Below are 55,376 nucleotides of genomic sequence, written 5' to 3'. Positions count from 1 at the left end.
AAGGCGCGGACCACCCCCGCGGAGGCGAAGAAGCGCCTGGACCGGTTCCGTGACATATCGCCGGTGTTCGGCGAGTTCCTCGGCTGGGACACGGCGGGCTGGTGCCACCAGTGGCCGGTCGCCGGTCTGCACGACTCCCCCGAGGTCAGCGCGCCCGGCGCCGACCCGATCCTCGTCGTCGGCAACACCGGCGACCCGGCCACGCCCTACGAGGGCGCCCGCAAGATGGCGGACGAGCTCGGCAAGGACGTCGGCGTCCACCTGACGTGGAAGGGCGAGGGCCACGGGGCGTACGGCAACGGCAGCGACTGCGTGGACGACGCGATCGACACGTATCTCCTCGACGGCAGGGCGCCGAAGGACGGCAAGGTCTGCTCATGAGAAAAGCCCCGCTCACCCTCCGGTGAGCGGGGCTTTTCAACAGATCAGTAGACCGGCTTGTCGGGCTCGATCTGGTTGACCCAGCCGATCACGCCGCCGCCTACGTGCACCGCGTCCGCGAAGCCCGCGGACTTCAGCACGGCGAGGACTTCCGCACTGCGGACACCCGTCTTGCAATGCAAGACGATTTTCTTGTCCTGCGGGAGGTCCTGGAGCGCGTTGCCCATGAGGAACTCGTTCTTCGGGATCAGCTTGGCGCCGGGGATCGAGACGATCTCGTACTCGTTGATCTCGCGGACGTCGATGATCTCGATGCTCTCGCCGTCGTCGATCCACTCCTTGAGCTGCTTGGGAGTGATCGTCGAACCGGCCGCCGCCTCTTGGGCCTCCTCGGACACGACGCCGCAGAAGGCCTCGTAGTCGATGAGCTCGGTGACGGTGGGGTTGTCGCCGCAGACCGCGCAGTCGGGGTCCTTGCGGACCTTGACCTGGCGGTACTGCATCTCCAGGGCGTCGTAGATCATCAGGCGGCCGACCAGCGGGTCGCCCGTGCCCGTGAGGACCTTGATCGCCTCGGTGACCTGGATGGAGCCGATCGACGCGCACAGCACGCCGAGCACGCCACCCTCGGCGCAGGAGGGGACCATGCCGGGCGGCGGGGGCTCCGGGTAGAGGCAGCGGTAGCAGGGGCCGTGCTCGCTCCAGAAGACGGACGCCTGACCGTCGAAGCGGTAGATGGAACCCCATACGTACGGCTTGTTGAGCAGCACACACGCGTCGTTGACCAGGTAACGCGTCGCGAAGTTGTCGGTGCCGTCGACGATCAGGTCGTACTGGCTGAAGATGTCCATCACGTTGTCGGCCTCGAGCCGCTCCTTGTGAAGGATCACGTTCACGTACGGGTTGATGCCGAGGACCGAGTCCTTCGCGGAATCCGCCTTGGAACGGCCGATGTCCGCCTGGCTGTGGATGATCTGCCGCTGCAGGTTGGACTCGTCGACCTCGTCGAACTCGACGATGCCGAGCGTGCCGACACCGGCCGCGGCCAGGTACATCAGCGCCGGCGACCCGAGGCCGCCGGCGCCGACACACAGCACCTTGGCGTTCTTCAGCCGCTTCTGCCCGTCCATCCCGACGTCGGGGATGATCAGGTGGCGGGAGTACCTGCGAACCTCATCGACGGTGAGCTCGGATGCGGGCTCGACCAGGGGTGGCAGCGACACGGGGACTCCGTTGGTCGGTAATGCGGAACGGTTGTTCTGCAAGTAACACTGCCACGCCCTTCTTCATTCCGAGACACCCGTTCCGATACGCGAGACGATTTCGTCCCAGTAACCGGGCAGGGACTCCCAGGGGTCGCCCGAGCCGCCACCGTCCACGCCGCTCCCGTCCACGCGGTCGGTGAAGTAGATCGTCGACGCGCCCTGCCAGCGGGCGATGCGCAGCGCCTCCTCCAGGTGACCGCGCGGCATGCCGTGCACGAAGTGGCAGAACCGCTCGGCCGGGTAGTCCGCGGTCCACTCGGCCACCTGCGACCAGCGGTAGTCGCTCCACGGGCCCGCGAAGGTCACCAGTTGGTCGCCCGTCTCGGCATAGCCGGGATACGGGTGCGTGCCGTGCCCGAGGACGATGTGCGCGTCCCCGACCAGGGCCCGCAGGGTCGCCACCGTCCTGCGCACCTCGGGGAGCGCGGTCCGCTCGGTGGGACAGCGGTCCAGCGAGAAGCCGTCGACCTGGTACCAGTCGAGGTAGCGGTGCGCGTCGGAGATCAGCTCCCCGAAGGCGCGCGCGCCGTACGTCGTATCCAGGTGACCCAGCACGCGGACGCCCGCGTTCCGCAGGCGCCCCGCCGCCTCCAGGCAGTGCGGGTCCGGCCGCTCCCCCGGACCGTTGGCAACATTCAGGACAACCCACTTCAAAGGCGTGCCAGGCCGGGTGAGTTCGGACCATTCGACGGGGGCGACCAGCGGGTGGGCGAAGCCCGGGACACCGAAGCCGATGCGTACCTCGGTGCTCGCGGTGCCCCTCGTGGCCCTGGTCAGATGCGGCATGCGGCCTCCATCCAGATGTCGGCGAGTGACTCTTCGAGGTTGATGCGGGGCCGCCAGCCGAGCCGGTCCCGCGCGGTGCGGACGTCCGCCTGCTGCCAGCTCCCGCAGCCGTCCGGGTAGGGGTACGCGGCCGCGGCCGGCCCCCCGTGTTCGGATTCGCCGCGGGGGTGGCCGATGGATGTCCGCACGGGCACCTGGTCGAGTTCGTGCAGCGCGCCGCCGTACCCCGCGACGCGGGCCAGGACGGCGGCCGCGTCGCGCAGTCGTACGGCGCGCCCCGCGCCGATGTTCACGATTCCCTGCGCCGCGGAGAGAGAGGCGGCGTGCACGGCGCGCGCCACGTCGCGTACGTCGACGAAGTCGCGCTGCACGCCGAGCCCGCCGAGCTTCAGCTCGCCGTCCCCGGCCTGCATGGCGCGCCGCATGGCCTCGGCGAGCCGTCCGAGCGGCGATCCGGCGGGTGTGCCGGGCCCCGCGGGCGAGAAGACGCGCAGGACGACGGCGTCGAGCCCGGAGCCGAGCACCAGTTCCGTGGCGGCCAGTTTGCTGACGCCGTACGGTCCGCCGGGCCGCGGCACCGCGTCCTCGGCCGTGGAGGATCCCGGCTGGCTCGGCCCGTACTCCGCGCCGCAGCCGAGCTGCACGAGACGCGCCCCGCAGCCGCTGCGTCGCAGGGCTTCGCAGATGGTGGCGACGGCGACGGTGTTGTGCCGGGTCAGGTCGCGGGCGCCGCCCCGGGTGGCACCGGCGCAGTTGATGACGACGCCCGGGTGGACGGCGTCCAGGAAGCGGGTGAGCGCGCCGGGGCTCCCGCTGGCGAGATCGAACCGTACGTCCGAGTCGTCGCCGCGGCCGAGTGCGGTGAGCTGCACGGCCGGGTCGGCGAGCAGCCGGTCGGCGACGAACCGGCCGAGGTATCCGTTGGCTCCGATCAGCAGCACCCTCATCGGGCGCCTCCCGGGGTGGCCGCTCGGCGGCGGAGACGGCTGCGGGTGGTCATCTGTGTTTCTCCTTCGGGAGGTTGCCGTGGTGCACGGGGAGGGCCCGCGGTGTCGGCCCCGCGGGAGAGTGGTCATCGGAGGAGCGGCCCGCGCCGTGACCGGCGTGGGCCGAGGCCAGGGCCAGGGTCCTGGCCGCGTGGACCAGGAGGACGAGGGCGGCGGCGCCGCACGCCGCGGTCGGTACGACGCCGGGGCCCCACGCGTCGACGGCGGCCGTGACGGGGACGGCGAGCGCGTCGAGCCCCGGCAGCCGACCGGCGAACGCCAGGGCCGGCGCGGCCACTTCGCAGGTGCCCGCCGCGCCCAGGAGCAGGACGGGGGCGCGGATGAAGCCGTGGACGGCGAGGAGCCGGGCGAGGAGGAGCAGGGTGCCGAGCGCGAACGGGCCGAGCAGGGCGAGCGTGCCGTGTCCCCGGCCCGCTCCCGCGCCCGCCCCCGCGTCGCCGAGCAGTGCGTGCGCCCCCGCGAGCAGCGCCCCGAGCGCGCCGAGGAACAGCGCGAGGACGCCTGAGAGCAACGGCCTCACGGAGGACGCGAACTCGTCGAGCCCCCGGCTGGCGGCGAGCCGTGCCCCGGCCCGTACCGCGAAGAGGCGGGCGCACCAGATCGCGGGCGCGACGGCGAGCGCGAGGCCGAGGAGCGCGGCGGTCGCCGGGGCCCAGAGGTCGCCGGGGCCGTCCGGTCCGCCCGTGACGGCCCCGTGCAGGAGGCCGTCGCCGAGCAGGGCGTACGCGAGGAGCCAGCACACCCACGCGCGGGTGGCGCGTACGGGGCGGGAGGTGGCGCGCAGGGGGCCGTTTCGCAGGGCGACGCGCAGGGCGAGGGCGACGGCGAGTGGGCCGACGACCGTGACCGTGAGCCGCACGCTTCCCTCGCTGAACGCCGCCCCGGCGACGGCGGCCCCGCACACCGCGCCGGGCAGGAGGGCGAACAGCGCCCAGCCGGAGGGGACTTCGGCGTGCGGGGAGGGGGTCGCGCGCGCCTCCGCCGTCGACGGCGTGTGTCCGTCCGGGAGCGTCGGCACGCGCGCGTACATCTCCTCGGCCAGCGCGAACACGTCCCGGTGCCGGAAGCGGGCGGCCGCCCGGTCGGTGACGCCGTGCGCCTCCAGGCCCGCGGCGATCTCCAGCGGGTGGACGGCGCGCTCGCACAGCTCGCGGTGCCGGTGCATCAGGGCCTTCACGGGGTCGGCGGCGCCGCGCCGGGGCGGCGGCTCGGCGCGGGCGGCGGCGCGCGCGGGCGACGACGGACTCACGGCGCCCTCGCACTCCGGCGCGTCCGCGTGCACTCCCGCGCCCGCGCGGTCCGCCGGGCGCCTGTCCCCGCGCCGCCCCTTGCCACGCGCGTCCCAGCCGCTGTCGCCGTCATCGCCGCCGGCGTTCTCTCCGCGCTCCTCGCCGAAGGCGGGAACGGAGACGGCGACGGGCACGGACACCCCCTCGCCGGGCAGCGCCGCACCGGCGCCCAGCAGTTCCTCCGACCGGGAGTCCCAACCGTTCGCGCCTTCCGGAGCACGCGGCGCGTCCACCGCACCGGCCCCACCTGCCGCACCGAGCCCCTCATGCCCCGTCATACGGCAGCCCCCTTGAACCGATCCCCCACCGGAACCCCCTCAGTCACGGCCCAACTCGGCACTGACACCGATACCTCTGCCGTGGCCCCGGGCCCGCTCCCGGTCCCGCCCCCTGCCGCGCCCCCCGTCGCCACCGCCCACCGCCCCGGCACGTACGCCTCCGCCGGGTGTGCGAACGGCACCGGATCGCCCGTCTCGTCCACCGCGTCCCTGCGGACGGGGCAGTGCGAGACGATGTCCAGGTAGATGCTCCGAAATGCCGCGATGTTCTGCTCGACGGTGAAGAGTTCGAGGGCCCGCGCCCGCGCCGCCGCGCCCAGGCGCGCGCACCGCTCGGGATCGCGCAGCAGTGCCACGCACGCTTCCGCGAGCGCCCGCGGATTGCGCGGCGGTACGACGAGTCCGGTGCCGCCGATGACCTCCACCACCGCCCCGACGTCCGTCGAGACGGTCGCGCGTCCGCAGAACATCGCCTCGACCAGGCTGATCGGGAAGCCTTCGACGACGCTGGAGAGGACGACGACACCCGCGGAGGCGTACGCGTCGGCGAGGCCCGGCACGTCGGGCCCGCCGATCTCCTCGAAGGAGACGGGGTTGTCGCCGATGGCGTGCGCGCCCGGCGCCTCGTCCGGGAAGAGCCGCGCGGCGAGCGCGCGGCAGTGCGCGAGGTAGGCCTCCGCCTCGGCGCCTTCCGCGGGCGCCCCGACGATCCGCAGGCGCGCCGCCGGCACCCGCGCGTGGATCTCCCCGAAGGCGTGGAGCAGGGAGATCAGGTCCTTGGCGGGCTCGACGCGGCCGACCCACAGGAGGGTGTCGGGGGCGGCGGCGAAGTCGTCGTAACCCCCCTCGCCGATCTCCGTGAAACGGTCCGCCTCCATGCCGGGGTGGACCGTGCGGAGTTTCGCGCGGTCGGCGCCGCAGCGTTCCTGCCACCGTCGCGCGTGGGCGTTGCCGGGGGTGATGACCGTGGCGCCGCGGTAGACCTCGGCGGCGAGGAGTCCGTGGAAGGAGGCGAGCAGGGCGCGTGTCGGCGCGCTCAGGTCCGTGTCGCCCGCGGCGAGGTGGTGCGCGCGCAGCTGCACGCCGTACTCGGTGACGAGCAGCGGCACCCCCGCGAAGTGCTTGGCCAGCAGGCCGGGGAGCGCCGCGGGTCCGCCGGAGGTGGCGTGGCAGAGGTCGGCGGCGCCGAGTGCGTCGGGGCCGTACCAGTCGAGGGAGAGCGGTCGCAGGGCCCGTTCCATCAGTCCTGCGGCGGCGAGCAGGTCGGGGACGCGCGCGGTGTGGGCGGCCCGCAGCGCGCCCGGCGCGCGGCAGGCGCGCTCCAGGGTGCGGACGGCGGACTCCGAGCGCAGCGCGCCGACCAGACCGCCTTCGGTGCGGGCGAGTTCGGCGAGTCCGTACAGAGCGTTGCCGAAACGGTCCGCCATCGCGTCGCGATCGCCCCGGCAGACGGCTTCGGCGAGCTCCGCGAAGTGTTCGTCGAACCGCCGCCGCGTCCGCCTCCCGCGCCTGCCGCGGGGCCTCGCGGCGCGGAGTGCCTCGTCGTCGACGGTCCACAGCGGCGCCGTGCGCACCCTGCCGACCTGCGGCGGCAGCTCGACCCGGCCGTGCGCCTCCTGCTCCTCGCCCCGGCTGAGCGCGTAGATGTCGAACTCGTGCTGCGCGAGCCCCCGTACGAGTCGGTCGCACCAGAGCCTCGTCTCACCGTTCACATACGGACAGCCACTCTCCGTAAGCAGTCCGACGCGCACGCGCGCACCCCCGATCTCCCGTTCGGTGAGCCGCCGTTGGCCGGCGGCTCGCAGCGGGACGAACGTAAGCGGTCATGCAGGTGGCGCGACGGACGGTTGTCCATCGCGCCACCAGAAGGGGTGAACGGCAGTAACTTTCCGGCGCCGGTGGCGTTCTGTCGCGCTATGGCACTTCAGAAGCCGCCATTCGTCACTGTCGGTCAGGCTGCGGCCAGCTCCTCGCGGGCCGCCCGGCGCCGCGCCGCGGCCTCCGGGTCGAGTGCGGGCACGGCCGCGAGCAGCCGTTTCGTGTACGGGTCCCGGGGCGCCCCGTACACCTCCGCCACAGGGCCCTGCTCCACGATCCGGCCCCGCCGCATCACGGCGACCCGGTCGCTGACCTGGCGCACCACGGCGAGATCGTGGGCGACGAAGACCAGGGCGAGGCCCAGTTCGCGCTGCAGTTCGGCGAGCAGGTCCATGACCTGTGCCTGGGTCGTCACGTCGAGCGCCGACACCGGCTCGTCGCACACGATGAGGCGCGGCTCGCCCGCGAGCGCCCGCGCGATGCCCACGCGCTGGCGCTGACCGCCGCTGAACTCGTGCGGATAGCGGTCGTAGTGCGCCGCTTCGAGGCCGACGCGCTCCAGGAGTTCCCGCACGCGCCCCCGCACGAATGAATCGCTCTCGCCCCGTGCGCGCAGCGGGTCGGCGATCGACTCGCCGACGGAGCGCCGCGGGTGCAGGGAGGAGACCGGGTCCTGGAACACCATCTGCACGCCGGGCACCACCTGCCCGCCGGGCTTCTCCGCACCCCCGTGGAGGAGCTGCCCCGCGGTCGGCGCCAGGAGGCCGACGAGCATGCGTCCGAGCGTGGTCTTGCCGCTGCCGCTCTCGCCCACCACACCGAGGGTCTCTCCGCGGCGGACGGTGAGGGAGACGTCGTCGACCGCGGTGACCGCACGTCTCCCGCGCCCGAACTCCTTCCGGAGCCCGACCGCTTCGAGCACGACCTCCCCCGGCTCCCCGGCGGCGCGCGCGAGGGGCGCGTCCACGCGGGGCACGGCCTTGAGGAGTTCCTGCGTATAGGCCTCGTGGGGCGCACCGAGGATGTCCCGCACCTCACCGCGCTCCACGGCCCGCCCCTCGCGCATGACCAGGACCTCGTCGACGCTCTCCGCCGCGACGCCCACGTCGTGGGTGACGAGGAGCAGCCCCATGCCGGTCTCGGCCCGCAGCGTGTGCAGCAGGTCGAGGATCTGGGCCTGGACGGTGACGTCGAGCGCGGTGGTCGGCTCGTCGGCGACGAGCAGCGCGGGCTCGCACGCCAACGCCATGGCGATGAGCGTGCGCTGGCGCATGCCGCCGCTGAACTCGTGCGGACGGGACCGTGAGCGGCGGGCGGCGTCCGGGATGCCGACGCGGTCGAGCACTTCCACGGCACGCGCGCGTGCCGCTCGCCGGGACGCTCCGGTGTGCACGCGATACACCTCGGCGATCTGGTCGCCGACCGCGTAGTACGGGTCGAGCGAGGAGAGCGGGTCCTGGAAGACCATCGCGGCCTTCCCGCCGCGCAGCCCGCGCAGTTCCGCCTCGGACGCCGCCTGTACGTCGACGCCGTCGACCAGCACCGTCCCGTCGACGTGCGCGCCCGTGCCCCGGTGGAGGCCGAGGAGGGCGGACGCCACGGTGGACTTGCCGGACCCCGACTCGCCGACGAGGGCGAGCGCGCCGCCCTTCTCCAGCGTGAAGGAGAGCCCGTCGACGGCGCGCACGCCGGAACCGAACTCCACGCTCAGGTCCGCGACGTGGACAAGACTGACGTCACTCATGTGAGCACCACCCGTCGGTCGGCCACCGCGTACAGCACGTCCGCGACGGCATTGGCGAGCACCACGAAGAAGCCGGTGACCATGACCATCCCGACGACCACCGGCAGGTCGACGACCTTGACCGCGTGCACGAGTTCGCGCCCGAGGCCGGGCAGGCCGAACAGCGTCTCGCTGAGCACCGCGCCGCCGAACATCGACCCGAAGTCGTTGGCGGTCAGCGCGATGACGGGCGCGACGGCGCCCCGCAGCGCGTGCTTCCCGATGATCGACCGCTCCCCCACGCCGTACGCGCGGAAGGTCCGCACGTGGTCGTCGGCGAGGGTCTCCAGCATCGAGGAGCGGGTCAGGCGCGCGTACTTGGCGGCTTCGATGAGGGCCAGCGAGAGCCAGGGCAGGAGCAGGTTCCACGCCCACTGCGTCGGGTCGTCCGCGAAGGGCACGTACTGCGGGAAGGGCAGCCACTGGAGCTGACCGCAGACCACGATCATCAGGAGCAGGCCGATCACGAAGACGGGCGTGGCGGTGCCCGCGAGGGTGACGGCGGTCAGCACGCGTTCGCTGATCCGGCCGCGCCGCCAGGCGGAGAGCACGCCCGCGCCCACCCCGAGGAGGAGCCACAGCACCATCGCGCCCAGTGCGAGCGACCCGGTGACCGGCAGCTTCGCCGCGATCAGCGCGGTGACCTGCTGGTCGCTCTGGTAGGAGATCCCGAGGCAGGGCGCGGCGCAGTGTTCGGTGCCGGTGCCCGTCGAGTAGTCATGCCCGACGACGATGCCTTGCAGGAAGTCCCAGTAGCGGACGTACAGCGGGTCGTCGAGGCGCAGCTGCTCGGCGACCTGCTGCACTTGGGCGGGTGAACAGCGCGGGCCGCAGGTGATCTGGGCGACGTCGCCCGGAGCGGCGTAGAAGACCGCGTAGACGATGACGGAGAGGGCGAGGAGCGTGACGGCGGCGCCGACGAGGCGCCGCAGCAGGAATCCGGGGAGGCCGGTCATGCGCGGGCCTCCCGCTTCCTGCCGGTGCCGATCCGCAGCCGTGACGTGGCGCGCGGGTCGAGGGCCGTGCGCACGCCGTCACCGAGGACGGTGAGGGCGAGCACGGTCACGAACAGCACGCCCGCCGGGTACAGCAGGTACTGCGGCGCCGCCTGGTACCAGACGTCGGCCGACGTGAGCATCTGTCCCCATGACGCGGTGGGCGGCTTCACGCCCACGCCGAGGAAGGAGAGCGCGGCCTCGACGGTGATGTTGACGGGGGCGAGCAGCGCGGCGTAGGTGATGACGGGCGCGGCGAGGGCGGGCAGCAGTTCGCGGCGGGCGATCCGCACGGCGCCCCAGCCGCTGAGCCGCGCGGCGGCCACGTGGTCGAGCTCCTTGAGCGTGATGGTCTGCGCGCGGACGATCTTGGCGAGGCCGCCCCAGGCGACGAGCCCGATGACGAGGGCGACGAGCACGGGCCGCGGGAATCCGCTGGGCACGACCGCCATCAGCGCGAGCGCGAAGACCATGAGCGGCAGCGCCACGATGACGTCGGTGGCCCTGCTGAGCACCTGGTCGACCCAGCGGTTGCCGAACCCGGCGGCCGTCCCGACCGCCACCCCGACGATCACCTGCACGACGGTCGCGGCGAGCGCGACACCGAGCGAGACCCGCGCCCCGTACACGAGGCGGGCGAAGAGGTCGCGCCCGGTCTGCGGCTCGACGCCGAGCCAGTGCTCGCCGCTGATCCCGCCGAGCGGGCCGACCGGCACGCCGCCGCGCGCCGAGTCGATGAGGTCCGGGTGGTACGTGGTGGGGTCCTGCCCCTCCAGTGCGGTGAGCAGCGGCGCGGCGAGCGCCACGACGACGAGCAGTCCGACGACGCCCGCCGCCACGAGGGCGGCGCGCTGTGCGCGCAGCCGCCCCCAGAAGACGGAGCGCTCGGTCACGACGACGACTCCACGGCGACCTGCGAGACGTCGAGGACGCCGGTCCAGTCGCTGATGACGACGTTCTTGACGTCCTTGCCGTACAGGCGCTTGTAGACCGGGTGGAAGAGCGGCACGGTCAGCGCCTTCTCACCGATCTTCCTGTCGAGGGCGCCCCACCGCTTGGCGGCTGCCTTCAGATCGGTCAGCTTGTTGATCTCGTCGATCTCGTCGTTGACGGTCTTGTCGTCGAGGAAGCCTGAGTTGAAGTTGGCACCGTCCTCCACGATCTGCCGGCCGTCGAAGATCGGGGCGAGGAAGGGGCCGCCGGAGGGCCAGTCGGCACCCCAGTGGGCGAGGAAGAGGCCGGGCTCGTCCTTGGCGCTGTGGGTCTTGTCCTTGTAGTCGTTGTCCTCGAGACCCTGGAGCTTGACGGTGATCCCGGCCTTCTTGAGCGCGTCCTGGATGGCGGTGGCGATCTCGGGGCTTGTCTCGAAGTCCTTGGCGTTGGAGTGCGTGAGCGTGATGGTGAGCCCGTCCTTGTGACCGGCTTCCTTCAGGAGCTCCCTGGCCTTCTTCGGGTTGCCGGACGGGCCTGCCGGGAAGTGGTCGTACTTCGTGTATCCGAAGGACTTCTGGTTCGGCAGGTACGTGGTGGCGGGCTCGGCGAGCGAGGAGCCGCCGGCCGCGTTGACGACCGAGGAGCGGTCGATGGCGTACGAGATGGCCTGGCGGACCTTCGGGTCGTCGAACGGCTTCACCTTCGGGTTGAAGGCGAGGTAGTTCGTGTAGCCGAAGTGGCCGGTGCCGACGTGCGAGGAGAGCTCCTTGTCGCCGGTGACCTTGGCGAGCTCGGCCGGGCCGAGGTTGGTGTCGGTGGTGACGGCGGCGGCGTCGGCGCCCTGGCTCGCGGAGAGCCGCTGGTTGATGACGGACTGATCGAGCCCGGACCGTACGTCGATGACGTCCGGGTAGGCCTTGCGCTCGGCGTCGTTCTCGGCGGACCAGTGCGGGTTGCGCTCCAGGCGCAGCCGCTCGCCGTCGTTCTCGTTCTTGACGACCTTGTAGGGCCCGGACGAGACCGGGTGTTCCTCGTACTTCGTACCCTTGTCCTTGGCCTTGGGCACCGGCGTGAACTGTGTCTGCGTCGCCAGGTAGGGGAACTCGCCCTCGGGCTTGTTCAGATGGAAGACGATGGTCCGCTCGTCGGGCGTCTCGATGGACGCGAGCCCCTTGCCGCTCTTGTCCTTGTACGGCCCCTGGTACTTGTCTCCGCCGATGAGCCAGTCCCGCAAGTAGGGTGCACCGCCGCTGAGTTCGGCGGCGAAGGACCGCTCGATGCCGTACTTCACGTCCGCCGAGGTGATCGCCGAGCCGTCCTCGTACTTGAGGCCCTTCTTCAGGGTGTACGTCCACACGGTGGCGTTCTTGCTCGGCTTGCCGAGGTCCGTCGCGAGGTCGGGGACGACCTCCGCGCCCTTGGCGCCGTCCTCGCGGTTGCGGGTGGTCAGGGTGCGGAAGACGAGGCTCGGCACGTTGCCGCCGCCGGAGGTGTACAGCCGCGCGGGGTCGAAGTCGGTCTGCGGATCGCGGTTGAGGACGGTGAGCGTGCCACCCCGGGCGGGCTTGCCGTCGCCGCTCCCGGCGCCGCCGTCCTTCGGGCCCGCGCAGGCGACGGCGCCCGAGGCCAGGACCAGGCTGACGGATGCCGCTGCCACGCGGCGGGCTATGACGGACGTTTGACGCATCGGAAAGAGACCTCTCGGGATGAGTGAGAAAAAGGGAGCGACAGAGCTCACCCCGGGAAAGGCGCGGGACAAAACGGCACACGGGCACGGATACGGGATACGCATGCCAGGAGCCGGAGAAAAGCGACGCACTCGCCGGGGCGGGCGTCAGCAACAGTGAATGTCGGCCACGCAGAGCGCGGTCACGCCGAGGAGCGCCAGCTCAATGGCGGCGCTCGAAGGGGCGTGACGGTTCGACATGCGGAGAAATATGAACGAATTTCCGACAGATGTCAAAGCCGCTGCTCAACTCTTGGGAAAAGCCCAGGGGTTGGCCTTGCACTTGATTCCGTCGTGCTCGAGGAACTTCGTCTGCTGCTGCATGACGGGCGCGAGGTCCCCGCTCTTCGTGCAGTCCGTGTGGTTGAAACCGAGCCGGTGACCGACCTCGTGGTTGATCAGCATCTGCCGGTACGGGTGGATGGCGTTGCCGAACTTCTTCTTGACCTCGTCGCCGTAGGTGGGCGCGCCCTGCGCCCACCGGTAGGCGTTGATCATCACGCGGTCCGTCGCCGCGGAGTCGCACGACACGTTGTCCTGAGTCGTGTCGAGGCCGGATTTCGCACACCAGACGCCGGTCGTTCCCGGGCTGGCGAGTGTGACGACGAAGTCCGGCCTGCCCGACGAAATGCGCTCGAAGGTGCGGGCGCCCGCGTGGGCCCAGCTGCGGTCGTCGTTCAGGGTCTTCTGCACGGCCTGCGCGAAGAGTTTCCCGTCCAGGCCGAGCCCCTTCTCCACGTCGACGCGGTAGCGGAACTTCTGCCCCTTGCCGGGCGCCTTGTCGAAGCCGGGCATCGCCTCGAAGTCGCCGGACGCCTTGAGCTTCGCGTCCAGCGGGTACGTCTCCTTCATCTTCTCGTCGTACGTCGCCGGGGCCTCCTTGTGCGCCTCGGCGGGGGTGGGGCGGCGGTCGGACCGGGACGCGGGGTCCTCGGTGTCCCGCGCGCCGCCCGGGGCGGCCCGGGTCTGCGGCTCCGAGCCCTTGCGCCCGCCTGTCATCTGGCCCGCGACGACGACGGCGACGACGGTGGTCACGGCGGCGGCCACGACGACCGTCATGGTGCGGTTGCGGCCGCGCTTCCTGCCGCCGCCGTCCTCGCCGTCCGCGAGGTCGCCGTCTCCGTCGGCCTCGGTGTCCCACTGGGTGACGGACGCGTACGGGTCACGGGGCGCCGGCGGTTCCGCGCCCTGCCTGCGGCCCTCGGGGAAGGCGGCGACGTAGTCCTGGCGGGGACCGGGGACGGCGCCGGGGCTCACGACGCGGGGGCCGGGGCCCGTGCCGGTGCTCGCGCCCGGGGTGTCGCCCCAGGCGCCGCCGGGCTCCCGCTGCTCGGGGTGGCCGCCCCGGACGTGCGGGACGCCGTGGGGCGGGGTGGCACGGGGCACACCGTGGGCGGGGGTTCCCTGCGCGGGATCGTCATACGCGGGCGTTCCCTGCGCGGGAGTGTCATGCGCGGGCGTGCCGTGCGGGGGCGTCCCGTCCACCGGCGTCCCGTCCGCCGCGCGCGCCCGCCTGCGCCGCCCCGTGCCGGGCGCCGCCTGCGGGCCCACGCTCCGCGACAGCGGTGTGCCCGAGGTGCTGGTGTTGTCGGTCGTGTCTGCCGGACCCCGGCGGCTGTGACGTCCCACGCGCCGCCTCAGCTCCCCGAACCCACGCGCGCGCCACGTCGGCACGCGGCGTCCAACTCACCCGTGTCGACCAGGAGTTCACGGAACCCGGTGGCCACTGTCTCGGGGTACTCCATCATCGCGACGTGCCCCGCGTCGGGCAGCGTGAGCAGCCGCGAGTCGCGGAACGCGGCGGCAGCCCTGCGCGCCATGCGGAAGGACACGAGGAGATCGCGCCCGCCGTAGACGAGCAGGGTCGGCGCGAGCACCCGCTCGGCCTGCCGCCACAGCCCGTGCTGGCCGCCCAGCGTGTACGCGTTCACTATGCCGCGCGCCGTCCGGGCCATCGCGTCCCAGAAGTAGGGGAGCTGGAGCCTGCGCTCCATTTCGTGGACCGCCGCGGTGAAACCCTCCGGTGTGACCCGGCCCGGGTCGCCGTAACAGAGCCCCATGACGCCGCGCACCCGCTGCTCGGCCGTCCACTCCCGGGTGAGCCGCGTGAAGAGGGCGGCGACGCCCGGCACGGCGAGGAGCCCGGTGGGCACCGCCGTGCGCTGCACGCGCAACTCGGGCAGGGCGGGCGAGACCAGGGTCAGCGTCCGGACCAGGTCGGGGCGGACCGCGGCGACGCGCGTCGTGATGGCGCCGCCCAGCGAGTTCCCGAAGAGGTGGACGGGTCCGCGGTCACTCGCGTCGAGGTAGCGGATGACCGCGCGGGCGTGCCCCGTGACGGAGTAGTCCCCGTCGTCCGGTGGCGGGGAGTCCCCGAACCCCGGCAGGTCCACCGCCTCGCAGTCGACGACGTCCTCCAGGCGCGGCATCAGGGCCGACCAGTTCTGGGAGGAGCCGCCGAGCCCGTGCACGAACAGCGCGGGCGGCAGTCCGGGGCCGGTCGACGGCCGCGAACGCACGGTCAGCGAAAGCCCGGGAAGCGCCACGGAGTCGAGCCGCTCACCGTCCGCGACCGCCACGACACCCGGCTTGGGAGCGACGGTGGAGGCCAGCAGGCCGGGCAGCTCGGTCGAAGACATGCGGCAATGTTACGAGACGATCACGCGGTAGTTCACGTGTTCGCTGTCACAGGTTGTACACGGATCGCGTGGCGCCCCTTGCATGCCTCTTCTACGCTCGAAAGAGCTTGTGAAGACTTGCGGAGACAGTCACGAAGAGCGATGAATTGAACGGATACGGGGCACTCGCATCCGCAGACCACCGAGTACCGCGAGGGAAGCGAGCCACACATGAGTGTCGACCCGACCGATCCCGACACCTTCGACACCTCCGACCCCTTCGAGACGGAGAACACCGCACCCGAGGCCGACGTCGAGGCCCCGGAGGCGGACACGGCGGAACAGCACACGGACCTCACCCCCAGCCGGGACGACTCCCTCCTGGAGGCCGACCCGGCCGTGGCCGACGAGGCCGACCTCGCCGAGCAGGCCCGCGTGGTCACGCTCGACGAGGACGACTACCGCTGAGGCCCCGCCCGGGGGCTGACCGTGTTTGCCCTGCTACGCACCGTTGAGCAGCCCTTCGACGATGGTCCAGTCCATGAAATTCTCCGCTCGTACCGCGCACATCGCTGTTACCGAAAAGTACGATGGCGGCGCGGCGCTCACCGCACATCGGACGATTTGGGAGGCGGCGTGACAGCCATCGAGCAGACAGAGGCGGCACGCCCGAGGGGCACACGCCTGCCGCGCCGTGCCCGGCGCAATCAGCTCCTCGGGGCTGCCCAGGAGGTTTTCGTCGCGCAGGGGTACCACGCGGCGGCGATGGACGACATCGCCGAGCGCGCCGGTGTCAGCAAGCCCGTGCTCTACCAGCACTTCCCGGGCAAGCTCGACCTCTACCTCGCCCTGCTCGACCAGCACTGCGAGTCGCTGCTGCAGTCGGTGCGCACGGCACTGGCGTCCACCACGGACAACAAGCTCCGCGTCGCCGCGACGATGGACGCCTACTTCGCGTACGTGGAGGACGAGGGCGGGGCGTTCCGCCTGGTCTTCGAGTCGGACCTGACCAACGAGGCGGCCGTGCGGGAGCGCGTGGACCGCGTCACCCTGCAGTGCGCCGAGGCGATCTGCGAGGTCATCGCCGAGGACACGGGGCTGCCCCGCGACGAGGCGATGCTCCTCGCCGTCGGCCTCGGCGGGTACTCGCAGGTCGTGGCCCGGTACTGGCTGGCGAGCTCCAGCACGGTGCCGCGCGAGAAGGCGGTCCAGCTGATCACGTCGCTCGCCTGGCGCGGCATCGCGGGCTTCCCGCTGCACGCCGCGGAGGGCCACTGACCCCTCGCGGATTTGTTCCCGTGCCGTGTTCGCTGACGGCGTGCACGGCCGCGACCGTCCCCGTCCCCTCACCGGGCTAATGTGTGCTGGGTACGGCGCGGACGGCCGCGCACAGACTGACCGTCGGAGGGACAAAGCCGTGGAGGTCAAGATCGGCGTGCAGTACGCGCCCCGCGAGATCGTGCTGGAGAGCGGCCAGAGTGCCGAGGAAGTCGAGCACGCGGTGTCCGAGGCGCTGACCGGCAAGTCGCCGCTGCTGAGCCTCGTGGACGACCACGGCCGCAAGGTCCTGGTTCCGGCCGACCGCCTCGCGTACGTGGAGCTCGGCGAGCCCACCGCGCGCAAGGTGGGCTTCAGCGCCCTGTAGGACGCTCTTGGTGGATCTTGATGGAGCGGCCCGGTGGTTCTCAACCACCGGGCCGTTCTTGTGTGTTGTGCGAGGTTACGTCGATGTCGTCCGATCTTGAGGGTTGCATTCCGGCCGCCGGGGGTAGACCGGCTACGACCGATTTGCACCGGCCGCAAGGGAGGGCACACACCGTGATTCTGGAAGCACTCGGCTCCATACTGCTCGGCCTGGCCCTGGCCTGGGCCGCCGCGCACCGCTACGGGCACCGGCTGCCCGCGCGCGCACTGGTCCTGTCGACGGGCCCCGCAGGCGCACTCATCGGCGCCTTCATCACGCACATGGCACTCGGCCCCGATCACGCCGCCGCGACGCTCGTGGGCGCGGTGGCGGTCTCCGTGGCCCTGCTGTCCCTCCTGCTCCGCCCCACCCGCGGCAGACTGCACCGCTCGGCGACGGCGTAGCTGCGACGGGGCGGTGCCGGGAGTCTGGGGGCGCGGGGAACCGCGCGATCAGCCCCCACGCACCCGCACCCGGGAGACGGCCTACGCCGCCAAGCCCAGCGCAGCCATCCGCTTCGTGTGGGCCTCCGTGATCCGCGAGAACATGCGCCCGACCTCCGCGAGGTCGAACCCGTCGGCGACACCCCCGACCAGCATGGTCGACAACGCGTCCCGGTCGGCGACCACTCGCTGCGACTGCGAGAGCGCCTCACCCATCAGGCGCCGCGCCCACAGCGCGAGCCGCCCCCCGACGCGGGGGTCCGCCTCGATCGCGGCGCGCACCTTCTCCACGGCGAAGCTCGCGTGCCCCGTGTCGTCGAGGACACCGAGCACCAGCGCACGCGTGTCGCCGTCGAGACGCGCCGCGACCTCACGGTAGAAGTCGCTGGCGATCGAGTCGCCGACGTACGCCTTGACGAGCCCCTCCAGCCAGTCGGAGGGGGCGGTCTGCCGGTGGAAGCCGTCGAGCGCGGCGACGAACGGCTCCATCGCCTCGGTCGGCTCCACGCCGATCGCCGAGAGCCGATCCCTGAGCTGCTCGAAGTGGTGAAACTCAGCCGACGCCATCTTCGCGAGCTCCGCCTTGTCGCCGAGCGTCGGCGCGAGCTTCGCGTCCTCCGCGAGCCGCTCGAACGCGGCGAGCTCCCCGTAGGCGAGCGCGCCGAGGAGGTCCACGACAGCGGCGCGGTACTGCGGCTCGGTGGCGGCTTTCGCCCAGTCCTGGGCGGCGATTCCGGTGGGCTCGGGGGCGGATTCTGCAGGGGTGTCGGGGGTCTCCATGAAGCGCACAATAGCCCGCTTGCCGGACGGCGTAAGGCCCTGGTCAGTGACTGTGACGACGACCATGTGACGAATTCGCCGGACACACATGCGAGATTACGCGGTACAGTGGTAATGCGCCTGCCGAATATTCGACGGGCCGTACGAATGAGGATGCCCGGTCGGTGGCCCGATCGGCTCCGACCCGACAGCCCTCCGGGCGGCACGCACAGGTGCGTGCGGCACGAGGAGGGAACCTCAGCGGTAAGAGCGCTCGAGCGCCGGCAGTGGTCCCGCGCCCCCGGCCCGCCCCCCAAGCGGCCGGCGGTAGTGGCACGGTCACGACCCCCAGCGTTCGCCTCACGCCGCGTCTCACAGAAGAGGCATAGCCCTGACTACGACTTTCCGAGAGCTCGGGATCCTTCCCGAGACGGCCGAGGCCCTTGAGGCCGTCGGCATCATCAATCCCTTCCCCATCCAGGAGCTGACGCTCCCCGTCGCCCTCTCGGGCACGGACGTCATCGGCCAGGCCAAGACCGGCACGGGCAAGACGCTCGGCTTCGGCCTCCCGATCCTGGAGCGCGTCACCGTCCCCGCCGACGTCGAGGCGGGCCGCGCCAAGCCCGAGCAGCTGACCGAGGCCCCGCAGGCCCTCGTGGTGGTTCCCACCCGCGAGCTGTGCCAGCAGGTGACGAACGACCTCCTGACCGCCGGCAAGGCGCGCAACGTCCGCGTCCTCGCCATATACGGCGGCCGGGCCTACGAACCGCAGGTCGAGGCCCTCAAGAAGGGCGTCGACGTGATCGTCGGCACCCCGGGCCGTCTGCTCGACCTCGCCGGCCAGCGCAAGCTCGACCTCAAGCACGTCAAGTGCCTGGTCCTCGACGAGGCCGACGAGATGCTCGACCTGGGCTTCCTGCCCGACGTCGAGAAGATCATCAACATGCTTCCCGCGAAGCGCCAGACGATGCTGTTCTCGGCGACCATGCCGGGCGCTGTCATCGGCCTGGCCCGTCGGTACATGTCGCAGCCCACGCACATCCGCGCCACCGCGCCGGACGACGAGGGCCAGACCGTCGCGAACACGAAGCAGTTCGTGTACCGCGCGCACAACATGGACAAGCCCGAGATGGTCTCGCGCATCCTGCAGGCCGAGGGCCGCGGACTCGCGATGATCTTCTGCCGTACGAAGCGGACGGCCGCCGACATCGCCGAGCAGCTGGAGCGCCGGGGCTTCGCCTCGGGCGCCGTGCACGGCGACCTCGGGCAGGGCGCGCGCGAGCAGGCGCTGCGCGCGTTCCGCAACGGCAAGGTGGACGTGCTCGTCTGCACCGACGTCGCCGCGCGCGGCATCGACGTCGGTGGCGTCACGCACGTCATCAACTACCAGTCCCCCGAGGACGAGAAGACCTACCTGCACCGCATCGGCCGTACGGGCCGCGCGGGCGCCAAGGGCATCGCGATCACGCTGGTCGACTGGGACGACATCCCGCGCTGGCAGCTGATCAACAAGGCGCTCGACCTCGGTTTCAGCGACCCCGTCGAGACGTACTCCAGCTCCCCGCACCTCTATGAGGACCTGGACATCCCGGCGGGCACCAAGGGTGTGCTGCCCCGCTCCGAGCGGACCCGTGCGGGTCTGGGCGCGGAGGAGGTCGAGGACCTCGGCGAGACCGGTGGTCGCGGCCGCGGGGGCCGCTCCGGCGGTCGTACGCAGGACCGTGACCGTGACCGCGGTCGGGACCGCGGGCGCGACCGTGATCGTGACAGGGACAGGGACCGGGACCGTTCGGCCCCCGCGGCGGCCGAGGGCGAGCGCCCCGCGCGGACGCCGCGTCGTCGTCGCCGTACCCGTGGCGGCAGCCCGCTGGAGGCCACCGCGTCGGCTCCCGTCGCCGCCGCGACGGTCGAGGCGAGCGCCCCGGCCGCCGAGGTGAGCGCCCCGGTGACCGAGGCCACCGAGCCGCGTACGCCGCGCCGTCGTCGCCGCACGCGTTCCGGCGCGCCGTCCGAGGCGGCCGTGACCGCGACCGCGACAGCCGTCGAGACGGAGGCGCCCGCGCCGGTCGCCGCCGCTCCCGAGGCGGAGGCCCCGGCCGCGAAGCCGCGCCGCCGCACCCGCAAGACGGCGGAGAAGCCCGCGGAGGCGGCACCGGAGGCAACGGCCCCCGAGGCAGTCACAGAGACCCCGGCCGAGGAAAAGCCGAAGCGCCGCACCCGCAAGGCCGCGGCCGAGGCCGTCGAGGCTCCGGCCCCCGAGGCCACCACCGAGGCCCCGGCCGAAGAGAAGCCGAAGCGCCGCACCCGCAAGGCCACGGCCACGGCTCCCGAGGCAGCCGCCCCCGAGGTCACCGCGACCGACGCCGAAGCCGAAAAGCCCAAGCGCCGCACCCGCAAGACCACGGAGAAGACCACGGAGACTGCCGTCACCGAGGCCCCTGCCGAGGACAAGCCGAAGCGCCGCACCCGCAAGGCTGCGGAGAAGCCCGCCGAGGCTGCTGCGCCCGAGGCCGTTACGGAGGCCCCGGTCGAGGAGCAGCCGAAGCGCCGCACCCGCAAGGCCACGGCCACGGCCCCCGAGGCAGCCGCCCCCGAGGTCACCGCGACCGACGCCGAAGCCGAAAAGCCCAAGCGCCGCACCCGCAAGACCACGGCCAAGGCCCCGGAGGCAGCCGCCGCGGAAGCCCCGGTCGAGGAGCAGCCGAAGCGCCGGACCCGCAAGACCGCCGCCAAGGCCGTCGAGGCCCCCGCCCCCGAGGCCACCACCGAGGCCCCGGCCGAAGAGAAGCCGAAGCGCCGCACCCGCAAGGCTGCGGCCAAGGCCCCCGAGGTGGCCGCCCCCGAGGTCACCGCGACCGACGCCGAAGCCGAAAAGCCCAAGCGCCGCACGCGCAAGGCCACGGCCAAGGCCGCGGAGACCGCCGCCCCCGAGGCCGGGATTCCGGCTCAGGCGACGGAGGAGCCCAAGCCCCGCCGTCGTACGCGCAAGGCCGCTGCCGCCCCGGCGGAGACGGCCGAGCCCGAGGCGACCGCCCCGGCGCCGCGCCGCCGTACGCGCAAGAAGGCGGAAGCCGTGGAGGCGACGGAGGGCTGACCCTCCGGTGGCCGCCCGTCCGGTCCTCGACCGGCCGGTCGGCACCCGCCGCACAGCAGGCCAGAAGGGCCCGCCCCCATCCGGGGCGGGCCCTTCTCGCGCAGTGCACCCGACTCAGCCGTGGACGGCACCGGTTAGCCTCGGGTCATGAGCAGGCCGCCGACCTTCGTACCGCCCTCCTGCGCCGCCGCGCGGACCCTCCGCACCACGCGGGGTGACTTCGCCGTCCTCGACGCCGTTCCGGCGGACGGAGTCCGGCGCCGGGGGGCCGTACTGCTGCTGCCCGGGTTCACCGGCAGCAAGGAGGACTTCATCGCCCTCCTGGAACCACTGACCGCCGCCGGCTACCGCGCGGTGACCGTGGACGGCCGCGGACAGTACGAGACGCCGGGCCCGGACGACGTGGCGGCGTACGCGCAGGAGGAGCTGGCCCGCGACGTGCTGGCGCAGGCCGCCGCCCTGTCGGAGGACGAGCGCGCCCACGAGGGCTCCCCCACCCGCCTCCACCTCCTCGGCCACTCCCTCGGCGGCCAGATCGCCCGCGCCGCCGTCCTGCTCGACCCCCGCCCCTTCGCCACGCTGACCCTGATGTCGTCGGGCCCCGCCGCGATCGCCCCCGTCCAGCAGACCCGCGCCAAGATGCTCGCGGACGCCCTCGCGACGCTGTCCATGGACGAGGTGTGGATGGCGATGCGGGCCATGGAGCCGCCACCCCCGCAGGAGGCCGAGACGGGCGTCGAGGACGGCCAGGACACGGACGACAGCGAGGCTCTGCGCGCCCGCTGGCTGCGGCACAGCCCGGCCCAGCTCATCGCCACCGGCAGGCAGCTCTCCGCGGAACCGGACCGCGTGGCGGAGCTCGCCGCGCTGCCGCTGCCCAAGCACGTGATCTCGGGCGAGCGCGACGACACCTGGCCCGTGCCGCTCCTGGACGACATGGCCCGCCGCCTGGACGCACACCGCACGGTGATCCACGGCGCCGAGCACTCCCCCAACACCGACCGCCCCGCGGAGACGGCGGCGGCCCTGGTCTGCTTCTGGGACGAGAACTGAGCCGGACGGCAACTGAGCCGGACGGCCCACGGGCGAGAGGGTCAGTACTGCGCTTGCAGGTGCTCCCAGAACCCGTCCCGCAGCGCTCTGCGCAGATCCGACTGGCCGCGCAGCGAGTACTGGAGCAGCCGCTCCGCCTCGACCAGGAGGTCCTGGTCCACGGACCCGGGCAGGTAGGGGTGCCCGGGCAGCAGCCCGACCAGGGCCTCACGGCCGCGCGCCCCGAGCCACTTCGCGGCGATCTGCGCGCCGACGAAACGGACGTCGTCGCGGGAGGGGCGGTGCGCGGCCGTGGCCGTCTCGAACGTCGCGACGGTGCGCCGCGCCACGTACGGCTTGAAGAAGTCCAGGTCGAACGTGCGCTGGCTGTCGACCTCCCAGAGCAGCGCCTCGGCCTGGTTGCGCCCGTCGGGTGCCTCGATGCCCCACAGGTGGACCCGTGCCCCGTACCCCTGCGCCGCCTCGACGGCGGAGACGAGGTCCTCGTCGCCGCCGATGAGGGCCGCGTCGCTGATGGCGCGGTGCCGGGCGAGTGACTCCAGGTCGCTGCGGATCAGGGAGTCGACGCCCTTCTGCTGGTTGTTGGCGTTGAGGTTGCCGAGCCTGACCTTGACGTCGGGAAGCTCGGCGATCGACTGCTGCTCGGTGGTGTGGATGCGGCGCCTGGCTCCGTCGTACCAGTAGACGCGCAGCAGTCGGCTGTCCGCGAAGATCGTGCGCGCCTTGTCGATGAGCGCCTCGATGAGGCCCTCCGCGTCGAGGTCGAAGGTCCGCCGGTCCTCGGTGCCGGCGGCGAGGCGGCCCGCCGCGGCGTACAGGTACCCGGCGTCGACGAAGATCGCGTGGGTGGAGGGCGTCCGCGCGACTTCGGCGAGGACACGCTCGAGGAGGCTGTTGGCGCGCTCCAGCTGAGCGCTGATGTCGACTGCGCTGGAGTCGTCGACTGCGCTGGGGTCGGCGTCGTTCATATCGGTCCCAGTCTCCCGCCGGTCACGCAGCGAACACAACCGCTCCCGCTACTCGCAGGTAATTAGGTTACCGAAAAATTTCTTTAGCGTAGGGAATGTTTGCAGGGGGCAACTCGTTGACACCATCAGAGACACCAGCAACACCACAGCAGTTCTCCTTGCAGGAGGATGACCAGACGAAGGGAGAAGCCCTATGCGCTTCGAAATCATGCGACTCGACGACGTCGACGGCTCGGCCGTGGACAGCACCGTCGTGGACGCCGCCTCCGTCAATCGGATCGTGCAGCAGGCCGCAGCGATCGGCCAGCGCATCTACATCCGCCCGGCCGACACCACGGCCTCGTAACGCAGACGTCGAAGGGCCCCGGTACGGATTTCCGTACCGGGGCCCTTCGTGTGTACGCAGACAGACGGAAGCAGGCCGGTCAGGCCCCCTCGATCACCTGCAGCACGCCGTTGATGATCTGCTGCACGGCGATGGCGGACAGCATCATGCCCGCGAGCCGCGTCACGAGCACCACGCCGCCGTCCTTGATCACGCGGATGATCAGCAGCGAGTACCGCATCACCAGCCACAGGACCACGTGCATGGCCACGATCGCCGCCCAGACGGAGATCTGCGTGCCGACGCTGTCGGCGTCCTGGACGGCCAGGATGACGGAGACGATCGCGCCGGGCCCCGCGAGCAGCGGCATGCCCAGCGGGACCAGCGCCACGTTGACGTCCTTGGTCTGCTTGGGCTCGTCGGTCTTGCCGGTGAGCAGGTCGAGCGCGATCAGGAGCAGCAGCAGACCGCCCGCGATCATCAGCGCGGGGACGGAGACATGCAGGTAGTCGAGGATCTGGTGGCCCACGAGGCCGAAGACCGAGATGACGCCGAAGGCGACGCACACGGCCTGGAAGGCCATCCGCTGCTGCACCTTGGCGGGTCGGCCCGCGGTGAGACCGAGGAAGATCGGGGTGATCCCAGGGGGGTCCATGATCACGAAAAGCGTGAGAAAGAGGGATCCGAAGACGGCGACGTCGAACACAGTGATGGCCTTGCAGAGAGTCGTACGAAGGTCCCGCGGCGTCACGGCGCCGTGCACGGGGCAGGGCAGCCGCGGCCACGGAACCGTGGGGTGCGGTGAAGAGTGAAGTGAGGAGGGGGAGGGCGGTCCCGCGAGCGAGCCGACCGTCAGGCGGCGGGGAGTCCGCCCGCTCCGGGCACCGGGAAGGCTCCCGTGGCCCGGCGCGTGATCTCGCCGTAGATCTCGGGGTCCGTGGTGAACTCGCCGAGCACGCAGGTCTTGCGGCTGCCGTGGTAGTCGCTGGACCCGGTGACCAGCAGGCCGAGGTCCCCCGCGAGCGCGCGCAGCCGGGCGCGGGTCTCGGGCGTGTGGTCCATGTGGTCGACCTCGATGCCGTCGAGGCCGGCCGCGGCGAGGTCGGCTATGACGCTCTCGGAGACGACCTTGCCGCGCTTGATGGCACCGGGGTGTGCGAAGACGGTGACGCCGCCGGCCGCCTTGACCAGGCGGATCGCGTCGAAGGGGTCGAGTTCGTGCTTGTCGGCGAAGGCGCGGCCGCCGTCGGCGAGCCACTCGGCCGTGAAGGCGTCGGAGACGGTGGGCACGACGCCCAGCTCGACGAGCGCCTCGGCGATGTGCGGACGGCCCACCGAGCCGTCGCCCGCGATGCGTGCGACCTGCTCCCAGGTGACGGGCACGCCGAGCCCCTGGAGCTTCTCGATCATCGCCTTCGCGCGCGGCACGCGGTCGTCGCGGACCAGCTCGCACTCGCGGGCGAGCTCCGGTTCCTCGGGGTCGAAGAGGTAGGCCAGCATGTGCAGGCCCATGCCGTCGAGGTTGAAGGAGAGCTCGGCGCCGGTCACCAGGGTCAGGCCCGTCGACAGCTCGCTCAGGGCCTTCTTCGCCTCGGCGTGGCCCCGGGTGGTGTCGTGGTCGGTCAGCGCGACGACGTCGAGTCCGGCGGCGGCCGCGTTGCGGACCAGTTCGGCGGGGGTGTCCGTGCCGTCGGACGCGGTGGAGTGGGTGTGCAGATCGATGCGCACGACGCTGACTCCAGGGCTTTGGCGGGACGACGGACGGAATGAGAGCTGACGCTCAAGGATAACGGCCGCCGGACGCCGCACACCCCGTCCCGGAAGAGGTATCGCTCACCCCCTCCGCACCGGCGCCGCACACCACCGGTGCCCCACGTGCTCCGACGGCCCGGCGCACGGGCCGCCCGGCAAGCCGCACCACCCGCCCCGCCGTCCCGTCGCCGCCCTCCCCTACGGCGTGAGCAGCCGCGGTGACAGCGCTCCGCACGGGATCAGGTCCACCTCCGCGCCCGCGTCCCGCAGATCCGTGAGGACCAGCTCGTCGTACATGAGCAGGCCCGACTGCTCCGGCCACGCGATGGCCCACAGCCACAGACCGCGCGCCTCTCCCGCGAAGACGGCGCGGTCGTCCGGCGTCCCGGAGACGTGCCAGAGCGGCGTCGGCCGCCCGGCCGCGAGGACCTTGGTCTGCGGTGGCTTCTCGACGCTCATGTGGGGCCCCGGGTCGGGGCCGTCGATGCCTGCGTACCGCGCGCCGAGCCCCACACCGAGCTCCTCGGCGACGAGCACCAGCTCACCGACGCCGCCGAGCGGCGCGGGGCCCGAGCAGGCCACGGCCGTCGCACGGCCGCCGCTCCTGTCGTCGCCCGCGCACGCCACACCCGTGAACAGCCAGCCGACCGGCAGCGGCCACGGCATCCACACCGGGACCTGCGTGCGGTGCACCACGACCTGGAGGGCCTCGACGCTGGGCGGGATCACGGGCTGCAGCGGGTGCACCGTGCCGTGCACGTCGCACTGCCAGGAGTCGGCAAAGAGACCGGGAGCCCTGACCCGGCCACCACACTTCGGGCAACTGGGTTCGCCCCTCATAGCGCCCAACGGTCCTCCCCGGTCGCCGCCCCGTCAAGGACGATCACCCGTCCGGTGGCGCTGTCACCGGGGAAAACTAGGTGTAGCTTGCATCATTTAGCCTCGCTAACTTAATGTGTGTATACGTCAACGACTTCCGTGGAGGCAGCGGAAGCAGTGAAGGAGCGGCTGTATGAACAGCAGCACAGGGGGTCCCGCCGAAGGGGACCCGTTCGACGCCGGGGCGGGCAGTCTGCTGCGGCAGCCGAAGGCCGTCTGGGCGACGGCCGGGGCGTCCGTCGTGGCGTTCATGGGCATCGGACTCGTCGACCCGATCCTGCCCTCCATCGCCAAGGGCCTGGACGCGAGCGCGAGCCAGGTGTCCCTCCTCTTCACCTCGTACTTCCTGATCACCGCCGTCGCGATGCTGGTCACCGGCTTCGTGTCCAGCCGCATCGGCGGCAAGAAGACCCTGCTGCTCGGCCTCGCGCTCGTCGTGGTGTTCGCGGCCCTCTCCGGCACGTCGGGGTCGGTCGGCGAGCTCGTCGGCTTCCGGGCGGGCTGGGGACTCGGCAACGCGCTCTTCGTCTCGACCGCCCTCGCCGTCATCGTCGGCGCCGCGGCCGGCGGCAGCGCCGCCGCGATCCTGCTGTACGAGTCGGCGCTCGGCCTCGGCATGGCCTGCGGCCCGCTGGTCGGCGCGCTGCTCGGCGACGCCAGCTGGCGCTACCCGTTCTTCGGCACCGCGGCCCTGATGGCGATCGGCTTCCTCTGCATCACCGCGTTCCTCAAGGAACAGCCGAAGCCCGCGCGGAAGACGTCCCTGCTCGACCCGGTCAAGGCGCTCGGCCACGGCGGACTCGCCTCCGCGGCGGCCTCCGCCTTCTTCTACAACTACACGTTCTTCACCGTGCTGGCCTTCACGCCGTTCGTCCTGAACATGTCCCCGTACAAGTCCGGCGCGGTCTTCTTCGCCTGGGGCGTGCTCCTCGCGGTGTTCTCGGTCCTGGTGGCGCCCCGGCTGCAGGCACGGTTCGGCTCGCTGAAGGTGCTCGGCAGCTCGCTGGTGCTGCTCGCCGCAGACGTCCTGGTGCTCGGGTACGGGAACCACACGGTCGCCGTCGTCTGCACCATCCTGTCCGGCGCGTTCATCGGCGTGAACAACACGGTGTACACCGAACTCGCCCTCGGCGTCTCCGACGCGCCCCGCCCGGTGGCCAGCGCCGGCTACAACTTCGTCCGCTGGTTCGCGGCCGCCGCCGCGCCGTTCTTCGCACCGAAGATCGAGGAGTGGAGCAACATCCACATCCCGTTCGTGGTCGCGGCCGTCACGGCGGTGCTCGGCGCGGTCGTGGTGTGGGTGCGCAGGAACGCCCTCACCCACGAAGCCGAGGAACTGGAACCGCGGCACGCCACCGAGGACAGCGTCACGGTCTTCGCCGACTGAGCTCCCGGCGGCCGGACTTCAGTCCAGGGACAGGGGCCCGGCGCCGGACTTCAGTCCAGGGACACGGACTTGCGCAGCGGATCGCGCAGGTCCGTCCCGCTGTTCAGCCAGCGCTCCTGGAGGGCCGCCGCGCCGTGCACCCGCTTCCACGCCGCCTCGTTCGGCGTCATGGGCAGCAGCGGCAGGAACCGCACGGGATCCATGGGCTCGTCCAGCGCCAGGTCCTCGACCAGACCGCCGGACTCCGCCACCAGCACCGAGGTGAACGGCGCGCCCGGCCAGAGCGGTTCACCCACGTCCAGCGACGCGCCCGGCGCCACGATCAGCCCCTCGACCTGGGGCGAGGCGGCGAGGACGGCGAGCGGCCGCAGCACCTTGTCCGTGTCGGCGAGCCCTCCGCGCACCGAGAGCAGCAGCTCGGCGCGCGGGCCCTTGACCGGGTCGGCCAGCGCGGCGGTCGGGTCGGCCATCGGCTGCGCCGACATGCCGAGCGTGGCGTAGCGCACCACGTCGCCGTCCGTGAACCGCAGCACTTCCACGCGGTCGGTGCCGAGGAAGGTCACCGCGGCGCGCGCGTCGGGTTCTCCCAGGCCGGTAAGGAGACGGGCCTCGACCAGCGCAAGAACATCAGCCATGACGCGAGCATAGAACTCGTCAGGCAATGGCAAAGCGGGGGCTTGACACTTCTGTCGGCTGATAGTGTTGGCCGCTGGCTCAGGGCAGCACGCAGAAGCGTCGCTTTCAAGCCCTGCAGACAGACACTGACTTTGCGCCACGGGCGTGAAGGGCGCATGGGACTTCCCTTACGGGGGACCGGCCGGAGGAGGTGGGGCTGCAATGGACCGAAGTCGACCGTGCAGTACCACCCGCTCTTCCGCCCGGTGATTCCCGCAGCCCTGTAGCTGCTGCGCGAGCACACGCACGCACCGCGAGCACTGTTCGTGCCGTGTGCGTCGGAAGAGCACTTCGTTCCCACCTGATCTGTCTGAGTTTCCTGATCTGTGTCAGTAGCGAAGCTGCCACCGCGACGGTGCGGTGCTTCCCGCTTTGCGGACGTGCCAAACACCCCGCAGTAGGACGTCCCCATTCCGGGCAGTTCCAACCGTCGCCGGCGGCCTCCTTCGAAGGAGCCTGCCCATGTCGATGATCCGCGACCTTCGTGCCGCCGTCCGCCCCTCGCTGCGCAAGGACGGCACCGCCTACCCCTCCTCCCCCGCGTCGTACGACACCTACGACGCCACCCGTGACGCCGCGTCCGCCGTCGTCGACTGCGCCGTCTACCGCGACGGGCGCCGCCTGGAGTGCGCCGACACCCTCAGCCCGCACGAGGCGATGCTGGAGGTGCGCCGCCGGGGCGGCTTCGCCTGGATCGGCCTGCACGAGCCGACCGAGGCCGAATTCGCCGGTATCGCGGCCGAGTTCGGGCTGCACCCGCTCGCCGTCGAGGACGCCGTCCACGCCCACCAGCGGCCCAAGCTGGAGCGGTACGACGACACGCTGTTCACCGTCTTCAAGACCATCCACTACGTCGAGCACACCGAACTCACCGCCACCAGCGAGGTCGTGGAGACCGGCGAGGTGATGTGCTTCACCGGCCGGGACTTCTTCATCACCGTCCGGCACGGCGGCCACGGTTCGCTGCGCGCCCTGCGCCGCCGCCTCCAGGAGGACCCCGAGCTGCTCGGCAAGGGCCCGTCGGCCGTCCTGCACACCATCGCCGACCACGTCGTCGACGGGTACATCGCGGTCGCCGACGCCATGCAGGACGACATCGACGACGTGGAGAGCGAGGTGTTCTCCGCGCCGAGCAAGGGCAAAGGGAGCTCGCGCGGCGTCGACGCCGGGCGGATCTACCAGCTCAAGCGCGAGGTCCTGGAGTTCAAGCGCGCCGTATCGCCGCTGCTGCGGCCGATGCTGCTGCTCAGTGAGCGGCCGATGCGACTCGTCGACCCCGACATCCAGAAGTACTTCCGTGACGTCGCCGACCACCTCACGCGCGTCCAGGAACAGGTCATCGGCTTCGACGAGCTCCTCAACTCGATCCTCCAGGCCAACCTCGCGCAGGCCGCCGTCGCGCAGAACGAGGACATGCGCAAGATCACCTCGTGGGCGGCGATCATCGCCGTCCCGACGGCCGTCTGCGGGATCTACGGCATGAACTTCGATCACATGCCCGAGCTCCGCTGGCGGTACGGCTACCCGATGGTGCTCGCCCTCATCGGCGGCGTCTGCTTCGCGATCCACCGGACCCTGAAGCGCAACGGCTGGCTGTGACCCCCACTCGATAGGCTGCCGTCCATGACTGCTGACCCGCTGCTCGACCGTGCCCTCGTCGAGGAGGCCACGAAGAAGTCCGGCCTCGTCTGGGTCCAGGGCGAGGGTTCGCCCGCCCGGGCGCTCTGGCACGTCTGGTACGAGGGAGCCGTGCATCTCGTCGGCGACGGGCCCGGCGAGCAGCCGCTGCCGGGGCTCGTCGACGGGGGCACGGCCGAGGTGACCGTGCGCAGCAAGGACAAGGGCGGGCGGGTCGTCGCGTGGACGGCGGACGTGCGGGAGCTCGCGGCCGGGTCCGAGGAGTGGGAGGCGGCGGCCTCGGAGCTCAAGGGGAAGCGGTTGAACGCGCCGGACGCCGAGCGGGTCACCGTGCGGTGGGCCGAGCAGTGCCGGGTCGTCCGGCTCACGCCGCGCGATGTGACGACGGAGCTTCCGTCGGGGTCTCTCGCGGCTGCGCCGCTGCCGACGGGGGTCACTACACGTGAGGCGCTGCCCGGTGGGCTTCCTCGGCTGCTGTTCGGGCGCAAGCGCCGTTGAGGTCGTGGGGCTGCTTCGCTCTGCGGGTGCGTCGTGGCTGGTCGCGCAGTTCCCCGCGCCCCTGGAGGCGCGCCCCTGCGGGGCCTGCCTCCCCCGGACCCGAGCCCCTCGTCACGACGTCGGCAGCTGTTTGCCGTAGTCGACCATCTCGTCCTTCGCCGGTTCCGCCAGCGGGAAGTCCTTGTTCCATTCCGTGAGTTTCAGGGTGCCCGCGTGGCCGCCGCGGTCCAGGCGGAGCGGGTACGGCTTGCCGTCCAGGGAGACGGAGAGCGTGCCGCCCGCGCCCTCGTCGCCGGTGATCTTGATGCTGCGCAGGGCGCCCGTCTTGCCGCGGTCGCCCACGGTGAGCTTGCCGTGCAGCGTGAGCATGCCGCCGAGGAGCTTGTCCTTGTCCGTGAAGCCGCTCAGCTGCTGGTAGGCGGGGTCGCCCTCGGGGACCTTCACGTACTTGCCGTCCAGCTTCGCCGCGGCCGTCGCGTCGGCCTTCCCGGACTTCCCGTCGGCCCCGCCGCCGCCCGTCCAGAACTCCGTGTCAGCCTTCAGGTACAGCTGCTCGCCGATCCGGAGGAGCTGGAAGGTCCGCCCCTTCGAGGTGACCGATCCGGTGCCGCCCTCGTCCTTGAGGCGCATGTCGAGGCTGTACGTGTGGCTCTTGCTGGTCACCGTGCCGGAGAGCCGGACCGCCGACGCCGACTCGGCCGCCTTGTCCGCCTTGCCCTGGATCTTGGCAGCCGAGAGTTTCCCGACGCCGTTGGTGCCCGCGTCCGGGTCCTCGCCGCTGCTGCAGCCCGTCAGACTCGTCGCCGCCGCGACCAGGCCCGCGCACACGGCGCTCACGAAGGCTGCCCTGCGGGCGCGGCTGGCCAGGGGAAGAGCGGTCACAGGTGGCGCTGCCTCTCGTACGGACGACCTCTACGGCTTCGGCAGTACGGCAGCGTACCCGTGTCGGCCGAGTCGACCGGCGGCAGTCCTTCCGGACCTCCCGCCGGGGCACACCCGACCGGGACGGGCTAGCCTGAAGCCCGTATTGACGGACCAACCGGCATGAAACCCCCCGGCCTGAAGGAGGCGCACGTATGGCGGCAGGTGCCCCCAGGGTCTTCGTCTCACACCTCTCCGGCACCCCCGTCTTCGACCCGAACGGCGACCAGGTGGGCCGGGTGCGCGACCTGGTGGCGATGCTGCGGGTCAGCAGACGGCCGCCGCGGCTCCTCGGGCTCGTCGTCGAGCTCGCGACCCGGCGCCGCATCTTCCTGCCGATGACCCGCGTCACGGGCATCGAGTCGGGCCAGGTCATCACCACCGGTGTGCTGAACGTGCGGCGGTTCGAGCAGCGGCCCACCGAGCGGCTCGTGCTCGGCGAGATGCTCGACCGGCGGGTGCGGCTCGTGGAGACGGGCGACGAGGTCACCGTCCTCGACGTATCGATTCAGCAGCTGCCCGCACGCCGTGACTGGGAGATCGACCGGGTCTTCGTACGGAAGGGCAAGGCCGGCACGTTCCGGCGCAAGGGCGAGACGCTGACCGTCGACTGGTCCGCCGTGGACGGCTTCTCCCTGGAGGAGCACGGACAGGGCGCGGAGAGCCTCCTGGCGACCTTCGAGCAGCTGCGCCCCGCCGACCTCGCGAACGTCCTGCACCACCTCTCCCCGAAGCGGCGGACCGAGGTGGCCGCCGCCCTCGACGACGACCGGCTCGCCGACGTCCTCGAGGAGCTCCCCGAGGACGACCAGATCGAGATCCTCGGCAAGCTCAAGGAGGAGCGCGCCGCCGACGTCCTGGAGGCCATGGACCCGGACGACGCGGCCGACCTCCTGGCCGAGCTGCCCGAGGAGGACAAGGAACGGCTCCTGACGCTGATGCAGCCCGCCGACGCGGCGGACGTGCGGCGCCTCATGGCGTACGAGGAGCGGACCGCCGGCGGCATGATGACCACCGAGCCGATCGTGCTGCGGCCCGACGCGACGGTCGCCGACGCACTCGCCCGGGTGCGGCAGCAGGACCTCTCCCCGGCGCTCGCCGCGCAGGTGTACGTGTGCCGCCCGCCGGACGAGACGCCGACGGGCAAGTACCTGGGCACCGTGCACTTCCAGCGGCTGCTGCGCGATCCGCCGTACACGCTGGTCGGCTCCATCCTGGACGACGACCTGCTGCCGCTCGCGCCCGCCACGACACTGCCGGCGGTCGCCGGGTACTTCGCGACGTATGACATGGTGGCCGCCCCCGTCGTCGACGAGAGCGGCTCGCTGCTCGGTGCGATCACCGTCGACGACGTGCTGGACCACATGCTGCCGGACGACTGGCGCGAGACGGAGTTCCACCTGGAGGAGGAAGGGGCGGGCCATGGCGGCTGACCGCGACCGCGAGAACCGTCCAGAGCAGCGGAATCCCCGCTTCCGGCTGGACCAGCCCAGACCCCCGCGCAACAAGATCCTGCCGGACTACGACCCGGAGGCCTTCGGACGGCTCTCGGAGCGCATCGCGCGGTTCCTCGGCACCGGCAGGTTCATCGTCTGGATGACGGTCGTGATCGTCATGTGGGTGGTGTGGAACATCGCCGCCCCCGACCACCTGCGCTTCGACCAGTATCCGTTCATCTTCCTGACGCTGATGCTGTCCCTGCAGGCGTCGTACGCCGCCCCGCTGATCCTCCTCGCGCAGAACCGGCAGGACGACCGCGACCGCGTCAACCTCGAACAGGACCGCAAGCAGAACGAGCGGTCCATCGCGGACACCGAGTACCTCACCCGCGAGATCGCCTCGCTGCGCATGGGCCTCGGCGAGGTCGCCACCCGCGACTGGATCCGCTCGGAGCTCCAGGACCTGGTCAAGGAGCTGGAGGAGCAGCGCGCCGTATTCCCGTCGGAGCGCTCGCGCGGGAGTGATGTAGGCGACCGCTGACATACCTTCCCGGGCCGGGGTTACCGCGCCGTACTATCGGTCTCATGGCTACGGAAGACGCGGTGCGCGAGGCACTGGCGACGGTGAACGACCCCGAGATCCAGCGACCCATCACCGAACTGGGGATGGTCAAATCGGTGGACATCTCCGCCGAGGGGGCAGTGGCGGTCACCGTGTACCTGACGGTCTCCGGCTGCCCGATGCGCGAGACCATCACCAAGAACGTGACCGACGCGGTCGCGGCGGTCGAGGGCGTCACTGACGTCACCGTGACGCTGGACGTGATGGGGGACGAGCAGCGCAAGGAGCTGGCGGCGGCGCTGCGCGGCGGCACCGCCGAGCGCGAGGTCCCGTTCGCCAAACCCGGCTCGCTGACCCGGGTCTACGCGGTCGCGTCCGGCAAGGGCGGCGTCGGCAAGTCGTCGGTGACGGTGAACCTCGCCGCCGCGATGGCCGCCGACGGCCTGAAGGTCGGCGTCGTCGACGCGGACATCTACGGCCACTCGGTGCCCCGCATGCTGGGCGCCGACGGCAAGCCCACCCAGGTCGAGAACATGATCATGCCTCCGTCGGCGAACGGCGTGAAGGTCATCTCCATCGGCATGTTCACGCCGGGCAACGCCCCGGTCGTGTGGCGCGGGCCGATGCTGCACCGCGCGCTCCAGCAGTTCCTCGCGGACGTCTTCTGGGGCGACCTGGACGTGCTGCTCCTCGACCTGCCGCCGGGTACGGGCGACATCGCGATCTCGGTCGCGCAGCTCGTCCCGAACGCGGAGATCCTGGTGGTCACCACCCCGCAGCAGGCTGCCGCGGAGGTCGCCGAGCGCGCCGGTTCCATCGCCGTCCAGACCCACCAGAAGATCGTCGGCGTCGTCGAGAACATGTCGGGCCTGCCGTGCCCGCACTGCGACGAGATGGTCGACGTGTTCGGCACGGGCGGCGGCCAGAAGGTCGCCGAGGGCCTCACGAAGACGACGGGCGCGCAGGTGCCGGTCCTCGGCTCCATCCCGATCGACGTGCGGCTGCGCGAGGGCGGCGACGAGGGCAAGCCCGTCGTCCTGTCCGACCCGGACTCCCCCGCGGGCTCCGCGCTGCGCGCCATCGCGGGCAAGCTGGGCGGCCGCCAGCGCGGCCTGTCGGGCATGTCCCTGGGCATCACGCCGCGCAACAAGTTCTGAGGCCTGCTCCTCCGATACGTCGACGGGGGCGCCGCTCCGTGTGAGCGGCGCCCCCGTCGGCGGGTCCGGACAGCCCTACGAGGCGTACGACCCGATGTCCTGGATGACGGAGAAGCCGAGACCGTACGCGCTCATGCCGCGCCCGTACGCGCCCAGGTGCACGCCTTCCTTCGTGGAGCCCGCGAGGATCCAGCCGTACTCGGACTCGCGGTAGTGGAAGGGCGTCGGCACCCCGTCGACCGGCAGCGACAGCGACGACCAGTCGGAGCCCTCCAGGTCGTCGGCGAGGACCCACGCGGTCTCCGTCTGCTGGTCGAGCCAGTCGTCGCGCAGGGTGTGGTCCATCTGGCCGGGCCAGGTGAAGTTCAGCAGGCCGACCCCGGCGAGCCAGGCCGCCGAGGAGACCGACGTGGCCTCCAGGACGCCCGTGCCGTCCGCGGTGCGCCGCACCGGGTTGGCGGCTACGGTCACCACGACCGCGAAGCGCTCCTTGTCGCTGTTGCCGAGGGTGCCCTCGGCCAGGACCGACGGCTCGTCACCGTGTCCGATGGAACCGTGCTCCACGGCACCGTCCGATGTCGCGCCGACCTGCATCAGCCAGCGCTGCCCCGTGAAGGCCTCGTCGAGGCCGTACCAGGGGAAGGGCGCCAGCAGGTAGCCGTCGACCGTGCGCCGGGCGGCCGACACCGCTGGTGCGGTGCCCTCCGCGGTCGGCGCCTGCGCGCCCACCCGACTTGTCGTCTCCATGTACCCGGCCGCCTCCTCGCTCTCGTCGGTCCGGAGCGGCCCGCCCCCCTCGGGCGTCCTCACGCCGGACAACAAGGCAGGATAGCCACACCTGTTGGCGGGGGCAGTCCAGGCGAGGGCTCAGGTGGCGTCCGCGTCGAACGGCGGACGGTCGTCGGCCACCGGCTTCCGGGGCTCCGCGGACGTCTTCCGCATGTCGACGCGGGCTCCGCCGGACGAGGTGCCGGAGGCCGTCGAGCCGGTGTCGGAGGAGTCGCTGTCGCGGCCGTGCACGGCGTCCGCGACCTCGTTCATCTCCTTCTTCAGGTCGAAGCCGTTGCGGATCTCCTTGAGCCCGAGATCGTCGTTGTCGAGCTGCTTGCGGATGAACTTCTTGGGGTTCAGGTCCTCGAACTCGAAGTCCTTGAACTCGGGGCCCAGCTCCTCGCGAATGTCCGCTTTCGCACTGTCGGAGAACTCGCGGATCTTGCGGATCGTGCGGGAGATGTCCTGGATGACCTTCGGCAGCTTGTCCGGACCGAAGATGAGCACGGCGAGGACGACCAGCGTCACTATCTCGAGTGCGCCAATGTCATTGAACACCTAGAGCTCCTTGCGCGATGTCCGCGATGTCCTCAGCCCGCAGCAGGTCGTCGGCAACAGGTCGTCGTCCGGGTCGGACCGTCCCACGGTACCCGCCGCTGATGTCTGTCCGGTAGCCGCTGCACGACAACCCGGATCACTCGTGGTCAGTCCTTTACCCGGCCACCACCGGTACTCGGCCGTGGTCGTGCTCAGCCGCGGCCGGGCTCAGCCGCTGCTCGCCGACCCCAGGACCAGGGTCACCTCGCGGTCGGCGCCGTCGCGCTCCACGGTCAGCCGCAGGCTGTCCTTCGGACGGTGGGCGCGGACCTTGACGATCAGTTCGTCGCTGGAGTGCACGGCGCGGCCGTCGACCTCCGTGATGACGTCACCGGGCTTCAGGCCCGCCTTGTCGCCGGGGCCGTTCTTGTTGACCGACGGGCCGCCGTTCCGGCCCTTGTCCGCTATGCGCGCGCCGTCGCCGTTGAACTCCGTGTCGAGCGTGACACCGATCACCGGGTGCGTCGCCCTGCCGAAGTTGATCAGCTCTTCGGCGACGCGCTTGCCCTGGTTGATCGGGATGGCGAAGCCGAGTCCGATGGATCCCGCCTGGCCGCCGCCCGGCTCGGAGCTGTCGTCCGCGGAACGTATGGCGCTGTTGATGCCGATGACGCGGGCCTTGGAGTCGACGAGGGGGCCGCCGGAGTTGCCGGGGTTGATCGGAGCGTCGGTCTGCAGGGCGTCCACGTACGAGATGTCGCTGCCGTCACCCTTCTCGCCGCCCGCGGTGATGGGCCGCTCCTTGGCGCTGATGATCCCCGAGGTGACCGTGTTCTCCAGGTCGAAGGGGGCGCCGATGGCCACGACGGCGTCACCGACCTGGACGTTCTCGGAGTTGCCGAGGGGCAGGGGCTTGAGGCCTCGGACGCCGCTGACCTTGACGACCGCGAGGTCGTAGCCGGAGTCGCGGCCGATGACCTCGGCCTTGGCGGTCTCGCCGCCGCTGAAGGTCACGGTGACCTCGCCGCCGGTGCCGGCGGGCTCCACGACGTGGTTGTTGGTGAGGATGTGGCCCTTGCCGTCGAGGACGAAGCCGGTGCCGGTGCCCTGGGCGGAGTCGCCGCTGACGTGCAGCGTCACGACGCCGGGCAGAGTCGAGGCGGCGATGCCTGCGACGCTGCCCTTGGGCCGGTCGGCGGACTCCACGTCGGACTGCCGCAGCTCGACGTCGCCTGTGCCGTTCCGCTCCAGGTACGCACCGGTGGCGCCGCCGATGAGCCCCGAGAGCAGGGCGATGACGGCAACGCCGATGAACAGCACGCGCCGCCCCCGCCTGTCCCGCTTCTCCCGAGTCTCCGGAGGCAGCGAGCCGACCTGCTGAAGCGGAGCGTTCCAGGGGTCGTACGGCTGCCGAGGCGCCGCCCCCTGAGCCCCTCCGGGCGGCCCGGGAGGCGTCACACCGTGTGGGGCCTGCGGCTGCGGCTGCTGCGACACGTGGGGGGTGGGCCCAGGGGTGCCGTGCGGAGGCGTGCCGCCGTGCGGCGGCGGAAGCTGGGTGCCGTGCGCCGGGGTCGCCGCGGGGTGCTGCACGGGAGGCGCGGGCGCCCAGGGCCCCGGTTCCCCGTAGGGCGGAGTGCTGTACGGATCAGGGTCGTGCAGGGGCCGGGGCCGCTCCCCGGCGCCGGGCTCCTGCGCGGCAGACGGGACGGGGCCTGACGGGTACGCAACGGAAGGCGCCGGACCGCCGGACTGCTGCGGCTGCGGCTGCGGCTGCGGCTGCGGCTGCGGCTGCGCGCCAGGCTCGGTCCATGCCTCACCCGGCTGGCTCGGGACCTCGGCGGACCGGTCCGGTACCGCCGGAGCGGCCGGTGCCTGCGTCTGGCCGGACGGCAGGTCGGTGCGGTGCGCCGGCTCGGCCCACGTGCCGTCGGACTGGGCCGGGACCTCGGCGGTGCCGTCCCGTGGCGCCGGAGCGTCCGGCGGGACGTCAACGGGGTGCGGGGGCTGTACCGCGGGGTCGTCCGACGTGCCCCGCGTGTCCGGCCGCGGGCGGCTCCACCAGTTCGCCTTCGTGGGCTTCCCGTCGTCCATGTTCTCCCCACAACTGGCCCGCGGCGGACGCCGTTTGCATGTTCAACCCCGTGACCGCCGAATCCCCGGCGGGCACGGCCCACCGAGGATTCAACCAGGTTCCCGCGCGGAAGCGCAGGGCGCCGTCGCGTCAGTGGACCTGCGACGTGCCCTTCAGTGGTCCGGTGCCCTGGGCCGCCGCTCCGGCTCGCACCGGATCCGCGTCCCCCGGCACCACCGCGTCCGACGCCCGCGGCAGCTTGATGCCGGGCAGGGCGGAGGTGTGACGGCCGGGCGGCGCCGGGCGTATGAGGGGGGAGATGGCGGCGGCGCCCGCGAGCATCGGGGTCGTCAGCTCGTACACGGGAGCGTGGGAGCGGAAGGGCTGCGAGGGCGCGCCCGGCAGCAACGGGCCCGTGACCTCCGTCGGCGCGACCGGCGCCGACAGCGCACCGGGACGCTGGCCCTGCACCGACAGCGGATTGCCGGCGCCACGACGGCGCACGGAGTCGGGGGTCGCGGCGGTGCCGGACCCCTGACTGCGCTGCGGCGTCACATTGCTCCCGGAGCCGCCCGCGCGGGTGTCGCCCGACGAGTCGGTGGGGACGCCGACCGTGACACCGCCGAGCGCGATCGCGGCCATCGACACCGCACCGGCCGCCGCGAACGCGAACCGGCGTCCGCGCCAGGCCGGACGCTCCGCCTCGGACCGGCGGGCGACGTCGTGGATGCGGAAGCCGCGCTGCTCGCTGGGCAGCACCGCGGCGTGGGCGCCCGCGGGCACGTACTCCACGAAGGGCTCCGTGCTCACGCCGAAGATCCCGTTCCGCGGGAGCCCGGCGGAGTCGGTCGCTCCCGTGGCGAAGCCGTCGTCGGCGTCGGGTCCTCCGGGCGGCCCTGAACCGCCCCCAGGAAGACCGGGAAGGCCCTGGAGACGGGCGAGGAAGCTCTCGGTGGGCGGCGGCGGGGCCGCCTGCGCGAAGACGCTCTTCAGGCGGCGCTGCGCGTCCGCCTCGGTCTTGCACATCGGACAGGTCGCCAGATGCGCGAGGACGCGCTCGCGCGCGTCATGGCCCAACTCGCCGTCCACAAGGGCGGCGAGCCGGTCCCCCAGATGCTGCTCGGCCTCGGCTACGTGCCGTTCGGCAGGATTCGACCGTGATCCACTCACGCGGTCGCGCCCCCTCCTCCCAGCGCCACGGCACCCGTGACCGCGAGCGAACGGCGCTCGGCGCGGGCCTCGGGAGACCGGTGCTGGAGAGCCTTGCGCAGCTGCGAGCGGCCCCGGTGGATACGGCTGCGGACCGTACCGAGCTTGACGCCGAGGGTCGCGGCGATCTCCTCGTACGACAGGCCTTCGATGTCGCAGAGGACGACGGCCGCACGGAACTCGGGCGCGAGGGTGTCCAGCGCCTGCTGGACGTCCGCGTCGAAGTGCGTGTCGTTGAACACCTGCTGGGGCGACGGCTCACGGCTGGGCAGCCGCTCCGCGGCGTCGTCCCCGAGCGCGTCGAACCGGATGCGCTGCTTGCGGCGCACCATGTCCAGGAAGAGGTTCGTGGTGATGCGGTGCAGCCAGCCCTCGAACGTGCCGGGGGTGTAGGTCGAGAGGGACCGGAAGACACGGACGAAGACCTCTTGGGTGAGGTCCTCGGCGTCGTGCTGATTGCCGGTCAGGCGGTACGCCAGGCGGTATACGCGGCCGCTGTGCGTGCTGACGATCTCCTCCCAGGTGGGCGGAGTCCACGCCTGCGATTCCGCGTCAGCGGCAAAGGTCGCGGTCTGAGCGGAGTCGTTGGCACGGATGCGGTCAGCGGTGTCGGTCACGGATTTCGGCTCACCCGCCAATCCGAGAAAGCGCCGGAGCACTCCTCCCCGATTCGCAGACGCAGCCGCACCTCCCCTGTCGGCTCTGGTGGTGTCCAGTGGAGCCCCTACCATAACCACCTCGCCCGTTAGCTCCGGATAAGCGTTTTTACGTGAATTTGGTACGGGCTTCGTGGCAGGTGTCCTGCCCCTGCGAGCCGCCCGCTTGAAGTCTTGATCCATCTGTTACCCCCGCTGTGCTCCCACCCCCTGTAAACGCGCGGTCCCATCTGCGGGTTCCCGCGCCCAACGGATACAGTCACGGCCAGGCAACCACGGGGACAGGAGAGGGCCATTACCGGCAACCGGCAGACGGGATGGGCGTTCGCCGACGCCTTTGTCGCCGAGGACGAGGCGCTGCGCTGGGCCCGGGACCGGGCCCGGGAGGCGGGCCTGCCCTCGGTGTCCCCCGGCACCGGCGCCGCGCTGCGCATGCTCGCCGCCACGGCTGACGCGAAAGCGGTGGCCGAGATCGGTACGGGTACGGGAGTGTCGGGCATCCACCTGCTGCACGGCATGCGGCCCGACGGCGTGCTGACCACCGTCGATCCCGAGCCGGACCGCCAGCAGTTCGCCCGTCAGGCCTTCCGGGCGGCCGGCTTCGCGGGCAACCGGGCGCGGTTCATCCCGGGCCGCGCCCTCGACGTGCTGCCGCGTCTGGCGGACGGCGGGTACGACCTCGTGTTCTGCGACGGCGACCGCCTGGAGTCCCTGGAATATCTCGCTGAATCGTTGCGCCTGCTGCGACCCGGCGGGCTCGTCTGCTTCGAGGGCGTCTTCGCGGACGGCAGGACCGTCGACTCGGGACCCCAGCCGGTGGAGGTCCTGCACCTGCGCGATCTGCTGCGGACCGTGCGCGAGAGCCCGGACCTGGTGCCGTCGCTGCTGCCCGTCGGCGACGGCCTGCTCTGCGCCGTCAAGCGCTAGCGCGGGGCCCGCGCACAGCGGTTCCGGGATCCCGGACCCGGAAAAGACCACTGCCCCGGCATCGTCGTACGATGCCGGGGCAGTGGAAAAGTATGGAGCGCGCTTCCGCGTCAGCCGACGACCTTCTTCAGGGCGTCGCCGAGCGCGTCGGCCTCGTCCGGAGTCAGTTCGACGACAAGTCGTCCGCCGCCTTCGAGCGGAACGCGCATGACGATGCCCCGCCCCTCCTTGGTCACCTCGAGCGGGCCGTCGCCCGTCCGCGGCTTCATGGCCGCCATGCTCGTTCCCCTTCCTGAAACCAGCTCATCGCAGCCGACAACCCAGGTGTCACCGGCATCGAACACATTGCTTCCAGGCCATTATCCCGCATGGCAGGACCCGATGACCAACATCGGTCGGCATCGCTTGGGCAACGCGCGCCCGCAAAACCACTCAATTCGGCGATGTGGCTGCGATACTTCGCCGTCCCATACGCCCCAGGGGCCCGGATTTGTTTGACGCAGGTCACATGGATGGGCTCATGCCGGACCCCGATGATCTCCGTCATGCTGAGCTCCTACGTACTGGACCAGCGGAGGGGGCCACCATGGCCGACAGCGTGCTCTACGAGGTGCACGACGGACTCGCGACGATCACCATCAACCGTCCCGAGGCGATGAACGCCATGAACACGGAGGCCAAGGTCGCCCTGCGGGAGGCCGTGCTCGCGGCCGCCGCCGACGAGACCGTGCGCGCGGTCCTGCTCACCGCGACAGGCCGTGCCTTCTGTGTGGGCCAGGACCTCAAGGAGCACATCGGCAGCCTGGCCGCGGACCGCGAGGCGGGCACCGGGCAGACGATGAGCACGGTCCGTGAGCACTACAACCCCATCGTCCGGGCGCTGACCGGCATGCGGAAGCCGGTCGTGGCGGGCGTCAACGGTGTCGCCGCGGGTGCGGGCCTCGGTTTCGCGCTCGCCGCCGACTACCGCGTGGTCGCGGACACGGCCAAGTTCAACACGTCCTTCGCGGGCGTCGCCCTGACCGCCGACTCGGGCGTCTCCTGGACGCTGCCGCGCGTGATCGGCCCCGGCCGCGCCGCGGATTTGCTGCTGTTCCCGCGCAACATCGACGCACGCGAGGCGTACGAGCTGGGCATCGCCAACAAGATCGTTCCCGCGGCCGACCTCGCCGCGGAGGCCGCCCAGGTGGCCCGCGCCCTCGCCGACGGACCGACGCTGGCCTACGCGGCCCTCAAGGAGTCCCTGGCCTACGCGGCGGGCCACTCCCTGGACGAGGCGCTGGACAAGGAGGACGAGCTGCAGGGCAAGGCGGGCGCTTCCGAGGACCACGCGATCGCCGTGCAGGCCTTCGTCGCCAAGGAGAAGCCGAAGTACCTGGGCCGCTGACCCCGGGGCCCGTGCACACCCGTCACGACGCCTCGCGGGCCACGCAGTCCGCGAGGTGGTCGTCGACCAGGCCGCAGGCCTGCATCAGCGCGTACGCCGTGGTGGGGCCGACGAAGCGTATGCCGCGCTTCTTGAGCTCCTTGGACAGGGCCGTGGACTCGTCGGTGATCGCGGGCACGTCGGCGAGGGTCCGCGGGATCTTCCTGGTCGCGGGGTCGGGCGCGAAGGACCAGATCAGGGAGTCCAGTTCGCCCTCGGACCAGTCGGCGAGCACGCGCGCGTTGGCGAGGGTCGCGTCGATCTTCGCGCGGTTGCGGATGATGCCCGGGTCGGCGAGGAGCCGCTCGCGGTCCTCGTCGGTGAACTCCGCCACCGAGGCGATCCTGAAGCCGGCGAAGGCGGCGCGGAAACCCTCGCGGCGGCGCAGGATCGTGATCCAGGAGAGGCCCGACTGGAACGCCTCCAGGCAGAGCCGCTCGTACAGCGCGTCGTCGCCCCGGACCGGGCGGCCCCACTCCTCGTCGTGGTACGCCACGTAGTCCTCGGTGGACAGGCCCCAGGGGCAGCGGAGTCCGCCGTCCGGGCCCGCGACCGCGCCGCTCTCGATACTCACTGGTCGTCGCCCTTCTCGTCCCGCGCGTTCTCCCCCGCCGCGTCCTGGACGACCTTGTCCTGGACGACTCCGTCCTCAACGACCTTGTCCCTGGCCACCCGCGGTTCGTACCCCTCGAAGAGGGCGGGGCCCGCGACCGCGGTGGCCTGCGCGCCGGCCAGGGCGGCCTCCAGCTCGGCGATGCGGGCGTCCCGTTCGGCGAGCTCGGCGCCCAGACGGCCGAGCACGTCGTCGACCTCCCCCATGTGGTAGCCGCGCAGGGTCATCGGGAAGCGCACCAGGTCGACGTCGGCGCGGCGCAGCGGGCGGTCCGGGGGCAGCGGGTCGGTGAACCGCTCGGGCGCGGCGTCGGGCAGCGCGCCGCTCTCGCCGCCGCCGATCACGGCGAGGGTCACCGCGCCGACCACCACGAGGAGGGCGACGACCAGGAACAAGAACAAGACCATCTCTTCAGGCCCTCACGCTCGACTGCCCGTGCTCAAACTGTCAGGGTCCGATCGTGCCATGTGGCTCTGACAGTTAAGGTCACAGGCGGCCGGACCGCGACTAGGACCCAGGAGGGCCACAGGGGATGCTCAGGCTTGGCAGGCGCGAGTTCGACGCGCACGAGCCGGTGATCATGGCGATCGTGAACCGGACCCCGGACTCCTTCTACGACCAGGGGGCCACGTTCCGCGACGAACCGGCGCTCGCGCGCGTGGAGCAGGCCGTGGCCGAAGGTGCCGCGATCATCGACATCGGCGGGGTCAAGGCGGGGCCCGGCGACGAGGTGAGCGCCGAGGAGGAGGCGCGCCGCACGGTCGGCTTCGTCGCCGAGGTGCGCAGGCGGTTCCCCGATGTGGTGATCAGCGTCGACACCTGGCGGCACGACGTGGGCGAGGCGGTCTGCGAGGCGGGCGCGGACGTGCTCAACGACGCGTGGGGCGGCGTCGACCCGAAGCTCGCGGAGGTCGCCGCGCGGTACGGGGCGGGCCTGGTCTGCACGCACGCGGGCGGCGCCGAGCCGCGGACGAGGCCGCACCGCGTCACGTACGACGACGTGATGGCGGACATCCTGCGGGTGACGGTCGACCTGGCCGAGCGCGCGGTGGCGCTGGGTGTGCCCCGCGAGTCCGTGATGATCGACCCGGGGCACGACTTCGGCAAGAACACCCGCCACAGCCTGGAGGCGACCCGGCGTCTCGGCGAGATGACGGACACGGGCTGGCCGGTCCTGGTCTCCCTCTCCAACAAGGACTTCGTCGGCGAGACCCTCGACAAGCCGGTCAAGGAGCGCGTCCTCGGCACCCTCGCGACGACGGCGGTCTCGGCCTGGCTGGGCGCGCAGGTGTACCGCGTCCACGAGGTGGCGGAGACGAAGCAGGTGCTGGACATGGTCGCGACCATCGCGGGGCACAGGCCCCCGGCGGTCGCTCGCCGGGGGCTCGCGTGACACTGCTCCGGTGAGGGCTACTTCCCGACTTCCTTCGTCACCAGGGTGATGGCCTCCTCCACGTCGTCCGTGACGTGGAAGAGGAGCAGGTCGGCCTCGGAGGCCTTGCCCTGGGCGATGACCGTGTTCTTCAGCCAGTCGACCAGGCCGCCCCAGTACTGCGAGCCGAAGAGGACGATCGGGAACCGTGTGACCTTGCGGGTCTGGACGAGCGTGAGCGCTTCGAAGAGCTCGTCCAGCGTGCCGAGGCCGCCGGGCAGGACCACGAAGCCCTGCGCGTACTTCACGAACATCGTCTTGCGGACGAAGAAGTAGCGGAAGTTCACGCCGATGTCGACGTACGGGTTGAGGCCCTGCTCGAAGGGCAGCTCGATGCCGAGACCGACCGACGTGCCCTTCGCCTCGACGGCCCCCTGGTTGGCGGCCTGCATCGCGCCGGGCCCGCCGCCCGTGATCACCGCGAAGCCCGCCTCCACGAGCGCCTTGCCGATCTCGACGCCCGCCGCGTACTCGGGCGTCCCCTCCCCCGTGCGCGCCGAGCCGAACACGCTGATCGCGGGCGGAAGTTCGGCGAGGGTGCCGAAGCCCTCGATGAACTCGGACTGGATGCGCAGGACTCTCCAGGGATCCGTGTGGACCCATTCGGAGGGTCCTCCGTCGGAGTCGAGGAGACGCTGATCGGTCGTGCCGGCCTGCACCTTGTCCCGCCGGCGCAGCACCGGACCGAGCCGCTGCTCCTCAGGACGCTTCCTGGCACCGGTGTCGCGGGCAGCGCGCTCGGCGCTGCTGTCGGGATGGCCCATCGTCTGCTCCCTCCATGCGTACGTGACTGCGTACGTGACTCACAGCGTAGATCTACGCGGGTTACGTCCGAGGGACCTCGGGATGTCCGGCACCGGGTGCCTCGCCCGCTACGACGTCAGCCAGGACCGCAGCTTCTCCTCCGCGAGCGGGATCAGCGACGCCTCGACGCGTTCGTCGATCTTGTGCGCGAGCAGCGGGTTGCCGGGGCTGTAGTTCACCGCGGGCACGCCGAGCGCGCTGAAGCGGGAGACGTCCGTCCAACCGAACTTGGGGCGTGCCTCGCCGCCGACGGCCGCCATGAACGCGGCGGCGGCCGGGTGGGTCAGGCCGGGGCGGGCCGCGCCCGTGTGGTCGTCGACGATGAACTCGTCGACGCCGCAGTCCGCGAAGTAGTCGCGGACAAAGGCGAGGGCCTCTTCCTCGCTGCGGTCGGGGGCGTAGCGGAAGTTGACGGTGACGGTGCATTCGTCGGGGATGACGTTCGTGGCGACGCCGCCCTCGATGCGAACGGCGTTGAGGCCCTCGTGGAACTCGAGGCCCTCCACGACCGGCTTGCGCGGCTCGTACGCGGCGAGCCTCTGGAGGATCGGGGTGGCCGCGTGGATCGCGTTGGAGCCCATCCACGCGCGCGCGGAGTGTGCCCGTACGCCCCTGGTCTTGAGGAGGACCCGCAGGGTGCCCTGGCAGCCGCCCTCGACCTGTCCGTCGGTGGGTTCGAGGAGGACGGCGAAGTCACCGGCCAGCCAGTCGGGGTGGGCCTCGGCGACGTGTCCGAGGCCGTTGAGGTGGGCGGCGACCTCTTCGTTGTCGTAGAAGACGAAGGTGAGGTCGCGGTTGGGCTCGGTCACTGTCTGCGCGATGCGCAGCTGGACGGCGACGCCCGACTTCATGTCGCAGGTGCCGCAGCCCCACAGGACGCCGTCCTCGTCGAGGCGCGAGGGTACGTTGTCCGCGATCGGCACGGTGTCGATGTGCCCGGCGAGGATGACGCGTTCCGCGCGGCCGAGGTTCGTGCGGGCCACCACGTTGTTGCCGTGCCGGTCGACCGTGAGGTGCGGCAGGGCGCGCAGGGCCGTCTCGATGGCGTCGGCGAGCGCCTTCTCCTCGCCGCTCGGGGACGGGAAATCGACCAGTCGCGCGGTGAGCTCCGCGGCGTCGAGCGTGAGGTCAAGCGGTGTGTGAGGCATGCCGACGACCCTAAGCCAGCGGGCGCGCGGGGCTGTCGGTGGACTCCAGTACCTTGGACGCGTGCCTGAGCCCCCCACCCTCGTCCGGCGCGGCCGTCCCCTCCGTATCGGGGTTGCGGCCGCCGTGCTGCTCGCCGTCGTCGGCTATGTGGCGCTGCAGTACGTGTACGGGGGCAAGCCCGAGCCGCGGTGCACGGTGGTCTCGGGGAAGGGTGACGGCGCTTCGTACACGTTCACGGCCGAGCAGGCGCGGAACGCGGCGACGGTCGCCGCGGCCGGCACGTCGCGCGGGATGCCGGAGCGGGCGGTGACCATCGCGCTCGCCACCGCGCTGCAGGAGTCCGGGCTGCGCAACATCGCGCACGGGGACCGGGATTCGCTCGGCCTCTTCCAGCAGCGTCCCTCGCAGGGCTGGGGCGACGAGCGGCAGATCATGGACCCGGCGTACTCGGCGGGCCGCTTCTACGAGCATCTGGCCGAGGTCCCGGGCTATTCGCGGCTGCCCCTCACGGTGGCCGCGCAGCGGGTGCAGCGCAGCGGCTTTCCGCAGGCGTACGCCAAGCACGAGCCGGACGCCGCGCTGCTCGCCGCCGCGCTCACGGGCCGCGCGCCGGCCGCGTTCAGCTGCGAGGGGCGCCCGGACACGGACCCCGGCGGCCCGGCGCAGGTGCGGGCAGCCCTGGTCCGCGACTTCGGCCGCGAGGTGCGCCCCGGCGCGGCCCGGGGGCGCACGGTGACGGTGCCGGTGCCCGCCGCCGTGGCGACCGACCGGGCGCCGCAGCGCGGCTGGGAGCTGGCGCACTGGGCCGTGGCGCACGCGTCGGCGCTGCACATCGAGCGGGTGTCGTACGGCGGGCGGGAGTGGCACGCCGGAGGCGCCGGGACGTGGCGCGCGGTGGGCCGTGCGGCGGACGAGGGCGGGACCGCGGGGGCTGAGGCGGCGGGCGAGGTCCGGATCGTGACCGGGCAGTAGTGCGACGGGTCCCTCGATGGGGGCATGCCGAGTGCTACGGACCGACACCCTGTCCGAGTTTCCCGCGCGTGCCGCGTCGAAACCCCAAAACCCTTGAGATCGCTAGGCATGAAGGATTCTGCAGCGAAACGGCCCGTGCGCTCTTTGCCCGTTTTTATCCGCAGCCGATAATGCGACGCATTGCCAACTCTTTACGTTGGCGCAGCGAAACCTTCGCGGGCTTCGAGCGGTAGTCACTGCGTCCGAACGCCGGAAGCCGTCCGGTGGGACGCCGGACCCGAACCGGCCGGACACCCCAACGTTCTCTCCCGTCTGAAGGAGCATCATGTCCCTCCCCCTGACCCGCCGGATCGCCCGTGCCGCGCTGCTCAGCGCCGCGGGTGCAGCTTCCGTGGTCGGTGCGGCCGGCTCCGCGAGCGCCGTTGACCTTCCGGCCTCCCCCGACCTGGGCGGCGTGTCCGCGCTGGACGGCGACGGGCTGGGCAACACCGTCGACGATGCGGCTCAGAACGTCAGCAACCTCGCCGGTGACACCGGCAGCAAGGCCGTGAAGAAGTCCGTCCCGGCCGCGGGCAAGGCCGTGGGTCGCGTCGGCAAGACGGCCACCCCCGCCGCCCAGCAGGCCGCCGGTGACGTCGCGGGCGGCACGGGCCAGGCGCTCGGCGAGACCGCCGACTCGGCCACCGAGGGCGGTCTGCCCACCGACTCGCTCACCAAGGGCGGTCTCCCCACCGACCAGCTGCCGGTCAAGAGCCTCCCCCTCGGCTGATCACCCGGCACGCACACAGGAGGGCCCGGAGCCACTGGCTCCGGGCCCTTCGCCGTGCGCACGGCCGGGGTTCAGCCCAGGCGTTCGACCGCCGCGGCGACGCGCTCGTCCGTCGCCGTCAGGGCGACGCGCACGAAGCGGTCGCCCGCCGGGCCGTAGAAGTCGCCGGGCGCCACCAGGATGCCGAGGTCCGCGAGGTGGCCCACGGTGTCCCAGCAGGACTCGTCGCGGGTGGCCCACAGGTACAGGCTGGCTTCGCTGTGCTCGATGCGGAAGCCGTGCTTCACCAGGGCGTCGCGCAGCGCGGTGCGCCGGGCGACGTACCGCTCACGCTGTACGCGCACGTGCTCGTCGTCGCCGAGCGCCGCCACGACGGCCGCCTGGGTCGGCGCGGAGGTCATCATGCCGCCGTGCTTGCGGATCTGCAGCAGGTCCCCGAGGACGGTCTCGTCACCGGCGATGAACGCCGCCCGGTAGCCCGCCAGGTTGGACCGCTTGGACAGCGAGTGGACGGCGACGATCCCGTCGTGTGAACCGCCGCACACGTCCGGGTGCAGCACCGACACCGGGTCGGCCTCCCAGCCGAGCTCCAGGTAGCACTCGTCGCTGACGAGCAGCACGCCGTGCTCGCGCGCCCACGCGACGGTCCGGGTGAGCTCGTCCTTCGACAGGACACGGCCGGTCGGGTTGGACGGCGAGTTGAGCCAGAGCAGCTTGAGGTTCGCCGGGTCGAGCGACGTCGGGTCGTCGTAGGCGACGTACTCCGCGCGGGCCAGGCGCGCGCCGACCTCGTACGTCGGGTAGGCGAGCCGCGGGTAGGCCACCACGTCGCCCGGACCGAGGCCCAGCTGGGTCGGGAGCCAGGCCACCAGCTCCTTGGAGCCGACGACCGGCAGGACGTTGCGGTGCGTGAAGCCGCGGGCGCCGAGTCGCCGCTCGCACCAGCCGGTGAGCGCGTCGCGCAGCTCCGGCGTGCCCCAGACCGTCGGATAGCCCGGCGAGTCCGCGGCGGCGATCAGCGCTTTCTGGATCAGCTCGGGGACCGGGTCCACGGGGGTGCCCACCGACAGGTCGACGATGCCGCCGGGGTGGGCGGCCGCCGTGGCCTTGTACGGCTCGAGCTTGTCCCAGGGGAAGGTGGGAAGCCGGTCGGAGACTGCGGACACGTGGTGACTCCCGTGCTGGTGCTGGTCGTTGCAAACGCCTCGGTCCCGTGCGGCTCGAAGGCCGTACGGGACCGGGGCGACGCTCGGGCTGCCGCTGTTACTGGTTCTGCGGCGGCAGGGCGGCGATGAAGGGGTGGTCGCGCTCGATCAGGCCGAGCTTGCTCGCGCCACCGGGCGAACCGAGCTCGTCGAAGAACTCGACGTTCGCCTTGTAGTAGTCCTTCCACTCCTCAGGAGTGTCGTCCTCGTAGAAGATCGCCTCGACCGGGCAGACCGGTTCGCAGGCTCCGCAGTCGACGCATTCGTCCGGGTGGATGTACAAGGACCGGGAGCCCTCGTAAATGCAGTCGACCGGGCACTCCTCGATGCACGCCTTGTCCTTGACGTCGACACAAGGCTGCGCGATGACGTAGGTCACGCTGTCGTTCCTCCTCGATACGGGCGTTGGCGGGCCGTCCTCAGGCTCCGCTCGCCTGGCGCGCGGGAGCGCGGCGTCGTCGATGCCCACCCCTAGTATCTCCGTTCCCGGGCATGATCCGAACAGGAGGGGCTGACAGAGCTGTGGAATTCGCTGCCGGTGGACGACTCGAGGTCCGCATCACCCCTGCTGACGTGGGCAAACGCGTCTCGGTGCGACGCTTGAGCGACGCTTTGATCTCGGGCGAGAAGTTCACCGACACGGTGGGTGTTCTCGCATCGTGGAACGACGGTGTGGTGCTCATCACACGCCGCGACGGTGAAACCGTCCGCATCGCGGAAGGATCCCTGGTCGCGGGCAAGGTCGTGCCGGCCGCGCCGGCGCGCAGAAGGGGTCCCGCCGCCTCGTACGAGGAGTTGGCGCGCGTGTCCGCCCGCGCCTGGCGGCCGGTGGAGAGCGAGCGCGTCGGCGACTGGGAGCTGCGGGCGGCGGCGGGGTTCACCCGGCGCGCCAACTCCGTGCTGCCGCTGGGCGATCCCGGGCGGCCGCTGGACGAGGCGCTCGCGTACGTCCGCGAGTGGTACGCGGCCCGCGGCCTGCCGCCCTACGTGCAGACCGCGACCGGCGCCGAGGGCACGCAGGAGCTGCTGTGCGCCGCCCTGGCGGAGCACGGGTGGAAGCGCGAGGTCAGCGCGGAGCTGCACATCGGCGGGCTCGCCCCGGTCGCGGACCTGGACGCGGACACGGACCGCGTGACGCTGTCCCGGACCTTCGACGAGCCGTGGCTGCGGCGGTACAAGCGGTTCGGGGTTCCCGGTCCGCATGTGCGCGAGGTGCTGGCGGGCGGGCCCTCGGTATGGTTCGCTTCCGTGCCCGGGAGCGGTGACGCTCCGGCCGCCATCGGGCGGTGCGTCGTGGACGGGCGCTGGGCGGGCTTCATGGCGGTCGAGGTGGCTCCGGAGCACCGGCGCGAGGGGCTCGCCACCGCGGTGATGACCGCGCTGTCCCGGCAGGCCCTGGCCGAGGGCGCTTCGGCGGCCTGGCTGCAGGTCGAGGACGACAACGACGGCGCGCGGGCGCTGTACGACGGGATGGGTTTCGCCGCACACCACGCCTATCACCACTACCGGTACGGCCCCGCCTGAGCGGGCGGCACAACGGCAGAGCACGGCACGGAAACAGCGCCCGAGCGAGGGCAGACACGAGGCACGTATGCACGCGGAGTCCGGCGAATGGCGGCGGCGGTTCACCGAGGAGGCACGGTCGGAACGGCCCGGTCTCGCGCCGCTGTGCCTGCTGATCGGCACCGAGGCGGACCCCTCCCTCGACGAGGCGGGGATCGACGCCGCGGAGATCGAACTCGACCGTCTCGCGGGGCTGCTGCCGTTCCGGCCCGGCGGGCCCCGCGCGTGGGCCGTCGCGATGGCCGAACTCCTCGGCGAGCAGTGCGGGTTCGAGGGGACGCCGGGTGATTACCAGCGCCTCGACTCCTCCCTCCTGCACCAGGTCCTGAAGCGTCGCAGGGGGCTGCCGATCCTGCTCTCCGTGGTGTGGATGGAGGTCGCGCGGCGTGCGGGCGCCCCGGTGTACGGGGTGGCGCTGCCGGGGCACTTCGTCGTCGGCTTCGGGCCCAAGGACGACCAGATACTCGCCGACCCGTTCGACGGCGGGCGGCTGCTCACCGGGGCCGACGCGGAGCTCCTGGTGGCGGGGACGGCGGGCACGGGCATCCAGCCGTCGATGCTGACACCCGCCGATCCGCTGAACATCGTGCAGCGCATCCTCAACAACATCCGCGCCTGGGCGGCCGCGAGGCCGGAGCGGTCCGACGTGGCGCTGTGGGCCCTGGAGCTGTCGCTGCTGCTGCCCGCGCATCCGGCGCGACTGCGCTACGAAAGGGCGCAACTCCTCGTGCAGCGGGGTGACTTCCTCGGCGGCGCGGCGGAGCTCGACGCCTACGCGGATGTGGTGACGACGGTGGAGCCGACGACGGCGGAGCGGGTCCGCCAGCAGGCGCGGGCCGCGCGGGCGATGCTGAACTGACCGGCCGCCGGGGCCGTGCGGCCCCGCCCGGGGCACGTATCGATCGAGGCGACCGGGCACGAGGGACGTATGCACCCCCGACCCCCCGGAACCACCGAGTGGCGGCGGCTGTTCGCCGCCGAGGCCGGGTCGCCGCGGCCCGACCTGTCACTGCTGTGCCTGCTGATCGGCACCGAGGCCGACCCCTCCCTCGACGAAGCGGACATCGACGCCGCGCGGCGCATGCTCGACCGGCTCGCGGAACAGGTCGCGCCGGGCCACCGCACCGGCCGGCCCCCCGACCCCCTGGCCTGGGCCGTCGCCCTCGCCGAACTCCTCGGCCAGGGCTTCGGTTTCAAGGGCGGACCCGGCGACTACCAGCGTCTGGAATCCTCCCTCCTGCACCAGGTCCTGCGGCGCCGCAGAGGGCTGCCGATCCTGCTGTCCGTCGTGTGGATGGAGGTGGCGCGGCGTGCCGGTGCCCCCGTCCACGGCGTGGCGCTGCCGGGGCACTTCGTCGTCGGCTTCGGGCCGCCGGAGGAGCGTGTGCTCGTCGATCCGTTCGGCGGCGGGCGGCTGCTGACCGGCATGGACGTGGAGCTGCTCGTCGCGGCGGCCACCGGGACGCCGCTCGCACCGTCGATGCTGGGCGTCGCCGAGCCGCTGGACATCGTGGCGCGCATCCTCAACAACATCCGCGCCTGGGCGGCGTCCCGCCCCGAGCGCTCCGACGTATCGCTCTGGGCGGTCGACCTCTGCCTGCTGCTGCCCTCGCCGTCGCCGCGTCTGCACTACGAACGCGCCCAACTCCTCGTGCAGAAGGGGGAGTACGAGGCGGGCGCACGTGAGCTCGACACCTACGCCGACGAGGTGGCCGCCCTGGACCCGGTGACGGCCGACCGGGTGCGGCGACAGGCGCAGGGGGCGCGGGCGATGCTGAACTGAGGGGCCCTGGGTGCCGTCAGAGCCAGCCCTTGTCCCTGGCGGCCTTGACCGCCTCCGCGCGGTTGCGGACCGCGAGTTTCTGGATCGCCGTCGAGAGGTAGTTGCGGACGGTGCCCTGGGAGAGGTGCAGGGCGGTCGCCAGCTCGGCGTTGGTGGCGCCGTCGGCGGCCGCGCGCAGCACCTCGCGTTCCCGGTCCGTGAGCGGGTTGGCGCCACCCGCGAGGGCGGCCGCGGCGAGCGTGGGGTCGATGACCCGCTCCCCCGCGAGAACCTTGCGCACCGCGGCGGCGAGCTGCGCCGCGGGCGCGTCCTTGACCAGGAAGGCGTCGGCGCCGGCCTCCATGGCGCTGCGCAGGTAGCCGGGGCGGCCGAAGGTGGTCAGCACGACGACCTTCAACGCGGGGAGCGCCGCGGTGAGTTCGGCGGCCGCCTCGATGCCGGTGCGGCCGGGCATCTCGATGTCGAGCAGCGCCACGTCCACGGCGTGCTCACGGGCCGCGGCGAGCACCTCGTCGCCGCGCGCCACCTGGGCGACGACCTCGATGTCCGGTTCGAGGCCGAGCAGCGCCGCGAGGGCCTCGCGGACCATGGCCTGGTCCTCGGCGAGGAGGATTCTGATCATGAGGGGGATCCTACGGTGGCCCTCGCCAGGGGTACGCGGACCGCGAGGCGGAACCCGCGGCGGTCCCCGGGACCCGTCTCCAGGGCCCCGCCCACCGCCTCCACGCGCTCGGAGAGCCCCGTCAGGCCGTTGCCCGCGGCCGTACCGGAGGCGCCCACTCCGTCGTCCTCGACAGTCAGCTCCAGGAGCCGTCCGGCGAGCGTCTGACGCGCCGTGAACGCCACCGTGCAGCGCCGGGCCCCGCTGTGCCGCACGACGTTCGTGACGGCCTCACGCAGCGCCCAGGCGAGCGCCGCCTCCGCCTCCTCGCCCGGCAGCTCGGCGGGCGGCTCCTCCGGCACCTCGGCGTCGACACCGGCGGCGGTGAGCGCCGTGCGCGCGCCGACGAGTTCGCCGGCGAGGGTGCGGCGCCGGTAGCCGGAGACCGCCTCGCGCACGTCCACCAGGGCCTGGCGGCTGACCTGTTCGATGTCGGCGACCTGCTGGGCGGCCTTGTCGGGGTGGTCGGGGAGCATCCGCCCGGCGAGCTCGCTCTTGAGCGTGATCAGGGAGAGCGAGTGGCCGAGCAGGTCGTGCAGGTCCCTGGCGAGCCGCAGCCGCTCCTCGTTGGCGGCGAGTTGCGCGACGGTCGCTCGGGCCTGGCGGAGCTGCACCGTCGTACGGATCAGCTCGCGTACGCCGGACATCGCGAAGCCCACCAGGAGCGTGATCACGCCGAGGTTGGTGAGCAGGTCGCCGAGGCCGTCGTCGCGCAGGCCGACCAGGACCATCAGGAGCGTGACCGCGGGGATGACCCCGACCGCGTACCGCACCGGCAGGACGGCGCCCGCGGAGACCGACACGTACACGAAGAGCCCGAGCCAGTGGTCGCCGAGGCTGAACGCGAGGACCACGGCGAGGGCCACGAGCAGCGCGAAGCAGGAGATGACGGCCCGCCACCGCAGGATCCTGGTGGTGTAGCGGAAGACCAGGGTCAGGTAGCAGGCCACGAAGAGCGCCAGGCCGAGCGAGCCGAGGACGGTGGCGAGGGGCGTGTGGTGTCCGTCGGCCAGGTCCTTGACCGGGGCGCTCAGGAACACCAGCCAGACGCCGATCCAGGCGGACTTCGTCAGGAGCTGGCGGCGGCCCTGCGGCGGGCGTCCGAACGTGTGGACGGGGTGGAGTCCGCTGCCCCCAGCGTCTGTCGTGTTCACGCCTTCAGTGTGTCCTTCCGGTACAGCCATGCCGCGCCGCCCGCGAAGAGGAGGAAGTAGACGACCAGGAGCGTGACGTCCTTCGCGTGCGGTGCCTCGCCCAGTTCGATGGCCTGCCCGAGGGCAGCGTACGCGTGGGTGGGCAGCCAGGACGCGGTCTCCCGCAGCCAGTGCGGGAACGTCGTGACGGGCATCCACAGGCCGCCGAGGATGGAGAGCCCGAAGTAGATGATCATCGTGATGGGGCGTACTGCGTCGCCGGTCGCGAGGTAGCCGATGGCCACGCCGAGCGCGGCGAAGCAGAGGCTGCCCGCCCAGATCGCGCCGGTCAGCGCCGCCCACTGCCAGGCGTCGAAGCGGACGTCCTTGAAGATCGCCGCGACGGCGAAGACCACGACGATGGACGGCAGGCTGACCACGGCGGCGCTCGCGGTCTTCGCGAGGACGTAGCCGCGGCCGGGCAGGGACGTCAGGCGCAGCTGCCGCACCCAGCCGCTCTCGCGCTCCTTGGCGATGCGCTCGCTGTTGCCCATGAGTACGGCGGTCAGGGCGCCGAAGGACGCCATCGAGACCATCATGAACGCGGGGACGGACAGGCCTGTCTCCGGGACCTTGTCGGCACCGCCCTGACTGCCCGCGATGATCACGAAGAGCACCGAAGGGTAGATGACGGAGAAGAAGAGGAACTTGCGGTTGCGCAGGGCGCGGGTGATCTCGAGCTTGATGAGGCTGTTCATGCCGCTCATGCCGTTCGTGTGATTCATGTGCTGGATGTGCTGAATGTGTTTCACGTGCTTCATGCGGTCCTGGACTCCTCGGCCTCGGTGATCGCCACGAACGCCTGCTCCAGGCCGAGTCCGGCGACTTCGAGGTTGCGGGGGTAGAAGCCGAGGCCGTACAGCGCGTGGACGGTGGCGTCGGCGTCCGTCGACTGGATGCGGACCGTGTGACCCGTGATGTCGAGCGTGGTCAGGCAGGGCAGCGTGCGGAGCCGCTCCGTGAGCGCCGCGTCGATTCGCTCCAGGTCGAAGGCGACCTTGCGGGCGCCCGCCCTCGCCTTGATCTCGGCGGCGGTGCCGTCGGCGAGGAGGCGGCCTCGGTGCAGGACGAGGACGCGGTCGGCGATCGCGTCGGCCTCTTCCAGGTAGTGCGTGGCGAAGAGGACCGCGCGTCCCTGGTCCGCCTGCTCCCGCATGGTGGCCCAGAACGCCTGGCGGGCGGTGACGTCCATGCCGGTGGTCGGCTCGTCGAGCACGATCAGGTCGTGGGCGCCGGCCGTGGCGAGCGCGAAGCGGACGCGTTGCTCCTGGCCGCCGGAGAGCTTGTCGACCTTGCGGTCCGCGATCTTCGTGATGTCGGCGTGGGCGAGCACGTCGTTCACGCGGTACGGCCTGGGGTGCAGGTCGCAGGCGAGCGTGACGAGTTCGTGTACGGTCACCTCGCCCATCAGGCCGCCGCTCTGCAGCATGGCGCCGACGCGGCCCGCGGTGATCGCCTCGCGCGGCTCGGCGCCGAGAACCCGCACCGTCCCGCTGTCCGGCCTGCTCAGGCCGAGCAGCAG

The 55,376-nt window shown here is 71.9% G+C and carries 57 protein-coding genes (2 of these 57 only partly in view); 22 read left to right on the top strand and 35 right to left on the bottom strand.

Features of this window, described 5'->3' with window-relative positions; translation table 11 throughout:
* A protein-coding gene (locus tag DEJ47_RS25435) for an alpha/beta hydrolase (RefSeq protein ID WP_150171972.1) crosses the window boundary here: on the top strand, positions 1-381 show its 3' end. The gene continues 1,197 nt to the left of window position 1, outside the view; only the last 381 of its 1,578 coding nucleotides appear in the window; its start codon lies off the left edge, out of view; its stop codon occupies positions 379-381.
* Between the two features lie 44 nt (positions 382-425).
* Here the strand turns inward: DEJ47_RS25435 and moeZ are convergent, their stop codons facing one another.
* From moeZ to DEJ47_RS25380, 12 genes are all read right to left on the bottom strand, one after another.
* Positions 426-1,604, bottom strand: coding sequence for an adenylyltransferase/sulfurtransferase MoeZ (moeZ, locus tag DEJ47_RS25430; protein ID WP_150171970.1), 1,179 nt, complete (start codon positions 1,602-1,604; stop codon positions 426-428).
* A 63-nt stretch (positions 1,605-1,667) separates the two neighbouring features.
* Positions 1,668-2,432, bottom strand: a complete 765-nt coding sequence (locus tag DEJ47_RS25425; protein ID WP_150171968.1) for a spherulation-specific family 4 protein — start codon at positions 2,430-2,432, stop codon at positions 1,668-1,670.
* A complete protein-coding gene (locus DEJ47_RS25420) occupies positions 2,420-3,379 on the bottom strand; it encodes an NAD-dependent epimerase/dehydratase family protein (protein ID WP_150171966.1) in 960 nt (319 codons plus the stop codon). Before DEJ47_RS25420 ends, DEJ47_RS25425 begins: the two co-directional genes overlap by 13 nt.
* 49 nt (positions 3,380-3,428) lie before the next feature.
* On the bottom strand, positions 3,429-5,006 hold the full coding sequence (locus DEJ47_RS25415) for a hypothetical protein (protein WP_190415553.1): 1,578 nt from the start codon (positions 5,004-5,006) through the stop codon (positions 3,429-3,431).
* Positions 5,003-6,757, bottom strand: coding sequence for a DUF3492 domain-containing protein (locus DEJ47_RS25410; protein WP_150171964.1), 1,755 nt, complete (start codon positions 6,755-6,757; stop codon positions 5,003-5,005). The genes DEJ47_RS25415 and DEJ47_RS25410 overlap by 4 nt, the downstream gene beginning before the upstream one ends.
* A gap of 200 nt (positions 6,758-6,957) precedes the next feature.
* Positions 6,958-8,568 (bottom strand): dipeptide ABC transporter ATP-binding protein, encoded by a 1,611-nt coding sequence (locus tag DEJ47_RS25405; protein ID WP_150171962.1) that lies wholly within the window; start codon positions 8,566-8,568, stop codon positions 6,958-6,960.
* Positions 8,565-9,563 carry an ABC transporter permease gene (locus tag DEJ47_RS25400; protein ID WP_150171960.1) on the bottom strand — a complete coding sequence of 333 codons (999 nt, stop codon included), beginning with the start codon at positions 9,561-9,563 and terminating at the stop codon, positions 8,565-8,567. The genes DEJ47_RS25405 and DEJ47_RS25400 overlap by 4 nt, the downstream gene beginning before the upstream one ends.
* Positions 9,560-10,495 carry an ABC transporter permease gene (locus DEJ47_RS25395; RefSeq protein WP_223828500.1) on the bottom strand — a complete coding sequence of 312 codons (936 nt, stop codon included), beginning with the start codon at positions 10,493-10,495 and terminating at the stop codon, positions 9,560-9,562. Before DEJ47_RS25395 ends, DEJ47_RS25400 begins: the two co-directional genes overlap by 4 nt.
* Positions 10,492-12,222, bottom strand: a complete 1,731-nt coding sequence (locus DEJ47_RS25390) for an ABC transporter substrate-binding protein (protein ID WP_150171957.1) — start codon at positions 12,220-12,222, stop codon at positions 10,492-10,494. Before DEJ47_RS25390 ends, DEJ47_RS25395 begins: the two co-directional genes overlap by 4 nt.
* Before the next feature lie 147 nt (positions 12,223-12,369).
* The gene (locus DEJ47_RS37545; RefSeq protein WP_317850838.1) at positions 12,370-12,462 is read right to left on the bottom strand and encodes an Ms4533A family Cys-rich leader peptide; all 93 of its coding nucleotides are present in this window, start codon (positions 12,460-12,462) and stop codon (positions 12,370-12,372) included.
* A gap of 45 nt (positions 12,463-12,507) precedes the next feature.
* On the bottom strand, positions 12,508-13,890 hold the full coding sequence (locus tag DEJ47_RS25385) for a DUF3152 domain-containing protein (RefSeq protein WP_150171955.1): 1,383 nt from the start codon (positions 13,888-13,890) through the stop codon (positions 12,508-12,510).
* Between the two features lie 8 nt (positions 13,891-13,898).
* On the bottom strand, positions 13,899-14,900 hold the full coding sequence (locus DEJ47_RS25380; protein ID WP_150171953.1) for an alpha/beta fold hydrolase: 1,002 nt from the start codon (positions 14,898-14,900) through the stop codon (positions 13,899-13,901).
* A 210-nt stretch (positions 14,901-15,110) separates the two neighbouring features.
* Between DEJ47_RS25380 and DEJ47_RS25375 the strand changes: the two genes are divergently transcribed.
* The 4 genes from DEJ47_RS25375 (at position 15,111) to DEJ47_RS25360 (ending at position 16,967) form a co-directional block, all read left to right on the top strand.
* Positions 15,111-15,347 carry a hypothetical protein gene (locus DEJ47_RS25375; protein WP_150171951.1) on the top strand — a complete coding sequence of 79 codons (237 nt, stop codon included), beginning with the start codon at positions 15,111-15,113 and terminating at the stop codon, positions 15,345-15,347.
* A 168-nt stretch (positions 15,348-15,515) separates the two neighbouring features.
* A complete protein-coding gene (locus DEJ47_RS25370) occupies positions 15,516-16,157 on the top strand; it encodes a TetR/AcrR family transcriptional regulator (protein WP_150171949.1) in 642 nt (213 codons plus the stop codon).
* Between the two features lie 139 nt (positions 16,158-16,296).
* The gene (locus DEJ47_RS25365; RefSeq protein WP_055565193.1) at positions 16,297-16,524 is read left to right on the top strand and encodes a DUF3107 domain-containing protein; all 228 of its coding nucleotides are present in this window, start codon (positions 16,297-16,299) and stop codon (positions 16,522-16,524) included.
* 173 nt (positions 16,525-16,697) lie between these two features.
* Positions 16,698-16,967, top strand: coding sequence for a hypothetical protein (locus tag DEJ47_RS25360; protein ID WP_150171947.1), 270 nt, complete (start codon positions 16,698-16,700; stop codon positions 16,965-16,967).
* Positions 16,968-17,048: 81 nt separating this feature from the next.
* Here the strand turns inward: DEJ47_RS25360 and DEJ47_RS25355 are convergent, their stop codons facing one another.
* On the bottom strand, positions 17,049-17,795 hold the full coding sequence (locus tag DEJ47_RS25355; protein WP_150175858.1) for a ferritin-like fold-containing protein: 747 nt from the start codon (positions 17,793-17,795) through the stop codon (positions 17,049-17,051).
* Between the two features lie 454 nt (positions 17,796-18,249).
* Between DEJ47_RS25355 and DEJ47_RS25350 the strand changes: the two genes are divergently transcribed.
* Both DEJ47_RS25350 and DEJ47_RS25345 read left to right on the top strand, forming a co-directional pair.
* Positions 18,250-20,859, top strand: a complete 2,610-nt coding sequence (locus DEJ47_RS25350) for a DEAD/DEAH box helicase (protein ID WP_150171945.1) — start codon at positions 18,250-18,252, stop codon at positions 20,857-20,859.
* 147 nt (positions 20,860-21,006) lie between these two features.
* Positions 21,007-21,912, top strand: coding sequence for an alpha/beta fold hydrolase (locus tag DEJ47_RS25345; protein WP_150171943.1), 906 nt, complete (start codon positions 21,007-21,009; stop codon positions 21,910-21,912).
* A 41-nt stretch (positions 21,913-21,953) separates the two neighbouring features.
* Here the strand turns inward: DEJ47_RS25345 and DEJ47_RS25340 are convergent, their stop codons facing one another.
* Positions 21,954-22,880, bottom strand: coding sequence for an NYN domain-containing protein (locus tag DEJ47_RS25340; protein WP_150171941.1), 927 nt, complete (start codon positions 22,878-22,880; stop codon positions 21,954-21,956).
* Between the two features lie 193 nt (positions 22,881-23,073).
* Here DEJ47_RS25340 and DEJ47_RS36565 point away from each other — a divergent pair, with 193 nt between their 5' ends.
* Complete coding sequence (locus DEJ47_RS36565) at positions 23,074-23,226, top strand: hypothetical protein (protein WP_165283191.1); 153 nt, start codon at positions 23,074-23,076, stop codon at positions 23,224-23,226.
* 79 nt (positions 23,227-23,305) lie between these two features.
* Here the strand turns inward: DEJ47_RS36565 and DEJ47_RS25335 are convergent, their stop codons facing one another.
* The 3 genes from DEJ47_RS25335 to DEJ47_RS25325 form a co-directional block, all read right to left on the bottom strand.
* The gene (locus DEJ47_RS25335) at positions 23,306-23,911 is read right to left on the bottom strand and encodes a MarC family protein (RefSeq protein ID WP_150171940.1); all 606 of its coding nucleotides are present in this window, start codon (positions 23,909-23,911) and stop codon (positions 23,306-23,308) included.
* 146 nt (positions 23,912-24,057) lie between these two features.
* Positions 24,058-24,933: a PHP domain-containing protein gene (locus DEJ47_RS25330; protein ID WP_150171938.1), complete on the bottom strand. Its 876-nt coding sequence runs from the start codon at positions 24,931-24,933 to the stop codon at positions 24,058-24,060.
* A 222-nt stretch (positions 24,934-25,155) separates the two neighbouring features.
* Entirely contained in the window at positions 25,156-25,797 is a 642-nt protein-coding gene (locus DEJ47_RS25325; protein ID WP_150171936.1) for a DUF6758 family protein, read from the bottom strand.
* Between the two features lie 172 nt (positions 25,798-25,969).
* On the opposite strand from DEJ47_RS25325, the gene DEJ47_RS25320 reads away from it, so the two are divergent.
* Positions 25,970-27,223: an MFS transporter gene (locus tag DEJ47_RS25320; protein WP_150171934.1), complete on the top strand. Its 1,254-nt coding sequence runs from the start codon at positions 25,970-25,972 to the stop codon at positions 27,221-27,223.
* A 50-nt stretch (positions 27,224-27,273) separates the two neighbouring features.
* Here the strand turns inward: DEJ47_RS25320 and DEJ47_RS25315 are convergent, their stop codons facing one another.
* The gene (locus DEJ47_RS25315; RefSeq protein WP_150171932.1) at positions 27,274-27,858 is read right to left on the bottom strand and encodes a suppressor of fused domain protein; all 585 of its coding nucleotides are present in this window, start codon (positions 27,856-27,858) and stop codon (positions 27,274-27,276) included.
* Positions 27,859-28,360: 502 nt separating this feature from the next.
* Here DEJ47_RS25315 and DEJ47_RS25310 point away from each other — a divergent pair.
* A complete protein-coding gene (locus tag DEJ47_RS25310) occupies positions 28,361-29,497 on the top strand; it encodes a magnesium and cobalt transport protein CorA (protein WP_150171930.1) in 1,137 nt (378 codons plus the stop codon).
* Between the two features lie 24 nt (positions 29,498-29,521).
* Positions 29,522-30,034 carry a hypothetical protein gene (locus tag DEJ47_RS25305; protein ID WP_150171928.1) on the top strand — a complete coding sequence of 171 codons (513 nt, stop codon included), beginning with the start codon at positions 29,522-29,524 and terminating at the stop codon, positions 30,032-30,034.
* Positions 30,035-30,145: 111 nt separating this feature from the next.
* Here DEJ47_RS25305 and DEJ47_RS25300 read toward each other — a convergent pair whose 3' ends face one another.
* Positions 30,146-30,916, bottom strand: a complete 771-nt coding sequence (locus tag DEJ47_RS25300) for a hypothetical protein (RefSeq protein WP_150171926.1) — start codon at positions 30,914-30,916, stop codon at positions 30,146-30,148.
* Between the two features lie 194 nt (positions 30,917-31,110).
* Here DEJ47_RS25300 and DEJ47_RS25295 point away from each other — a divergent pair, with 194 nt between their 5' ends.
* Genes DEJ47_RS25295 through DEJ47_RS25285 form a run of 3 tightly spaced genes read left to right on the top strand, consistent with a single transcriptional unit; the run spans position 31,111 to position 34,113 of the window.
* On the top strand, positions 31,111-32,388 hold the full coding sequence (locus tag DEJ47_RS25295; protein WP_150171924.1) for a magnesium transporter MgtE N-terminal domain-containing protein: 1,278 nt from the start codon (positions 31,111-31,113) through the stop codon (positions 32,386-32,388).
* The gene (locus DEJ47_RS25290; RefSeq protein ID WP_150171922.1) at positions 32,378-32,935 is read left to right on the top strand and encodes a DUF1003 domain-containing protein; all 558 of its coding nucleotides are present in this window, start codon (positions 32,378-32,380) and stop codon (positions 32,933-32,935) included. The genes DEJ47_RS25295 and DEJ47_RS25290 overlap by 11 nt, the downstream gene beginning before the upstream one ends.
* 44 nt (positions 32,936-32,979) lie before the next feature.
* Entirely contained in the window at positions 32,980-34,113 is a 1,134-nt protein-coding gene (locus DEJ47_RS25285; RefSeq protein WP_150171920.1) for an Mrp/NBP35 family ATP-binding protein, read from the top strand.
* A 75-nt stretch (positions 34,114-34,188) separates the two neighbouring features.
* On the opposite strand, the gene DEJ47_RS25280 is transcribed toward DEJ47_RS25285, so the two are convergent.
* The 5 genes from DEJ47_RS25280 to sigE form a co-directional block, all read right to left on the bottom strand.
* Positions 34,189-34,860 carry a hypothetical protein gene (locus DEJ47_RS25280; protein ID WP_190415550.1) on the bottom strand — a complete coding sequence of 224 codons (672 nt, stop codon included), beginning with the start codon at positions 34,858-34,860 and terminating at the stop codon, positions 34,189-34,191.
* A 120-nt stretch (positions 34,861-34,980) separates the two neighbouring features.
* Complete coding sequence (locus DEJ47_RS25275) at positions 34,981-35,442, bottom strand: sec-independent translocase (RefSeq protein ID WP_150171916.1); 462 nt, start codon at positions 35,440-35,442, stop codon at positions 34,981-34,983.
* A 207-nt stretch (positions 35,443-35,649) separates the two neighbouring features.
* On the bottom strand, positions 35,650-37,512 hold the full coding sequence (locus DEJ47_RS25270; RefSeq protein WP_150171914.1) for a trypsin-like peptidase domain-containing protein: 1,863 nt from the start codon (positions 37,510-37,512) through the stop codon (positions 35,650-35,652).
* 130 nt (positions 37,513-37,642) lie between these two features.
* On the bottom strand, positions 37,643-38,662 hold the full coding sequence (locus tag DEJ47_RS25265; RefSeq protein WP_150171912.1) for an anti-sigma factor family protein: 1,020 nt from the start codon (positions 38,660-38,662) through the stop codon (positions 37,643-37,645).
* Positions 38,659-39,432 carry an RNA polymerase sigma factor SigE gene (sigE, locus tag DEJ47_RS25260; RefSeq protein ID WP_190415548.1) on the bottom strand — a complete coding sequence of 258 codons (774 nt, stop codon included), beginning with the start codon at positions 39,430-39,432 and terminating at the stop codon, positions 38,659-38,661. Before sigE ends, DEJ47_RS25265 begins: the two co-directional genes overlap by 4 nt.
* Positions 39,433-39,585: 153 nt before the next feature.
* Here sigE and DEJ47_RS25255 point away from each other — a divergent pair, with 153 nt between their 5' ends.
* Complete coding sequence (locus DEJ47_RS25255; protein WP_150171908.1) at positions 39,586-40,284, top strand: O-methyltransferase; 699 nt, start codon at positions 39,586-39,588, stop codon at positions 40,282-40,284.
* Positions 40,285-40,394: 110 nt separating this feature from the next.
* On the opposite strand, the gene DEJ47_RS25250 is transcribed toward DEJ47_RS25255, so the two are convergent.
* The gene (locus tag DEJ47_RS25250; RefSeq protein WP_003966491.1) at positions 40,395-40,562 is read right to left on the bottom strand and encodes a DUF3117 domain-containing protein; all 168 of its coding nucleotides are present in this window, start codon (positions 40,560-40,562) and stop codon (positions 40,395-40,397) included.
* 308 nt (positions 40,563-40,870) lie between these two features.
* On the opposite strand from DEJ47_RS25250, the gene DEJ47_RS25245 reads away from it, so the two are divergent.
* Complete coding sequence (locus DEJ47_RS25245; protein ID WP_150171906.1) at positions 40,871-41,671, top strand: enoyl-CoA hydratase/isomerase family protein; 801 nt, start codon at positions 40,871-40,873, stop codon at positions 41,669-41,671.
* Positions 41,672-41,693: 22 nt separating this feature from the next.
* Here DEJ47_RS25245 and DEJ47_RS25240 read toward each other — a convergent pair whose 3' ends face one another.
* Positions 41,694-42,278, bottom strand: a complete 585-nt coding sequence (locus tag DEJ47_RS25240; protein WP_150175857.1) for a DNA-3-methyladenine glycosylase I — start codon at positions 42,276-42,278, stop codon at positions 41,694-41,696.
* 2 nt (positions 42,279-42,280) lie between these two features.
* The gene (locus tag DEJ47_RS25235; RefSeq protein WP_161235190.1) at positions 42,281-42,730 is read right to left on the bottom strand and encodes a DivIVA domain-containing protein; all 450 of its coding nucleotides are present in this window, start codon (positions 42,728-42,730) and stop codon (positions 42,281-42,283) included.
* A 125-nt stretch (positions 42,731-42,855) separates the two neighbouring features.
* Between DEJ47_RS25235 and folP the strand changes: the two genes are divergently transcribed.
* Positions 42,856-43,716 (top strand): dihydropteroate synthase, encoded by an 861-nt coding sequence (gene folP / locus DEJ47_RS25230; RefSeq protein WP_150171905.1) that lies wholly within the window; start codon positions 42,856-42,858, stop codon positions 43,714-43,716.
* Between the two features lie 17 nt (positions 43,717-43,733).
* Here folP and DEJ47_RS25225 read toward each other — a convergent pair whose 3' ends face one another.
* Entirely contained in the window at positions 43,734-44,519 is a 786-nt protein-coding gene (locus DEJ47_RS25225) for a TIGR00730 family Rossman fold protein (RefSeq protein ID WP_150171903.1), read from the bottom strand.
* Between the two features lie 108 nt (positions 44,520-44,627).
* On the bottom strand, positions 44,628-45,707 hold the full coding sequence (gene dapE, locus DEJ47_RS25220) for a succinyl-diaminopimelate desuccinylase (RefSeq protein WP_150171901.1): 1,080 nt from the start codon (positions 45,705-45,707) through the stop codon (positions 44,628-44,630).
* A gap of 61 nt (positions 45,708-45,768) precedes the next feature.
* Here dapE and DEJ47_RS25215 point away from each other — a divergent pair, with 61 nt between their 5' ends.
* Entirely contained in the window at positions 45,769-46,680 is a 912-nt protein-coding gene (locus DEJ47_RS25215) for a heavy metal transporter (RefSeq protein WP_223828499.1), read from the top strand.
* Between the two features lie 325 nt (positions 46,681-47,005).
* Positions 47,006-47,449 carry an ATP-binding protein gene (locus tag DEJ47_RS25210; protein WP_150171899.1) on the top strand — a complete coding sequence of 148 codons (444 nt, stop codon included), beginning with the start codon at positions 47,006-47,008 and terminating at the stop codon, positions 47,447-47,449.
* A 71-nt stretch (positions 47,450-47,520) separates the two neighbouring features.
* Here the strand turns inward: DEJ47_RS25210 and DEJ47_RS25205 are convergent, their stop codons facing one another.
* Together DEJ47_RS25205 and fdxA are read right to left on the bottom strand one after the other, a co-directional pair.
* Positions 47,521-48,615, bottom strand: coding sequence for a bifunctional succinyldiaminopimelate transaminase/glutamate-prephenate aminotransferase (locus DEJ47_RS25205; RefSeq protein WP_150171897.1), 1,095 nt, complete (start codon positions 48,613-48,615; stop codon positions 47,521-47,523).
* A 97-nt stretch (positions 48,616-48,712) separates the two neighbouring features.
* On the bottom strand, positions 48,713-49,033 hold the full coding sequence (gene fdxA / locus DEJ47_RS25200; RefSeq protein ID WP_018089397.1) for a ferredoxin: 321 nt from the start codon (positions 49,031-49,033) through the stop codon (positions 48,713-48,715).
* A 143-nt stretch (positions 49,034-49,176) separates the two neighbouring features.
* On the opposite strand from fdxA, the gene DEJ47_RS25195 reads away from it, so the two are divergent.
* From DEJ47_RS25195 to DEJ47_RS25185, 3 genes are all read left to right on the top strand, one after another.
* Positions 49,177-50,178 carry a GNAT family N-acetyltransferase gene (locus DEJ47_RS25195; RefSeq protein WP_150171895.1) on the top strand — a complete coding sequence of 334 codons (1,002 nt, stop codon included), beginning with the start codon at positions 49,177-49,179 and terminating at the stop codon, positions 50,176-50,178.
* Positions 50,179-50,245: 67 nt separating this feature from the next.
* Positions 50,246-51,076 carry a transglutaminase-like domain-containing protein gene (locus DEJ47_RS25190; protein WP_150171893.1) on the top strand — a complete coding sequence of 277 codons (831 nt, stop codon included), beginning with the start codon at positions 50,246-50,248 and terminating at the stop codon, positions 51,074-51,076.
* 69 nt (positions 51,077-51,145) lie between these two features.
* Entirely contained in the window at positions 51,146-52,000 is an 855-nt protein-coding gene (locus DEJ47_RS25185; protein ID WP_150171891.1) for a SirB1 family protein, read from the top strand.
* A gap of 16 nt (positions 52,001-52,016) precedes the next feature.
* Here DEJ47_RS25185 and DEJ47_RS25180 read toward each other — a convergent pair whose 3' ends face one another.
* The 4 genes in view from DEJ47_RS25180 to DEJ47_RS25165 are tightly spaced (at most 59 nt apart) and all read right to left on the bottom strand, a layout consistent with a single transcriptional unit that may run on beyond the window.
* Positions 52,017-52,622 (bottom strand): response regulator transcription factor, encoded by a 606-nt coding sequence (locus DEJ47_RS25180; RefSeq protein WP_202456795.1) that lies wholly within the window; start codon positions 52,620-52,622, stop codon positions 52,017-52,019.
* Positions 52,619-53,815 carry a sensor histidine kinase gene (locus tag DEJ47_RS25175; protein WP_223828498.1) on the bottom strand — a complete coding sequence of 399 codons (1,197 nt, stop codon included), beginning with the start codon at positions 53,813-53,815 and terminating at the stop codon, positions 52,619-52,621. The genes DEJ47_RS25180 and DEJ47_RS25175 overlap by 4 nt, the downstream gene beginning before the upstream one ends.
* On the bottom strand, positions 53,812-54,552 hold the full coding sequence (locus tag DEJ47_RS25170) for an ABC transporter permease (protein ID WP_150175854.1): 741 nt from the start codon (positions 54,550-54,552) through the stop codon (positions 53,812-53,814). Before DEJ47_RS25170 ends, DEJ47_RS25175 begins: the two co-directional genes overlap by 4 nt.
* A 59-nt stretch (positions 54,553-54,611) precedes the next feature.
* Positions 54,612-55,376, bottom strand: the 3' portion of a protein-coding gene (locus DEJ47_RS25165; RefSeq protein ID WP_150171885.1) for an ABC transporter ATP-binding protein. 177 nt of this gene lie beyond the right edge of the window; only the last 765 of its 942 coding nucleotides appear in the window; the start codon falls outside the window, past its right edge; the stop codon is at positions 54,612-54,614.

Origin of the sequence: Streptomyces venezuelae (genome assembly GCF_008642355.1) — a bacterium.
GTDB classification, from domain to species: Bacteria; Actinomycetota; Actinomycetes; order Streptomycetales; family Streptomycetaceae; genus Streptomyces; species Streptomyces venezuelae_B.
Note: the sequence above shows the minus strand (reverse complement) of the source record. Positions and strands in the feature narration are given on the sequence as shown.

Excerpts from the sequence above, each read along its gene's own strand:
- DEJ47_RS25310 (WP_150171930.1), top strand. The coding sequence starts at position 28,361 with ATGTCGATGATCCGCGACCTTCGTGCCGCCGTCCGCCCCTCGCTGCGC.
- DEJ47_RS25305 (WP_150171928.1), top strand. The coding sequence starts at position 29,522 with ATGACTGCTGACCCGCTGCTCGACCGTGCCCTCGTCGAGGAGGCCACG.
- DEJ47_RS25235 (WP_161235190.1), bottom strand. The coding sequence starts at position 42,730 with ATGGTCTTGTTCTTGTTCCTGGTCGTCGCCCTCCTCGTGGTGGTCGGC.
- DEJ47_RS25345 (WP_150171943.1), top strand. The coding sequence starts at position 21,007 with ATGAGCAGGCCGCCGACCTTCGTACCGCCCTCCTGCGCCGCCGCGCGG.
- DEJ47_RS25340 (WP_150171941.1), bottom strand. The coding sequence starts at position 22,880 with ATGAACGACGCCGACCCCAGCGCAGTCGACGACTCCAGCGCAGTCGAC.
- DEJ47_RS25290 (WP_150171922.1), top strand. The coding sequence starts at position 32,378 with ATGGCGGCTGACCGCGACCGCGAGAACCGTCCAGAGCAGCGGAATCCC.
- DEJ47_RS25375 (WP_150171951.1), top strand. The coding sequence starts at position 15,111 with ATGAGTGTCGACCCGACCGATCCCGACACCTTCGACACCTCCGACCCC.
- DEJ47_RS25380 (WP_150171953.1), bottom strand. The coding sequence starts at position 14,900 with ATGTCTTCGACCGAGCTGCCCGGCCTGCTGGCCTCCACCGTCGCTCCC.
- DEJ47_RS25320 (WP_150171934.1), top strand. The coding sequence starts at position 25,970 with ATGAACAGCAGCACAGGGGGTCCCGCCGAAGGGGACCCGTTCGACGCC.
- DEJ47_RS25190 (WP_150171893.1), top strand. The coding sequence starts at position 50,246 with ATGCACGCGGAGTCCGGCGAATGGCGGCGGCGGTTCACCGAGGAGGCA.
- DEJ47_RS36565 (WP_165283191.1), top strand. The coding sequence starts at position 23,074 with ATGCGCTTCGAAATCATGCGACTCGACGACGTCGACGGCTCGGCCGTG.
- DEJ47_RS25210 (WP_150171899.1), top strand. The coding sequence starts at position 47,006 with ATGTCCCTCCCCCTGACCCGCCGGATCGCCCGTGCCGCGCTGCTCAGC.
- DEJ47_RS25225 (WP_150171903.1), bottom strand. The coding sequence starts at position 44,519 with ATGGGCCATCCCGACAGCAGCGCCGAGCGCGCTGCCCGCGACACCGGT.
- DEJ47_RS25420 (WP_150171966.1), bottom strand. The coding sequence starts at position 3,379 with ATGAGGGTGCTGCTGATCGGAGCCAACGGATACCTCGGCCGGTTCGTC.
- DEJ47_RS25415 (WP_190415553.1), bottom strand. The coding sequence starts at position 5,006 with ATGACGGGGCATGAGGGGCTCGGTGCGGCAGGTGGGGCCGGTGCGGTG.
- DEJ47_RS25400 (WP_150171960.1), bottom strand. The coding sequence starts at position 9,563 with ATGACCGGCCTCCCCGGATTCCTGCTGCGGCGCCTCGTCGGCGCCGCC.
- DEJ47_RS25270 (WP_150171914.1), bottom strand. The coding sequence starts at position 37,512 with ATGGACGACGGGAAGCCCACGAAGGCGAACTGGTGGAGCCGCCCGCGG.
- DEJ47_RS25250 (WP_003966491.1), bottom strand. The coding sequence starts at position 40,562 with ATGGCGGCCATGAAGCCGCGGACGGGCGACGGCCCGCTCGAGGTGACC.
- sigE (WP_190415548.1), bottom strand. The coding sequence starts at position 39,432 with ATGGTAGGGGCTCCACTGGACACCACCAGAGCCGACAGGGGAGGTGCG.
- DEJ47_RS25285 (WP_150171920.1), top strand. The coding sequence starts at position 32,980 with ATGGCTACGGAAGACGCGGTGCGCGAGGCACTGGCGACGGTGAACGAC.
- DEJ47_RS25245 (WP_150171906.1), top strand. The coding sequence starts at position 40,871 with ATGGCCGACAGCGTGCTCTACGAGGTGCACGACGGACTCGCGACGATC.
- DEJ47_RS25185 (WP_150171891.1), top strand. The coding sequence starts at position 51,146 with ATGCACCCCCGACCCCCCGGAACCACCGAGTGGCGGCGGCTGTTCGCC.
- DEJ47_RS25425 (WP_150171968.1), bottom strand. The coding sequence starts at position 2,432 with ATGCCGCATCTGACCAGGGCCACGAGGGGCACCGCGAGCACCGAGGTA.
- DEJ47_RS25390 (WP_150171957.1), bottom strand. The coding sequence starts at position 12,222 with ATGCGTCAAACGTCCGTCATAGCCCGCCGCGTGGCAGCGGCATCCGTC.
- DEJ47_RS25170 (WP_150175854.1), bottom strand. The coding sequence starts at position 54,552 with ATGAACAGCCTCATCAAGCTCGAGATCACCCGCGCCCTGCGCAACCGC.
- DEJ47_RS25280 (WP_190415550.1), bottom strand. The coding sequence starts at position 34,860 with ATGGAGACGACAAGTCGGGTGGGCGCGCAGGCGCCGACCGCGGAGGGC.
- DEJ47_RS25180 (WP_202456795.1), bottom strand. The coding sequence starts at position 52,622 with ATGATCAGAATCCTCCTCGCCGAGGACCAGGCCATGGTCCGCGAGGCC.
- DEJ47_RS37545 (WP_317850838.1), bottom strand. The coding sequence starts at position 12,462 with ATGTCGAACCGTCACGCCCCTTCGAGCGCCGCCATTGAGCTGGCGCTC.
- folP (WP_150171905.1), top strand. The coding sequence starts at position 42,856 with ATGCTCAGGCTTGGCAGGCGCGAGTTCGACGCGCACGAGCCGGTGATC.
- DEJ47_RS25295 (WP_150171924.1), top strand. The coding sequence starts at position 31,111 with ATGGCGGCAGGTGCCCCCAGGGTCTTCGTCTCACACCTCTCCGGCACC.
- DEJ47_RS25315 (WP_150171932.1), bottom strand. The coding sequence starts at position 27,858 with ATGGCTGATGTTCTTGCGCTGGTCGAGGCCCGTCTCCTTACCGGCCTG.
- DEJ47_RS25405 (WP_150171962.1), bottom strand. The coding sequence starts at position 8,568 with ATGAGTGACGTCAGTCTTGTCCACGTCGCGGACCTGAGCGTGGAGTTC.
- dapE (WP_150171901.1), bottom strand. The coding sequence starts at position 45,707 with ATGCCTCACACACCGCTTGACCTCACGCTCGACGCCGCGGAGCTCACC.
- DEJ47_RS25325 (WP_150171936.1), bottom strand. The coding sequence starts at position 25,797 with ATGAGGGGCGAACCCAGTTGCCCGAAGTGTGGTGGCCGGGTCAGGGCT.